The sequence below is a fragment of the Halalkalicoccus paucihalophilus genome (assembly GCF_001593955.1).
Lineage (GTDB): Archaea > Halobacteriota > Halobacteria > Halobacteriales > Halalkalicoccaceae > Halalkalicoccus > Halalkalicoccus paucihalophilus.
On the sequence record NZ_LTAZ01000012.1, the window covers coordinates 1 to 57,671 of the forward strand.

Here is a 57,671-nt window from a genome sequence, read left to right on the forward strand (position 1 = left end):
ACGCGGAGCTCGAAGAGCTTCGGACGCGCATCGAACGGATCGAGCGTGAAGCGATCGAGGCGTTCAATACGCATATGGAAACCGTCGTCGACCTGCTGGACTATGGAAATCTCGCGCGGATTTGGCTCGAGTATCGGAACCCCGACACAAGAGGAGACGCGACCTTCGAGCTGCACGTAACGCGCCAAACGGATGATGGCACGACCTACGAGGATTCAGTCACGCACCTCAGCGAGAGCGAGCGTGAAGTCACTGGCTTGGTACTGGCGTTGGCGGGGTATCTCGTCCACGATGTGCACGAGGAGATGCCGTTGATCCTGCTCGACTCGTTGGAAGCGATCGATTCCGAGCGTATTGCACAGTTGGTTGAGTATCTCGAGGAATATGCCTCCTATATTGTGGTCGCCCTCCTCCCGGAGGATGCCGATGCACTTGATGATGAGTACCAGCGAATTACAGAGATCTAGCGACTGAATCTATTAGAGGTGAAGACAGGAATGGGGAACGGATCCTCATCGGCGTTCCCAGTCAACGCCCGCAGTGGTTGCAAGCTCCTCAACCAATGTCTCGATAAACGGGACTGAATCGGTATCAGCATCGAGATCCGGCGAGAGATCGAACACCTCCACGGTAACCGCTTGAGCGGTCTCTAACCGGCCAGTATCGACTTCGAAATCGAAGATCGTTCGACTGTAGATGACGATCGTCCGTTCTGCAGACACCTCTAAATGTTCGATCCCCAGTCTCTCGAATGCTGCGAGAACATCAACAGTATCACTAAAATCATAGCTGACTGCTGGCTGCTCCTTCTTATTCATTACATTGAGTAATACCACTCGTCACTATAGAGGGTTGCGACCACGAGACACGAAGACCGATAGTAGGTCGCCGTTGCTTTCCCCAAATAGTCTCGTCGGACGGTATCACCGTCGCGATACGCACGATACTTGTACGGGCCGAGTTTCTCGCCACCACTCATACACGAGTAACTCTCATCACCACAAGTTCGGTATTCGAGATAGACGACGCCACTCGATTCGGCCTCAAGGTGTTGAGCCTCATCCAGCAATTCATCTTCAGTGACTAGCTCTTTTCGACGTTGCTCACGGGCCTCAAGCAACTCGTCGATATATTCGCGTGTCTCACGACGCGTCTCCTTGTCTTGCTTGGGAAGTCCTTCGCAAGGTAGTTCGGGAGTGAAGGAGGTACAATCGGTACCATGACCTTGTGCAACAGTCGGTCCGTATTCAATTAAAATTGTTGCACAAGGCAGGGGTGAGACTCGGTAGGGAGACAGGAGGCTCTGTTGAAATCCTTTAGCGGTGACAGTAGGAAGAGCGACTCTTCGTCTCGGGTTTTACGGAACCGATGCGAAACTCGCTTCTCAGCACATCGCACGACTACAAGAGGATTTCAACAGAGACGCTTGATTCAGCTGTCACTTTCCAAGCGTATACGTAAGATTGACAATTGCAGTTGTCGAAGAAAAAGCATGGATGATCTAACGGGGTTCCAGCGTGATCTCCTCTACGTAGTCAGTGGACTTACCGAGCCCCACGGCCTGGCCGTCAAAGAGGCACTCGAAGAGTATTATGGGACAGAAATTCATCACGGGCGACTGTATCCGAATCTCGATACGCTCGTTGACAAAGGGTTAGTCGCGAAAGGCGAGATCGATAAGCGAACGAATAGCTATTCGCTTACTGATCGAGGACGGCGTGTACTCGAAGCTCGTCAGAACTGGGAAGCCCAGTATATCAGCGATATACGTACTGCTGAACGATCGTCTAGCTAACATCTGTCGTTAGTGATGATCGATTGAAATGAACACGATCAACGTGTCAACCCCCTCACTCACCAGATTGATAGACAGGCCTCTACTCAGTCCTTCGTGCAATGGCAGAGAACCTATTCAGCCGACGGCGATTCGTCGCAACAGCAGGAACAACGACGTTGGCACTGCTTGCTGGTTGCTCCGATCAAAACAGTAGCGGCGATAATGGCGGCGATGGGGGTTCTCAAGGGGAAACCGGAGGAGACGATTCCGAAGGCAACGGAAACGATACTGGCCAAGAGAACGACACTCCGGAAAACGGAACTGACAACGAAACCGAGAGCGAAAATGAGAGTGCAGGTAACGAGAGCGCCACTGGGGATGCAGAGACGATCGAGCTGGGGGCTCAAACCCAGGGGTGGCAAGGACAAGCGCCTGCCACGATCGAAGGTCAAACGAACCCGACGCTTCCACTGGAACCAGGAACGACCTACGAACTCATGTGGGAGAATCTCGACGGCGAAGAACACGAACTCATTATCGAGGATGCGAATGGATCTGAACTCCAGGCATCCGATTCATCGGAAGAACAAGGCCAGACGGTAACGATGACCGTTGAGGCGACCGAAGAGATGGCTCAGTACTACTGTGAGTATCACCCCGAAATGATGCGTGGCGATATCGGAACCGGTAGCTAAGCCTGCGATTACCTCGTCTATCGCGTTCTTTGGCCCTCTAATTCCGTGCTGTGAGTGTTTCTTCTCATTATCCCGTCGTAATTGACGCTCCCTCTCATCTGCCAAGAACTGCGGTGAGACGATGGAGTAGCAGTCACTCGTAGCGGTTATGTAGTTATTGCGGAGGGGAGATACTGTTGTTCCCACTCCCGTCGTGCTTCGATCTCACGCTGGCCTCGGGCAGTCAGTCGATAGTAGTTCGTCCGCCGATCGGCCTCGCCCTTCTCAATCAATCCTTTGTCGACGAGCGTATCGAGATTCGGATATAATCGGCTATGATGGAGCTCCATTTCATAATATGCTTCGAGTGCGTCTTTGAGTGCGAGGCCATTTGGGGAGTCTCGCCTAGCAATGGCATACAGCAGGTCACGTTGGAAGCCGGTCAAATCATGCATGAAGATACTGTTTGTCGCCAAACCTACTAGTATTCGGAACATACCAGACGATAAGCGAGTAAGCAATGGCTAGAGGAGAGCGAGAGTCAGCTGTGTAACTCAAGTAGCTGTGTCAGAAGATATACGATCATGAGCGACTCGTCGCACAGTTCTTTTCACACTGACTCATAAGCAAGCCCCACGCTGCTCTCTTTCATGCCATTTCCGCTCACAAAACGAGACGTGTGGATACAAAACAGCATATCAAATACTCTTTTTGCTTCGCTGTAATCTGTAACCGGAGCCAAACTCATGTCACGCACCTCAAATCGGGGGTACGGTGACGTCGTCCGTGATTTCCTCGCCGTTGCGGGTCTGTTTGAAAACCCCCAGCCAGCTCATCTCTACACCTATCTCGATTACGAGGATGAGGTGGCCGTCCAAGATGTTATCGATAACCTTGAACTTGCCCAAGGAACGGCCTATACCTACGTGCCATAGTGTGTGCGGTAGCGACTGTTGGAACCTGGCTGGCTACAGCTACGTATGGCTGGAATCTTCCCTCCCTGTAGATGCTGGGACTCTTAGATAGAACTATCGTTAGCTGTTCACAGAATGTAGCCGCTAATACCAAGGATGACGACAACAGTCATTTCTGGCTTTGTTCTTCGGATGTGAACTACCTATCGATGGATGGATGTATTGTCGGACTTACTGTACCTCCTCACAGAGACACTCATGTCCCTGCGGAGATCGTCCAATAACAAATGTATGACTCTCTCGGGCAAGCGCGTACATCTTTTCAGCGCGGTCCGCTGCGGCGAGCCCGTCCTGATAGTACGTCTTCGCCCGGTGATCCCGCCAGAGGTCAGCGAGGTCCTCAGCGATAGATTCGGTAAAGAGTCCAGTTGCAGCCGCCTCTCGATACACCCCAGGGTGTGTCCCCGGTAAATCGTTTGGCTGCATTGTACCTTGTTCAAGCAATCGGAATTCGACAGTCCGTTCGATTGCAACGAACGACGCCTCAATGACGAGCGTGTAATACGCCGCATCACGAAGCGCCTCTGCGCCGGCAAGCAACCGACATGCCTTCCGTAGCTGTAGGAGCGCTGCGTCGTCGACATCGAGACCAGGCTCAATCTCAGTTGGCCGGCGATCGAACGCCGCCTGGACATCGTGGATAAGCTGCTCAATACGGGTATTACTCATCGACGAACACCGCCTTGCGAAGCGACTGGAGGCGGTTGCCGCCGTGTACGGTAATGCCTTCCGTGAAAATTTCACGAAGCTTTGAGCCAGCCCGACGTGCGCTCTCTGCAGATTCGACATAGGGCTCGAAGTCAAACCGATCCCCATCGAATCGTTGTTTACGGAGGTCCGCGACTACGTCGGTCACGATGCGTCGTGCGCTCGTCCGATCGCCCTCAACGACGACGAACAGATCAATGTCGCTCTGGCGATCGGCCTCGCCGCGGGCGACACTGCCGAAAACGACGATACCGAGAAGACTCTCAATAGTGTCAGCATCAGCGATTGCATCGTGAACGTGCGCGAGAAACGCTCGAATCGGTTCGTGGAATTCTCGTTGTTCGATAGCGAGTATTGGGTCGTCTTTTCGGAGACGATTCGGGTTGATAGCGACGTAGTTTCGCTGTGGAGTCTCTCGGACCTGAACGGCACCGATACTGTCGAGAAGCTCGACTGCCCGCCAGACGGTCGAGCGGGTCACATCTGTTGCGTCGACAAGTTCAGGGATGGTAAATTCAGTCTCATGGGCATCAGCTAGGAGGCGAAGAATAGCGTCTGCAGCCTCGATCCGGAAGATACGAGTGTCTGTATCCGAGTGCGTGTCGATACAGATAGTTATCCCTTGTTTCGTCATTTCAGACACTATCTGATATTGTGCAACGAGATATAAAGGGGTGCCGACATTCACTAAGGAATGCAATCACAGATTGTGACAAGCTACTGTGTGAAAGTAGGGTAAGATCTATTGTTTCTAATCACGATCATGGAATTATCTATCGAATTAAGACGAGCATGAGCCTCCGGAGATCTTTATTGTCGGGGGTGGGGCCTCTCAAGGAGGTCCCTGGTTAGAGCCGTCACTAGCCGTTCACGGGACGTACCCGCAGTAATCGTCCCGTCCGAACAGCGGCCTTTGAGATCGAGTTGTTTTGAATTGATTTGAGAGCTACTCTCGGTGTACTAGTTCATCCTGTCTTACGCGGGCGACCCACGTTTCGAGGACGTGATGGGGCCAATATCGGACTAGTTCGTCTCGCGTATCGAAATCAATGAGTTCGACATCAGCAAGAACAGGGAGGTGCCAGTGGTACAGATCGGCAGCCACGTCTTGGTAATGCTCACGAGTGAGTGCTGTCTGTGTGCATGCTGCTTCAAGAGTTGCGACTTCCTCAATAAGCATCTCAAACTCGATGAGATCGTCAGTCAAATCGACTAATGTATAGAGCGCGAATCGTCGGCGTTGATTCGCTAGTAGCTCCAATACTGTATCCAGTGAAAGAGTTGTTTCGATTATGGAGCTCTCTGTAGGCTTAGGCTGAGTCATAGACGATGGAACCGTATCATTATTTCTTCGAAGAATATCAGGCTGATATAACTCTGTTGTCTTCCCTCAGTAGGAGATGCAATTGGCGTGAGGGGGTCCTGGAGATTCGACTGCTGATTCTCTCAGAAAGAGGAAACAATATATGCCGTTTCTGCAGGAGTCGAATAGAGGAAGGGTATCAGACATCTATTGAATTCTCATTACCGGTTTTTAGTCGGCTTGCATGTCGCGAGTAAGGGCCATTAACCACTGTGTGAATGTGTCACTCTGCCAGTCAAGCTGGTCAGTAGTGACGAACGGGGAGAACTGGTCCCCGGCCATGAGCAATGAAAAATCTAGGTCTTTCGTCTGACGTCGAGGGGTGAGCAAGTATGTAGTATGGCCGTTGTAAACAGTTTGTTCCCGGTCAATCAATCCTTGTTCTTCAAGTGCTGTCGCGATCCGTGTCCCAGTGCGACTACTCACATCAAGTGCTTTCCAGAGTTCACTCTGATACAGGCCATTTTGGTCGGTGATCAATTCTAATGCTCGGTCTTGGCGAGCGGATCGATCGACTTCGGGGGTGGATGATATCGACTTATCGACTTCTTGGTCAGGATCAGGTGTAGATGGTAGCGCTCCGCTGTCGGACTCGTGGTCGGCGGTCGTGGGCGTGAGGAGATACGTAGGACGGTTGTTGTAGATGGTTTGCTCTCGAGTGATTAGTCCCTGCTTAGCGAGTGTAGTCGCGATGCGACTGCCAGAACGGCTGCTTACATCGAGCGCTTTCCAAAGTTCGCTTTGGGGTACCTGGCCATTGTTTTTGATATAGTCGTACGCGTGTTGGGCTGTCGACGCTAACTCCGCCATTAGTTACTCAACGTGAATAAACGGTCTCTGGATGAAAGTCTCTTTTGATCCAATAGCGCAAGTAGCCACAGAGAACATACCTTATTTCGTGCGTTTTTAGAAACATAGCTTTCGTTCATATCGAAATTATACCATTGAGAATTGCTTGAGAATTAGGCAATTTCAAATATTCAACCGATTCCAATAAATTGTAATATATAATTCTAGTTAGAAAATAAATAAAAGGTACCATTATCCTTGCTACTCTATACTCAACCAGAGAATGGTGTCGTCTGGCCAACTACTCGCGCTTCTCTTTATCTGCCTACTTTGTAGTCACTACTATCTTAGGCGGTGGAAACAGAAGAGCGACAACGGAAGCACTTCGTCACGTTCAGTGACTCAGCCACGACCGTCTCCCAATAATGGAGCTACATCAGACTTCCCGTCAGTTATAGTGTGCCAAGCATGCCAAACAGAGAATGATTCCTCGTATACGTATTGTAAGCACTGTATCAATGAACTCCCCAGACCTGATAAACCATGACTATAAACTCACTGCATATACTGTGCTATATACTCTCCATATTAGTTGAGTGCAGTAGGAATCGCGATCTACCGGGCCGATACTGTCAAGACGATGCTGACGAACCTAGTCACCATTCGCATAGAGTGTAGAGAACTTACTGCCAAACCAAACGACGGAGAAACGGTATGACGAGAATGAAACCGTGACTCCAGTGACTTTATTCTAATCACACCGTGATATGCTCGCGAAGTTAAAATCAATGAAATCGTTTCTACTATCTACACTACTACTGTACTAAACTAGGCTTAGTCGTCGTTGTTACGCCAACCATTCTGTATACCACTCAATAGATGAGACTCAGTTTATCCCACGCGAGAATGTGAGCGGTCGTTCCTGGCCAGTGCCATCATGTCTTCGGGAAGATTCATCCGTCGGGGTCTGAATCGTTGTTACTGGAACTGATGACCGTTTCATGATCGCGTTTGGAAGGCTTCCACGCAAGATACGCGAGAGAAGCGACTGTTCTTGCGTTCCGATGACGATGCGAGTAATATCATTGGTAGCAGCGTATGCGCTGATCCGTTCAGCGGGGTGTCCTGAATCAATAACTGTCTCGAGTGTCACGTCGTGTTCAGCGGCATAGTCCGTTGCTTTTGAGAAGACTTGTTCTGCGGTCTGTCCACTAGCCTCTCGTTGTTCGTCGATTGCTTCCGGAATGACTGTCTGGCGAATGCTATCGTCTCGTTCAATGATCGGGCAGACCTGGAGGACCGTGATTTCGTGCGACCCCTCAAGTGTGAGTACGTGATTGAGAGCAGCAATCGTCGGTGGTATACTGTTGATCGGAACGAGAATAGAGTTGCCCATAGTTCATTACCGGGATTGATTCAGATAATAAGAAGGGGTTGCGATAGCATGGCATACATGCCAACGAGAACTCACCAGATGAACTGGGAAAGCTCTGCGATGGTCGTCAAGAACCAAAGTGGCAATCAATCCCAGCCGTGACTGGTGAAGCGCTGACTATCAGTGGCATTTTACTCTCGAATTTTTGTGACTCATTCGCTAATTCCTTCATCGTCGTCTCTGGCCGGGTGTCTTATAGAGAACGAACGTATCGGTAGCGAGCATCTGCAGGAGATTCAACTCCCTAACGTCGGTGGACAGCCGGATCGATATTGAACAAATTGCGAGATCTTAGTCCTGCTGCGCCTACTTTATCCCGTGATAGGTTTGGGGCATACAAAACCATATGTAACAAATGAACGATCATAGTATATATGCAGCCTATAGAGTACTTGGAGCAGTTACTGGTAATTGAGAGTCACGAAACCGTTGACGAGATTCAGGATTATCTGCTTGAAACAGTTAATGGGGCGCAATTGGATGATACCGGGTGCATCTACGCAGTCAAAGACGGAGTGGAGGGCGGCCCACAGCTCGTGTTAAACACACATATGGACGTGGTATCGCCGCATCTTCTCTTTGAACGAGATGGTGATATCATTAGAGGACGCGGAGCATGTGACGCCAAAGGAAGTCTCGCGGCGATGGTTTCTGCCTTTTCCCGAATTGAGCCGCGATTAGGGAGTGTGAAGCTGATCATCTCGCCTGATGAAGAAACAACACATCGAGGACTGGCAGCGTATCTGTCCGAGGAGAATACCAGTGATTTTGCTATCGTTGGAGAGCCTTCTGGATTGGATATCTGTCCATATGCACGGGGCCATTATGACCTGTTGGTCGAGCTCTACGGTGAATCAGCGCATGGAGCAACACCCGATAGCGGACTCAATACGACAGTTTGTGCAGCAGAAGCGATTACGCGTATTGTCGCACTCCCACAGAGTGAGGACGAGCTAGTCGGGACAAACAACGTTACCCCAACCATTATTGATGGAGGAAATCGCCCCAATCAGGTTCCGGACTACACGCGATTTGTCGTTGACTATCGACCCATCCCGATCGAAACGAGAGATGACGCAGTGAGGACGATTCAAAAAGCACTAACTGGGCTCAACTGTGATTATGAGATCAGTTTCTATGAGCAGGGAGCCGCTCTCGACTCGTTTAAGACACATCCGGAGCATGAGTTCGTGCAGGCGTTCTCAGCCAGTTGTGAACGGATCACGGGAGATGCGGTTGAACACCGCCCGTTCGATGCTGCAACGGAAGCCGCCGTGTTCGCACCATCTATGCCCGTGGTCGTCTTCGGACCCGGATTGATCAGCGACAATGGCGAACCGATCGCCCATTCGGAACGGGAGTTCGTTCACGCCTCCAACGTTGAAACCGCTACCGAAATCCTACATGATTTCCTCGCCGAGCAGCTCTCGTAGTCGTCTCTCACTCACGCTCCCGTATCCGAGATCGGGTACTGATCGCACAACGCCTCTACATCCTGTACAATTTGGTCGCGTTCCTCTGGATCGCTAGCGGCGTTGAGGGCACGAACAATTAGGTCAGCAACGTACTCCATCTCCTCCGGTCCGAAGCCACGTGACACCAAACAGGACGTTCCGAATCGAATCCCGCTCGCACCTGACGGATGGCGGGGATCGGCAGGGACCGTTATCTTGTTCGCGATAATCCGGGCGTCTTCCAGAGCACGTTCGGCTTCACTCCCGGCCAGGTCCGGATGAGAGGTCTGGAGGTCAATAACCACGATGTGCGTCTCAGTCCCGTTTGAAACGATATTGATACCGGACTCACTCAACCGTATTGCAAGCGCTTTCGCACTGGTGACGGTCCGCTTAATATAGGTCTGGAACTCGGGACGAAGTGCTTCAGCGAACCCCACTGCTTTCCCTGCCATGTTCGGCAATGCGGCACCGCCTTGGAGATAGGGGAACAGTGCAGTATCAACTGCGTCTGCATACTGTTGATCACACAGGATGAACCCGCCACGGCCCCCGCGGATCGTCTTATACGTCGAGCCAGTACAGAAATCGGCGTGTGCGACCGGTGAGGGGTACTCGTCGGCTGCGATGATCCCGGCGATATGGGCGATATCAGCCAAATGAACCGCATCGACCGCATCAGCGATCGTCTGGAAGCGTGGCCAGTCGATTTCACCGGGATAGGCTGAATAGCCAGAGATAATGAGATCGGGGTCGACTGCTTCGGCACGATCGGCGATCGCCTCGTAGTCGAGCTGGCCGGTTGTGGGATCGACGTGGTAGTAGGACGTCTCGTACAGATCACTGCTAATGTGCCGATCATCTCCGTGGGTGATGTGCCCTCCGTCTCGGGGGTCGAGTGCTAAGATAGAGTCCCCTGGATCGAGCACAGCGAGATACACGGCGAGATTGGCCAGTGACCCACTGTGTGGTTGAACGTTGACGTGATCCGCGCCCCACAGATTCGTTGCACACTGAATCGCGAACGATTCAATCGCATCCATGCTATCGGCACCAGGATACAACCGAGAATCGGGGTAGCCGAGCACGTTACGGTTGGTCAGCATGCTTCCCTGCGCTTCACGGACTGCCGGACTCGCAATGTTCTCCGATGCAATCATCATCAATGATTGGTCTTGTCGTGCGTGTTCCGCCTCCAGTGATTGGCGTAGTTCCTGTGTAACCGATCCCACGTGCTCGTATGGCATACTGGCGCGCTATTTTTAGCCACTGAGAATAAGCATTGTGACGCGAGATCACGGGTTAATGCACTGATCGGTCAAGATCAGAGCAAGACATGCTATTACGGCGACATCGAAACGGTGGGGACGATTAGATAATCCCCTGCAAGGAGAGGACGATATGCGCAACAATCGCGGATCCGAAGAACGTGCCGAAGAACACGAAGATCGCGACCAACACCAATTTCCAGCCAACCTGCTTCAACCGGTCCATTTGGAGGCTGATCGAAAGACCAGCGTAGGCCAAGATAGGGGTTGCAGTTGCCAAGAAGTTGATTCGATCCGTAAACTGGAGGAAGATGTCCTGCGTCGGTGAGAACGGAAGGGCGAGCAGCGTCGCGATAAATATCGCGTAGGCAAAGGCGGGAAGTTTCAATGGGATCTCCTGAGCCAATACCAGTGAGACGAGTCCGATTGCGATGATCATCACCATGCCGGGGAGAGCAGCAACAATACTCACGCCGTATCCCACTTGATTCCCGACGAGGATGATGATCCCGACCACTACCATCATCTTCAGTGCGTTCAGAACGAATGCTGTGCGTTCCATGCTATTGCCCCCCGCCAATGACCGTGCTCATGATGGCGTACAGCTTGTTGATCAACGGCACTGCGACGAACAAGACGACATACACGCCTGTGAGACCGGTGAGGAGGTTACTGGTCGCAGCAAACGACAGCACCTGTTCTTCGGGAACCGCAGTAACAACTTGGGCAAGGGAGGCGGAACACGCCGTCATCATACTGGCACTTCCGATCCCACACGCCATCGATAACGCAAGCGGATGGATCCCAGTCAATGGAGCAAGACCACCTAACAGACCGAAAAAGAGGGTTCCGAGTAACGTTCCAGTCAAGTAGGTTCCCAGAACACCGATCCCCTCCGGGGAATCCGGCCCGTAGAGATCAGTGATAATCCCTAAGGTCGGTTCACGAGCGATACTGACCGCTGCGCCGATCGCCTCTCGTTTGAGTCCGAGCAACAATGCGATGGGGAGGGCAACGAAGATCGTTCCCAGATTGCCGAGTTCCTGCAAGAGGAACGCTGGTCCAGCACCAACAATCTCCCAGAAGGATGGTGCGACCAGAGTACCATACTTCACGCCGAGTGGCATCAGGCAAACAATAATCATTGGGGAACTGATGACGCTGACCTCTTTTGGAGCCACCTGCCGGAGTTGAGTGATGTATGCGCCGAGCGCTCGATAGCTGAGGAGCATCCCAAACACCACTGCATAGAGCATGGGGATGATGACGACCGCTCCAGGGCCGACGGAATACTCAAGGGTCCCGATGGCTTCGGCAACGATAACGATTAGAAGCACCAGTAGATGTGCTTTGAGATGAAACGACCACCTGCCAGCGGTTCGCAATGGATCCCACCGTCCGTTCCCGATAGTTTCCTCTGAAGAGTCGTCTAGAGACTTATTGCTTGACATTGTGTTTCACGCACGTGGTGCTGTCATGTGGTACCCTATTTAATATTTGCCATAGGGCGGAGGGGTGACTGTTGGTTAGCTACCAACATACGATGAACACGATTTTGACCACTGGCGGTGAAGTTGACGATACTGAGTTTTTGCGTAGTTCCATATGAAAGGGGGACGAGTATGCTCGACGAGTCCCTAGACAAGGAATAACAGAAGACAGCTGAATTGATGCGAGTTTCAGCATAAGACGAGCCTCTTTCTCACCGACACCGTCAATGAATAAGGGATTGCACTACTCGATACTGGCGGACACGACGAGTAGAAGTAGACCCACTCTCTACGAACAGCCGTTGTCGAGAGTGGGACCTCCCAGAATAGTTTCTGGCTAGAGCCGTCAACAGCCGTTCCCCAGAGAAGACTCTATGACTAAAACCTGAGTAAGATGAGGGACTGAACTGGCGTCGGCTCTGAAAGTAGCAATCACTCACAGAGCCCTTCTCAGATACCATCCAGTGGTCCATTCGGTCTTCACTTTCACCACGGTTGGCACGTGCTTTTGATGATGGAGGGCCTCTCATCAGATGGAGCCTGTCACACGCTCCATATCCTTCGAGACCAGCGCCAAAATTGGCCTCAGAGAAACTGAAAGGCCCAGTCTATGAACGGAGATCCGAAGCGGAGTGTCCCGTTCACGCACGGACGGGAGTAATCACCATCATCCAGAAAACAGACGCGCGATCATGATCACAGGATCTGCCGTACCCCGAACTGTTTTAGCCGCGAGGATGTGCAGCTTGTGCGGGCGTTTGGCGAACCATCCCCGCTCTGTCGCACCTGCCGACGGTTCTACTTCGGGGTGAGTTCATGAGTTCAGAAGAGCTGTCGGCTGAGCGACCGCGGCTTGAGCACACATTTCAGAAGGATCAGCACGCAGAGCCTCGCCCAGCGGACTGTGATTGTCTCCCGACGTTCGACGAGCTCCCCTGTTGGCCCTGCTACCGAGACGGGTTCAGAACGCCGAACCCCGACCTGAATTGCATGCTTGATGCTCCATGGCGCTTGTTTGCACTCAGGACGTCCAGAGTAGTGGTCTCATAGAGTAGGTCTGAGGACCGGGGTATAGTGGCTCGCAGAGTGCAGCGCCCTATTATACTGCTTATTTCACTTAGGACGTTTGGGCTAACCCTTTTCCGTATCCACATGAACAATCCGAGTTGATGATCGCCGCTCGCGAGCAGTACCGTAGGCTAGGTAATTCGACGGTCGAACACTGACCAGCCGACGATGCCGTAGTCGTGATCGACGCCGGTGTTGCGACCGGGAACGCCACACAGGACATTGACGTCGAAGCGCGGATCACCGGGCCGTACACTGAACCGGCTGAGCAGGGTGGCGTGGAATACTGGCGGTGCAAGGATTATGGGCGCGAATCGCTGCGACGCGGGGACGTAGAGCACTCGGCGTTCCACGCCGAGGAGTGCGCGCTCCGATAAGCTGCGCCACGAACGGCAATTTCGGTGGCACACGCCCCCTTGTGGAGAGCGGTATCGTCAGCTTCGGTGTTCGTCTACTGGTGCGTCAGCGGCGATCCGAATTTCGTCGGTGCCGGTGAGAGACGTGGTCTGACGGCAGCGCTGGCAATCCTGAACTACTGCCGGAGACCGACAACGGAGCAATGAGACGCTGCAGAGCGATCTTCAATAACAAATCTAAAATATCCCACCGTAGACGTTCCAATCGTATGCCCAACTATCGAGACCTCCATGATCCCAACGCAGAGTATACGATGCGGGATCTTTCAGGCGAGACGATGGGATTGACCGCTGACCGCGGCCAGCGGAATGTCGAGATTACTGACGTCCAGACGACAATGGTTGACGGGAACTACCCGTGGATTCTCGTGCGCGTCTACACTGACGCGGGCGTCGTCGGCAACGGAGAATGTTATTGGGGTGGCGGCGATGCCGAGATCATCGAGCGGATGGCACCGTTCATCATCGGCGAAAATCCGATGGATATCGATCGGCTCTATGAGCATCTGATTCAGAAGATGTCCGGCGAAGGTTCGATCTCGGGCAAGACTATCTCAGCCATCTCCGGAATCGAGATTGCGCTTCACGACATCACGGGTAAGCTCCTTGACGTCCCCGCCTACCAGCTCGTTGGTGGAAAATATCGCGACGAGGTCCGAGTCTACTGTGACCTCCACACCGAGAACGAGGCCGATCCGCAGGCGTGCGCTGATGAGGCCGAGCGCGTCGTTGAGGAGCTTGGCTACGACGCCATCAAGTTCGACCTCGATGTCCCCTCTGGTCATGAGAAAGACCGCGCAAACCGCCACCTTCGCGGTCCCGAGATCGACCATAAGGTCGAGATCGTCGAGAGCGTCACCCAGGCCGTCGGCGATCGCGCGGATGTCGCCTTCGACTGTCATTGGTCGTTTAGTGCGGGCTCCGCGAAACGGCTTGTGACCGCGCTTGAGGATTACGATGTTTGGTGGCTTGAGGACCCGGTTCCCCCGGAGAACCACGACGTCCAGCGTGAGATTACCCAATTCACCGCGACGCCAATCACCGTCGGTGAGAACGTTTATCGGACACATGGCCAGCGTCGGCTGCTTGAGGGACAGGCCGTCGATATCCTTGCGCCCGACCTGCCGCGAGTGGGCGGGATGCGGGAGACAATGAAGATCGCGATCCTTGCGGACCTCTACTATGTCCCGATCGCGATGCACAACGTCTCTTCGCCTATCGGAACAATGGCCAGTGCGCAGGTTGCGGCCGCTATTCCCAACTCGCTTGCCCTCGAGTACCACTCCTACGAGTTGGGCTGGTGGGAGGATCTCGTTGAAGAGAATACCCTCATCGAGGACGGCCGAATGACGATCCCCGAGAAGCCAGGTCTTGGACTCACCCTGGACCTCGATGCTGTCGAGAAGCACATGGTTGAAGGTGAAGAGCTATTCGACGAAGCCTGAGGATTTGCCAAGCGAGCAAATAACGGTCGGGCACCGACTCGCCGACGATGTCGTGATCGTGACCGACGGCAGTGTTGCGACCGAGACCGGTGGTCACATCAGATAGCTCCAGCGGCGATTCTGACGAAAGTAATGATGGTCAAGATGATGACCAGAACACGGATGATGAACCTGATGAAAGCGAGGAGCCAGACGAAAGTGATGACTCTGCCGAAGATGATGACGAATCGAATGAGTCGGATGAGCAATCGAACGACGAAGAAGACGAATCGATGGATGATGACTGCCCCGAAGAGGAGCCAGAATCCGAGCCACAGGATGATTGTCCCAAAGAAGAACCTAAACCGGCACCTGAGGAAGATTGTCCTGACGAGTAGAGTGTAGTAGCAAATCGGCAACAACCACCCTCGCTTCAACAATAGAGCCAGAAAGGCAGCTATCAACTGTAGTTAAAGACCTGTGACTGAATAAGGCATCCTCTCAGCACGGTCAGGAGGGGTGTTATGGACCCGATAGTAATGTCCTTCCGTCTTTCAAGTGTTACATGGAGACCAGTCAATGATGGGGGTTCTTCTCGCCGGGATCGTTCTGGTAGCTAACGGCTATGCGTCAGCGGTCATTGTCAATGAAATAGTAGAGATCATGCTGTGAATTTGCATTTCACCCATGAATAGGTGGATAGTCGCCGACAGTCAAATCCAGATAGTTCATCCATAATTACCTTAAACTCGTTAAGAAACACATTGAATTTCTATTGGTGAAGGAATAGAGACCACAATAGATGACTTGAAGCCGAATAGACTTCCGTCTACAGATTATTCATAAATTCTTTCTCTTTTTTCTGACTGCGTTCCCTTGTCGTAGTGCTTATCCAGTACTTCTTGGCCTACATCAGCTCTATCGCTAACAGCTTTGGCTGGCCATCCATATTTCGGTGATAGGTAATAGCACCTTTCTGAATAGCGTGTGGACTAACCGACGACGGGCATGGATGCAGAGCGATTTTCACTCCTCCACATTCGTCTATCTCTCGGTCATGAGGACAGCTATTCAGATAGTGGCAAGGACGAGTCACTCGATAGATTTGGTCGCGGATAGTCGTAGAATGGGTAGGACCTTTTGTGGTTCCTATTAGGGGCATACGTCCCGTCTTATCCTCTACTCTGAGTGCAGACACAGTATATATTGCTGAGTGGGTGGTTAGTCCTCCACGTTGACGTCAGATCGGACTTCGTACTCGATTTCAACAGGCGGTAGCGAGGAATCCCCTTCCTCAGCGAGCGAAGCGAGCAGGAAGGGGAGGACTCGCGTGGCGAAGCTGGGCGAAACAGGTAGTATCGCCCGCCCCGTCGTCCTATGTAGTCCGAAGCGGGCTTCAGACAGCCCGGTAACGGGTGCCGAACCAATATTGCGGTGCGGGGAAGGTTTGGTTCCTCGCTGAGGACGGGTCGCAGTCAACCGACCCCGAAGGACGGACCGACGACGTTGACGAGACGCTTCGCGTCTCGTTCGCACACCAGAATGCAGCGCATTCTGGGGACGCAACCGCTCCGAGCACGATCGACTTGCCGCGAAGTCGCCGAGGTCACGTCCAATTACATTGCCTCTGCCGACCGACCGCACCGGCACACAAGTCGGTCCGGGACCACAACTCCCCACCGACGCCACGCAAGCCCCGTCCTCAAACCGCCGTAGGCGGTTAGGGCGGGGTAGTTGACCAATCGCTACGTTCGTATTACCATCCTCATTGTGTCCTGAGATAAGAAAATCGATACGACGGGACGTAAGGATGATGGGCTGTAAGTCACACTCGTTGGGGTCTCATTATAACTATGCACACTATTCAGTTGAGACCGGTCGTAAGAGTGGTGATTCCCGCTTTTATTCAATCCCGCGCTCTTTTGCCCCCTGTCGGATACCCTCAGCGCGTTTTTGAACCCGCGAGACGTACCGCTGGATCTTTTCGGGTTTCTCTCCGTAGAACGAAGCAGCCCAGTAAACGTCCGTGTTCGGCTGCGTCAAGAAGTATGCGACGAGGGTGTCCCGCCCCGCCTGAATGATTGTTGGGGGAACGCCCCGCTTGCCCGTTCCAGCCTCTTGGAATCCGTTGACATCGAAGAAGACGTCAGCGTACAACTCCGCGTGATCGGCATTGTCGAATGTGAGCCCACAATGTTGCGGTGCTTCGAACCGGTAGACGGTGTCGCCGGACGGTGACGTGCACTCGACAATTCGAACATCGAGGATGTACTCACGGAACATCGATTCATCTCGCCGGGATGTGGTTGAATCGTCGTGGTGTATGGTTGGGTCGTCAGATTGTGACATATCTTGGGTGTAGATCGCGGACTGGTAATCACAGCGATACAGACTAGACGTTCGCTTCAGTCGACCTCCTCCGAGAGACTCACAACGTCGTCGTAGTCGAGGCGTCCATTCTCGTTGAAGTCGTATGCCGCCTCGTTTTCGCGGACGCTCTCTGTACAGAAGTTCTCGAACAGCGTGTCGACGTCTTCGTCGTCCACTTCACTGTCACCGTTTACGTCCTCGTAGCGACCGTCGTTGTCGGGATCGGTGGGCGCGTCGTCTCCGTCGACCGCCGGCGGACCAGTCAGGATCGTCCCCGACCGGGCCTCCGCGTCGATTGCGTCGCCATCATCGTCGTCCAGTCGATTGACCTCAACTGTGAGTTCGGTCGTTCCTGTACTCTCGGCCTCTAGGTTAATCGACGCGAGAACGACGTTCATTGCGCCAGGTTGGAGGTTCTGTCCCACGTCGGCAAACCGGACCGTCACCGTCGACACATCCTCAGAGACTGAACTCGTCGTGTCCGTCAGTTCATCTGGGAAAGAGACACCAGCGATCGACACCACCGCCGGGTCAGAGATGGAAACAGTGATTCGACCGCCAGAAACGCCAGCCGGTAGGAACGACGCTGTCAGATCAGCTCTCGCGGTATCGTCGAGGTTCACGTTTACCGATTCCACATCGACCAAGACGTTCGGCTGGTAGACGTACAGCCCATCATTGGGGTAGGACCGGGCAGGACCGCCGAAGCCGTCCTCACAGCAGAGGACGCGGCCGTCATCCATCACGTAGACGTTATCGACGTTACGAAGCGCATCGTCGGCATCGGTGGGTGGATCAGTGAAGTCGGGGCCGACGATAACCGGTTCGAGTGTCGAGACATTGTAGTCGAGTTCAACTTCTCCACGGTAGACGATACCCCCATCGACACGATCCATCTGGAGGTCTCCCGTGTCGTCGGCCATGTCGTCGTTGAACTCAGAGATGCCGAAGTAGACGAAGTCACCCGGGCCGGAACCGTCGATGCTGTCGACGCCTTCGGCCTTGTTGAACTCGATCGATGCGCCGATCTCTTTTGCGGCTGCACGCGTCTCGAGGAACGGCACCTTACGGAGATCCTCGTCAACACCTTGTGGCCCGTTGTCGTTCCACTGGTCGGCCCATTCGACAATCTCCTCGTTGGTGATATAGTTCTGATTCCCGTTTTCGATAACCTCGCAGTCGGCCTCTTCGAGCGCCGCACCGAGATCATCTCGCCAGTCGGTCTCGGCGTGGGTTTCGAGGTAGTGCAGCTGGGTGACGTCATCGAACGTAGCGATCCATTGCTCGATCTCGGCATTACTCGCGTGGCCAAGTTCGATCCACTCGATCTCGAGGTTTACATTCGCGGGAGAGTTACGCTCATCTGAATCGGCGACAGACGCCTTGTCATTGGTGATTTTAGGGGCGTAAAGGGTTCCCTCAAGATCCATTGGGTCCTCATAGCTCGGGATCGGCTCATCGGCGACAAACTTGTATATGCCCTTGCTGTCACCATCCGAACAGCCGTAGACGGTCCGCTCATCGCCCAAGAAATCCGGTGCTTCCCAGGATGCGCGGCCCATCACGTAGTACTTGATCGGTTCAGGCACAGCCGCTGTCGGCTCGCGGTAGTCGACATGGTAGCCATAGCGGTACGGGTTCGGGTAGACGTCGCCAATTGGGGTTGTGTCGTTAGTATCGTTACCTGCTTGGTCGACTGGCTCGGCGCCGAGGTAGTATGCGAGGAACTCAACACCCGTCAGTGCCCAATCTCCCTGGGGGATAAACGACTCATCATAGTACTCTTCGATCGCGTCGACGATCTCGCTCGGATTCGGTCGATTCCAGAACTGGCCGGCACCAATGATCCCTTTACCGGAACCAGTATCGATAATATCGCTCACTGTGTGTGTTAGAGAAACGCGTGGGTGCGCATAGTTCTCTTCTGAAGAGACCATCGTGTTCCACGGCGTGAGGTTGCCGTAGCAGTTGATTCGCGTGCCGCCGAGGTCACGAAGGGGCTCAGTATTCGCGAGATTGATTGCATTTTCTAAATCGGCTTCCCACTCGTCGTCATCGGATTGACTGATCGGGACCCGCGAAACATTGCCGGGACTGTTCTCCCAGTTCGTAAAGAGGTATCCTTCGGTACCCTCATCGTTCGTTGCAATAAACTGGTTGCAGTCGGGGTTGGTTGCAGCGGCGCCGTATTGGGTACCCGCGAACTCGTCCATCGTGATGTCGATCCCATCTGGTGTCTGGGTGACACCGAGGAGCTCTGTCCCACCGTTTATCGACTCTCTTGCTTGCGCAAGCAGTACGTATTCGCCGTTATCCGAGCGAACCATGCCTTGTTCATCCCTGGTCTGCGGTGTCGACACTTCAGTGAAATCATCATTGTCACCATCTAGGTCAAACTGAAACCCACTGAAGTAGCCTACGCCGGCACGGTTAAACGGCTCAGGATTCTCCTCGCTAGGATGCTGAAGACTGTAAAGTAATCCTCCGTCTTCGAAGACGAATGGGCCGGTCACCTCAGCTCCATATGCCGTCGTCGAGAACCGCTTGAGATTCCCCTTGACACTGGGCGCGCCGGTGGTGTCTGATTCTTCAATTTCCTCCGAATGTTTTGCGCTTGCTACACCGGTTACGCTAGCGCCGAGTGTGGCTGCGATCGATGTTTCCATCAGGTTTCTCCTGGTAAATTTCATAGCGTACTACAGTGATCCACATTGTTTAATATAAATCTAATTTAAGAAAATTATAATAACATTTTATATGTTGGAGATATGATAGTATATTCATATAATATAATATAATATTTATATAGTCTCAGAGGAGAATTAATCGGGGACGATCTAACAAAGAGAAGATCAGGCTAGTCGGCTATCAGACCGGCAACGCCCATCTCGGCAAGTTCCGTCGCCTCATACTATATATGGATAGTCCAGATGTTTAACCCCACCTACCTCTTCGCGACCGAAACCAGGTGAATCCGATCTTCGGACTGTTGAGTAGGTATACGACCAGCAGTACCGAGATATATACGATATCGGCCGCTGGTGAGGAGCGTATCCGTTGAACAAACAGAGAGTGGTTACCCTTCAAAGAGAGTCTACCTTGTACAACACCTCGGATCCAAGAAGCGATCTGTTGCACAAGACCACACCACCCCTTAAGAACCCCTCATCCATACTACCCTCGTATACACCCACCGTAGATCAATATTCCTTGATGACGATATTATCCGCTCATACCCCAAGCCCCAACCAATTCTTCTCTGTACAGTAAACTTATATTGGTTCCTGTTAACATAATTATAAAATGGCACCTAATAACACCTATCCGAATCAGCATCCTCTGGACCCACTGACTCCAACAGAGATCGAACAGGCTCGAGAAATTGTCGATCAAGGTACGGAGGTAACCGATGATACACGCTTCATTGAAATTACTCTCGCGGAACCACCAAAGGACGCACTGCGAGAGTTCGAACAAACAGACACCTCCCCTGTGCGGCAAGCACGAGTAATCGTCCGCGATAAAGGCACGCAACGGTCGTACAAGGGGATCGCTTCGCTGGATGAGGAAAATCTTATCGAGTGGACCGAAATCGAGCGTGGACAGCCACGAATGATCGGCGAAGAATTCGTTGAAGTCGAGGAGGTTGTCACCTCTAACCCGGAATTCCGCGAGGCAGTGCAGAAACGAGGTGCCGATCCAGACCTCGCGATTGTTACTGCTTGGTCTGCCGGCTACGATTTCGTACCCGAGGATATTGATCGAAGCCGGCGACTCGCACATGGTATCGCATGGGTCAATGCCACCGATGACGATGAAGGAGCCGAAGCATACAACCGACCGTTATCGGGCATTCACGCGTGGGTTGATCTCGACGATCGCGAAGTAATCAAAATCGTCGATACTGGGCCAAAGAACACGGATGTCGTGAACAATCTGAAGACGCACTATTACCGAGAAGACAAACGAGACCTCCGAGACGATCTCAAGCCCTACAACGTTATCCAGCCAGAGGGGCCAAGTTGGGAGATCGATGGGAATACTGTCGAATGGCAGAAATGGCATATCCGCGTTGGATTTAATCACCGTGAAGGACTCGTTCTTTATAATATCGGATATGATGATGACGGGGAAGAACGATCAATCCTCCGACGAGCGTCATGGCCGGAGGTTATTACAGCATACAACGATTCGGATCCAGATCATGACTGGAAGGCTCCGTTCGATGTTGGCGAGTACGGGATTGGTCGTCTCGCAAACTCGCTGACGGAGGGGTGTGACTGTCTAGGCTATATGCACTATTGGGATGCTCTCCTCAATGATGGTGATGGTGAGCCGCAAGTGATTCCCAATGCGATTTGCCTTCATGAGGAAGATTATGGTACTCTCTGGCGCCACCACGATTGGCGTGTTGACGACGATGAAGTCCGTCGGAACCGGCGGTTAGTAATTTCATTCATCTCAACGATCGGGAACTACGATTTCGCGTTTTACTGGTATTTCTATCAGGATGGGAGCATCGAGGGACAGGTACGACTCACTGGGTGTAACGCGACCGGGTTACTCGAGACAGACCAGCAGGAAACCGGGTATGCGGAAATGGTGGGCCCTGGTCACAAATCAATGCTACACCAACACGTGTTCAACTGCCGGTTGGATTTCGAACTTGATGGCCAGCGGAACACGGTTCGTGAAGTGAACCTCAAATCTGTGGATTATGGGCCGGACGGATATGATCCGACACCACATGCAGAGAGCGATCGAATGCGGCTGAACCCACATGGCAACGCCGCGTACGTAGAGCGGACGCGTTTCGAACGGGAGAAGGATGCCCAACGGATGACGAACACACACAGCGGGCGTTACTGGGAAATTATCAATGAGAATGTGCTGAACGAGGCAACAGCCAGTCCAGTTGGGTATCGATTACGAGGCAAGTCAGGGACGAATACAGCGTTCGCAATGCAACCGGGTTCATCAACTGCAAAACGTGCCGGATTCGCGAAGAACCATCTCTGGGTTACACAGCATGCTGATGAGGAAATCTACCCTGCAGGCGAATATCCAAACCAAAATCCTGGTGGGGAAGGTCTCCCCTCGTGGACTGCTGAAAACCGATCCATTGCGAACGAGGACATTGTTGTCTGGTATAACATGTGCCAGACACACGTTGGAGTCCCAGAAGATTGGCCTGTACTCCCCGTGAAAATGCTCTCATTCAAATTAGAGCCGGCAGGGTTCTTTGAAGAAAATCCATCTATCGATATCCCGCCGGAACACGCAATCAAGAACGTTGAGCACTGGAAGACGGAAAATCAAGAGTCGATGAAATTCGATGATTGACCGTCTCTGAGTAGATCAATCGAGTCAATTGTGCAAAAGGCTTATCTTGAGATCATCTGATTTGGAAACAATAAGCGGCTCCCTCTCTCTAGTCGAATTCTTCGAGACGCAGCATGAGTTCTATAGCTCAAACTGGGGTGGTATAGCATGGTCCGACTGGATTCCACTCTATACGAATTCCTTTGCAACTGTCCCACGAGAACCAGGACTATACCGAATTCGCCACCAGAATACCGATCGTCTGTATCTCGAGTATATCGGTGAATCGGGGAATATCCGCCGATGAATCCAGAGTTTCGCGAGAGGTGTCCATACCGAAGAGATGTCGTATCGCGATCCGCAGACGACAGTTCCTATCTCTGAGATATCAGGAATGTGGGGACCCCGCTCTCGAAATCTCGTACGTAAGCGCCGCAGATAATCAGGCGAAAATTCTATTCTGATCGTCTCGATTGGGCTGCTCTGTCACCATTTTCCTTAAGCCGGTTACTTAGGGGACTCGCAGTCGGTTGTATCTATATGCCGTTCGAAGCAATGATCACATCGATCCACCAGATGACTCCCCAAGTGAAACAGTTCGTTATTGAAGCCGACGAGCCGTTCGAATTCGTGCCCGGACAGCATACGACAGTCCAGTTTGAACGCGACGATCCCGACGAAGACGAGGATCAAGAGGTCGTTCGGCCATACACGGCCACCAACACGCCAAATAACAACGCGATCACACTCGCCATCAAACGCTACGATGACGGAACCGCCTCAGTGTATATGCATGAGCGCAAAACAGGTGACACAATAACTCTCGGCGAACTCGGCGGAAATCTCACTCTGCAGGATAAGGATAGAGACGTCGTGTTCGTCTCGACAGGAACAGGTATCACACCAATGATCGCGATGCTCAAACAGTACCTTGAGGTCGGGACTGGTGAGGTCCATTTCTTCTATGGAGAGAAAAATCAAGAGAATATCATGTACCGCGAAACCCTCGATCAGCTTTCCACCGAGCATAACCAACTCTCGGTAGTCTACTCACTTTCCGACGAGGACTGGGATGGCCCAACCGGACACGTTCAGGACCATCTCGATGACTGCCTCAATGGGCTTGACAGGGACTTCTACGTTTGTGGCGTCCCGCAGATGGTCGTCGACACCAAAGATCACCTCGATGAGCTAGATGTTCCCGACGAGCGCGTGTTCTCCGAAGGGTGGGAAGACGGTGAGGTCGAAAACTGAAAACCAATCTCTCGTCCTAGAGAACAACGGCCAGTAGGAGAAGGGTTGGTGACTCGCAATCGAATGCTATGACACGCTACGGCTATTTCTCGATAGATGTCCAACGTCAATCGTCTCTTTAGAACGACGGCAGCGAGATTTTTTAGAACTATCCATGAGAACCACGGATGTACCGATTTCACCGCCAGAGACAGCTGCTCTCTCTTATGGTTGGAAACTGCAAACCGTACCCTTTTGCGGGTTCTTCCCCTTGATTTCCATAATGGAGTATCGTCGACTGGTCGAGATATATGACCGCCTCGATGCAACATCGTCGACACTCAAAAAAACCGATATCTTAGCCGATGCGTTCAGTGAGGCAGGTGACTTATTGCCAGAGCTCATCCAACTCGCACGTGGTCGTCTATTCGCCTCCTGGGAAAGCGATGAGCTTGGAGTCTCCTCGTCGCTCACAGCTCAGGCGATCGCGAACGCAACCGGGGTTAACAACGACCAGATAGAGTCATGGTGGCGCGAAACCGGTGATCTCGGTGACGCCGCTGCAAACGCTATTGAAAACCGCGCTCAGACGACCCTCGTCTCGGATACTCTAGAGGTCCGTACTGTCTATGAGACCCTTCGTGGCCTCACCGAATACGAAGGAACTGGGAGCCAAGACCGGCGTATCAATGATATTGCGAATTTGCTTGCAGACGCCGAACCGAATGAGGCCCGGTATATCGTACGAACCATCGTTGGCGCAATGCGATTGGGGGTCGGCGAAGGGACGATTCGTGACGCCATCGCCACGGCGTTTCTCGACGGCTCCGACGAAGCGATCCAAACTGTCGAACGAGCCTACGAAGTCACGAACGATTTTCGGACTGTCGGTGAGACTGCCCACGATCAGGGTCGTAACGGACTCAAGGAACTCGACATCGAGCTATTCCGGCCGGTAAAGGCCATGCTCGCCCAGAAAGCCGAGAACGTTGCCGACGCACTCAATGGGACCGAGCAGCCACTCGCCGAGTACAAATACGATGGAATGCGGACGAAAATTCACATTAATGGCGACGAGATTCGTGTGTTCACCCGGCGACTCGAGAACGTCACAGCCCAGTTTCCGGATATTGTCGCTGCCGCCCAAGAGGAAATCACCGCCGAGAGTGCCATTATCGAGGCCGAAGTAGTGGCGTACGACCCTGAGACGGACAGTCCGATCCCTTTCCAAGAGTTCTCCAAGCGCATCAAGCGAAAGAACGATATCAATGAGATGGCGGCGGAGTATCCTGCGACCGTTCACGTCTTCGACCTCCTCTATCATGACGGCGAGCCCCTCATCAATAGGCCACTCTCCCAGCGAATCGAGTGTCTCGAGGAGATCATCGATCACGATGAAGATAAAGGGACGATCCAGCGGGCGGAGAATCACCAGCCAGCGTCGGTTGAGGAAGCCGAATCGTTCTACGCCGACGCGCTGAAGGCCGGTCAAGAAGGGCTGATCGTCAAGAACATGAACGCTCTCTATCAGCCGGGATCCCGAGTCGGCTATATGTTGAAAGTGAAACCAATGATGGAACCGCTCGATCTCGTCGTTGTACAGGCGAAATGGAGCGAGGGTCGCAAGAGTGACTGGTTAGGTCGTCTGCGGCTCGCTTGCTGGGACGCCGAGCACGAAGAACTTCGCGAAGTCGGGCGAATGTTCTCAGGACTGACGGATGCTGAACTCCGCGAAATCACAGCAAAACTCGAGCCACTGATTCAATCAGTCGATGGCCGAACCGCGAAGATTCGTCCGGAAATCGTCATCGAAGTCGAATACGAAGAGATCCAAGAATCCACCACATACGATTCGGGGTACGCACTCAGGTTCCCTCGGTTCGGTGGATTCCGCGACGATCTCGGCCCTGAGGACGCTGATCAATTCGAGCGCGTCGAACGACTCTACGAGGAACAATAGTAATGATGACCGATCACAGCAGCAGGATCCGAGGCTGGAAAACACAACAAGGGAGTAACCACTGATGACAACAACAGAAGCGGTCAGTCTACGTGACGGAGTTCGAATCGACCTCACAACTGGTGAGACAATTGTTGCGGATGCGACCGAACCCAATGGCGATATCGTCGTTCTTAGCCACGCTCATGGTGACCATCTCTATACGCAAGCCCCTACCGACGTGATCTGTTCGGACCTCACTGCCCGACTTGCCGCTGCCCGACGAGAAGACGAAGGATCGCTTTCGCGCACGTCACATTCGGCGATCGAACAAGTAGCAGCAGGTCACGTTCTGGGGTCGTGCGCTACTATCATCGAAGACAGCGATGGGACGACCTACCTCTATACTGGCGACTTCTCGACACGGGATCGGTTCGCTCTCGACGGGTTCGACGCTAAAGCGGTCGCCGCTGAGTACGATATCGACGTACTCATTACCGAATCTACCTACGGGAAACCGGAGTACGTCTTTGAAGAGCAGGTGACACTCGAAAACCGTATCATCGACTGGTTAAACGACACTAATGATACACCCGTTATCCTCTTCGGCTACACGCTTGGACGTGCACAAGAACTCGAGTTGCTCGTTGATCGGTCCGGACGAGACCGATTGTTCGTGACAGAAGCCATCGAACGTCTGAACGACGTTATTGAATCCATCCACAGTGTTGAGTTTGCCGCTGAACGCTACGGCCGTGACGTGACGATCGGAGCTGGGGACGTATTAGTTCTTCCAGCACAGACGAACAAACTCTCATTCGTTGATCACATCGTCGAAAATACTGGTGCGATAAAGGCTGGGTTTTCTGGATGGGCCGTCGAAGACTCGTTTAAGTATCGTGGCGATTACGACGAGACGTTTGTCCTCTCCGATCACAGCGATTTCACCGAACTCACTGCGACTATTGAAACGCTGAATCCAGAGCGAGTGTACACTCAACACGGATTCGCTGACGCATTCGCTACTCACATCGAAACGACGCTCGACATCGATGCGCGGTCGCTCAAGGAAAACCAAACCTCGCTCGGTCAGTTTGGCTAAGTCTCGCCGATTCAAATCGATGAGTGGCTCAGAATCATCTGTTATAACCACCATACTTAAAAGAATATTAAACTATCTTTCAAACGCTATTGCTCTCTCCGGAGCGTAGCTGACTGCTCTTTTCCCGTAATGTTGGATAGTATATGATTCTAAGTGATCATCGCTCAAGAGTATAATCGAGACGGGGGTAGTACTCAATCTCGTCAAACCAGCCCGTACAACGCCACCCAAATTCCAACGCCATGAATTCCCAACAGCCCATTTTACAGTCCAAAGGACTATTAAATCAGTACCACTTAGTCTAGACTCAAGTACCTCGAAGCTCGTGTACGTGTACTTATTGAGCAGCGAGCCGGCATCGATCGACGAACTTCACGCAGCGCTCAATATTGAGAAGCTGACGCTGTACCCAATCCTAAATACACTTATGACAGCGAATCTCGTCACCCAATCCGAGGACGAATATCGCTGTCAGAGCCGCCCGAAAATGAAACGAAAGCATGACTACTGACGCACCTTGTGCCGTTGTGCGTCTGTGGATACTTCTTCCCAACGACATCAGCCTGAATTAAGCCGACGTTATCGAGTAGTTTCAGGAGCTCAAACAAAACGGAAGACTCGCAGAGTCCGATATCGACGGGTGGGGAGTCAACAATGGGAATCACCATCCCACGTGATCGGGATTCAATTAAACCACAAAAACTACTCTCCGAGCTCGAACGATGGACAGATAACCACGAGTGCACGCTCGACTTTGCGATTGGTCAGTTCGATATTAACTCATCAGTTACCAGCGACACAATGCAGGATACGGATACTGCAAACTAGATCTTCCTGAATATCAGCTTCCCTAAGAAGTTACTCTGAAACATATTTGACAATTCGAATATCGTTGTATTCTTTTGTCTCCGTCGGTCGATGGGTTCGCTCGATCGAGTCCTTCATATCCTCCTCTTGGGCGGGATACCCGTGGGAAAAAACAAACCAGACAGTTTCCGATTCCGCGATTCGATCCAATTCTTCTTCTCGAAGCGTGTTTTCGGACGCAGACGTCACCGTTGCCTCTGAGTCAAAGTAGTAGCCGAACGGGTACTCTAGGTCGCTCCGGCTGAGGAGAACCAGATCATCCGCATCAGCGTTCCCCGCCACGTACTGGGCGGATTCGCGCCACTGTTCGCGTTGATCATCAGCGTACATGGTCGGCAACGGGTAAAGGGACACGGACAGCACGAGAACAACTACCATGAACCGAGCGGACGGGCGGGGAAGTCTGGCGATCCCTCTCGCGACGAGTATGAATAGACCGATTGAGGCAGGAATCGTGTATCGCTGAACGAATATCGGTGTGATCGCATAGGAAACGAAGATCGGAACCACGATAGGGACCAGAACCCACGACCCCAATAGGAGCGCCGACCACGACCGAGCGTCCCCGTCTCTCTCAGGGGCAGATCCCGATCCCATTGGTGCTTTCTGACCCGGTATCCACGGTAGCGGAAAGACAGCGATAACGCAGAGCACACCGATGAACGCGAGGAGACTGAAGTACACCACTGGATGCCACTGGAGAACCCACGAGGTGCCGAAGTACGATAACGGCGTCGTGACGAGATACGGGACGGATGGGGGCAACACCCATACCTCGCCCTGGCCGGTGAGCACTCGGACCACGAGGACCCGCACGTACGGAAGGAGAAGAATGCCGATGACCACTTGGACCTTTACCCAATCCATAACGGCGGCGCTCTCTATTCTCCCTTTGGACAGCATCTGCTTGCCGAACACGAACAGCAACTGGGACAAAATGACAAACAAACCGAACATGTGCGTGTATCCGAGGGCGACCGTGGAGATCACGTAGAGAACAACGTGTTCCGTACTTGCCTCCTTATCCATCGATTTCAACAGAAACAGGAACGAAAGCGATGAAAGGAATGCGAGGAGCGTGTACATACGGGCCTCTTGGGCGTACCAGATGTGAAACGACGAGACCGAGAGGAGCCCTGCACTGAGGAGGCCGACGTCTCTTGAGTATAGTTCCGATCCCAGCAGATAGATCACGACTATGGTGACGATCCCAAACAAGGCCGATAACAGCCGGAGGGTCGATTCGCCGTATCCAAACGCTGTTGTCCAGATGTCGAGGATGAGGTAATATAACGGCGGACTGTTGTCCGTCCAGGGGAGTTCGAGCGCGAGCGCGGCGAACGACATGGTTTCGACGAAGTGGACTGAGTACCCCTCGTCAAGCCAGAGGCTCTCCGCGCCGATCCGAAAGATCCGAAGCAGGGATCCGATCGCGACGATAATCCCTACCAGGAGGACGTCTTTACTCGGCCGTCTGCTCATCTCAGAACTTCTTGAAGAGCTCTTTGACGATGGTCAATGCTCCCTGGTCCCAGGCGACTCGGTGGTCCTTTCCAGCCTCTGCGCCCTTCGCTTCGTAGTTGTTCAGATACCATTGATAGGTATCGACTAGGGCCTCTTGATTGGAGTACTCGGGCTCCCAGCCGAGTCCACGGAGTTTTTCGACCGAGACGTACGAGTCCTCGTGGGCTGTCTCGTACACCCAAGGATACAGTGGCGAGAGATCGAGCGCGTTCAACGCCCGCAATGCGAGGACGGTCACCGTTGCGGGCGTCCCGACGACCCGCTTTCCGGTCCCTGCCTCGTCGATTGGGGCTTGGAAGTCCTCCTTCATCGTCCCGTACTCCTCAGCGCCTACGTTGAACGTCTCGTTCACGTCGTCCTCGTCCAGTAGGAACATCAGTTCGATCGCCCGGACGATATCATGGACGTGCAGTAGTTGGTACTGGTTGTCCCCCCACCCCACCAATGGGACGTTGGCCCCGTCCTCGATCCAGTCGAACAGGACCTGAAACACGCCGAGTCGCTGTGGACCGATGAACGTCTTGGGACGGAGGATCGGGACACACATCCCCATTCGTCTGAAGTCCTCACAGATCCGTTCGGCCTCGACCTTCGCGTTGCCGTACGCACCGACACCGTCCAACGGCGACTCTTCGGTAATCGGATGGGTGTCATGTGTACCATAGACGGCCGTCGAGGAGATATAGACCACGCGTTCGATGCCCGCTTCCTTTGCTGCCCACAGGACGGATCTGGTTCCCTCGATGGTCACCTCTCGGATCTCGTCGTCGTCCCACAGCGGGAGCGCCGCCGCAGTGTGGACGATCACGTCCGGCTCGACGTCCTGGATCGCCTTCTGGAGGGCGTTCTCGTCACGGACGTCACCCTCGACGAACCCGATTTCGTCCGTATCATCGTCCTCGTTGAACGATTTGAGATCATAGGCCGTCACGTCCCATCCGCGATCAGCAAAGTACTGACACGTGTGCAGGCCGAGAAACCCCGTTCCCCCGGTAATCAGAACCGAATCGTACTGTGATTCCGTGGCATCGACGTCGGCTATTTCGGTCGCTCCCATCATACATACAAACCCACACATTCATATTTCTGTTTCGCTTCATTGCTGGGTAATGGCGAGTTCACTTCGGACGTCTCCCGCGGTTACCACCGCGACAGGGTTGGTCCGTGAAGCTCGCCCATTGCAGTGGTACAAACAGGGTGTGATGCTCTTGGGGATCGTCTTCTCGAAGAATCTTTTCAATTTTGAGGCTTGGGCTAACCTCCTCGTCGGGGTCGTTGCCTTTACCGCCGTTGCCGGTACGATGTACATCTTCAACGATATCAATGACCTCGAGAAGGACCGGAACCATCCTGAAAAACGACATCGACCCATCGCAAGTGGACAGGTCTCCGTTCCTGTCGCCGCCGGATTCGCCCTGCTCCTCGCCGTCGGTGGCCTGGGTGCCGCCTACAGTGTTGGCCCTCTCTTTCTCACAGTGTTAACCATCTATGTCGCCCAAAACGTGCTCTACTCCGTTCATTTCAAACAAATGGTCTACGTCGACGTCATCCTCGTCGCCATCGGGTTCGTCCTTCGGGCGATTGCTGGTGTCGTAGCGATCAACGTCTTCCTGAGCCCATGGTTGATCGTGAGTACCTCCTTGCTCGCGTTGGTCTTGGCCCTCGGAAAACGCCGCCAAGAACTCGAGTGCACAACCGAGCCCCAGGAGACCCGGTCGGTGCTCGCCGAGTATGCCGAGGGCGACGTCGACCAACTGCTCGTCATGACTATGGCGTCGCTGCTAATGGCCTATTCATTGTATACTTTCTCCCGGACCAACCCGGTGATGATGGTCACCCTCCCGTTTGCCTTTTTTGGGGTCTTTCGCTACCATCATCTCGTTTATACCACCGACATCGCGAGCCAGCCACAGTACCTCTTCACCGATTGGCCATCAGTTGTGAACCTCATCCTTTGGGCGTGTGTTTCGGTACTTGTGCTCTACAACGTTCCCAAGCGGGTACTCGCAGCACTGGGGGTGATCGGATGAGAGAATACGATCTCCAGGTCCACACCGACGCCTCGCCCTGTTCACGGGCCGCACCGCGAGATGTCGTCAAGGCGGCCTGCAAGACGGGTCTCGACGGGATCGCGATTACGAACCACGACACGCTTGAGGGGTATGCGGCAGTCGACGACCTCGCACCAGAAGGTTTGACTGTGATCTCCGGCGTCGAGGTGACAACGACCCAGGGACATCTCCTCGCGCTCGACGTTCAGGAAGTGCCTGCACGTGGAGATCCACTCACCGTGATCGACCGAGTACACGACCAGGGTGGTCTTGCAATTCTTTCCCATCCGTTCGATCGACTCCGGGAGTACTATACCGACGACCTCGAGGAAATCGCGACTCGCGCTGACGGCGTGGAGGTTCGCAATTCGCGGTGTATCATCCCCCGCTACAACCGCCGCGCGCGGACGTTCGCGGCCGACCACGGTCTAGCGATGACCGGCGGGAGCGATGCGCACTTCCCCATGGAGGTCGGCCGGGTCCGGACGATATGTGACCGTCCGGTCCTCGAGGCGATCCGCACGAACGGGACCGATACAGCGGGCCGTGGCGGCTACCTCTCGGGCCACGTCGCGACCAAGCTCAACGACCTTCTCGCCATCATACACGCATGAGCGAGGCCTTCTCCGCCACTGAACGCGCCGTTCGCCGACACGGGCTCTGGCTCACGGCCCTCCTTACGATCGGGGTCTTCTTCGCGCTGTTCCTGTTCGGTGACGCAGCCGAGGTCAGTCGGGTGATCCTCGCCATCGAGCCATGGCGTATCGGCGCAGTAATAGTGCTCGCGACAGTGAGCTACGGGATCCGATTCGCGAAATGGGAGTACTACCTCCGGCAACTCGCAATCACGATCCCGCTCAAGACCAGCCTATTGGCCTTTTTCAGCGGCCTGATGATGGTTGTTACCCCCGGCAAAGCGGGAGAAGTCTGGAAGGCGTGGTTCCTCCGGGACCTCCGAGACATTCCAGTTAGCCGGACTGCCTCGGTCGTCGGGGCCGAGCGCGTCACCGACCTACTCGCGCTCTCGGTGTTCGCGCTCTTCGGTCTGATGGTCTACGAGCAGTCCTCGACGGTACTGGTCGGGGTACTGACGGTTTTTCTTATCGGCATCGGCCTGCTCCAGTGGCGAGCGTTCTGTCTCGGACTCCTGAGCCGGCTCGAACCCCTTCCGATCGTCGGACCGTACGCGAACGAACTTGAGGAGTTCTACGAAAGTGCCTACGTGCTGTTCCAGTTCCGTCCGCTGGCTGTCTCGCTTCTCATCAGCCTGCTCGCCTGGGGACTTGAGGGCACGGCCCTCTGGATCGTGCTCGATGGATTCGGCACACAGGCGGCCCTGCCGGTAGCGCTGTTCGTGTTCGGTCTCGGTTCGGTCGTCGGTGCGGCGAGCCTCCTCCCCGGTGGGTTGGCTGCCACCGAGGCCAGCATGGTCGGGATGCTCGTTGTCCTCGGATACTCCCATTCCGTCGCTGTCAGCTCGACACTCCTCATCCGTGTCGGGACGCTCTGGTACGGTGCAGTCCTCGGAACCACCGTCTTTGTCACCTACCGCTTCGTCCGCGATCGGAATCAGCCTGCACACCAGAGCCGGTAAACACGGCCCTTCAGGACAAAGCGTATCCGACGAGATGTCATGACCCTTCTCCTGTGTCAAACTGGCTGAACACGACGATTCCGCACTATTATTGGAAGACTGATATGAATATGAGGAGACGAAAGTACTATTATACGAACCCCCAATAACGGCTGTATGACAGTTTGGGGGATGGCCGAACTGACGGGGCGGGTGGGGAAACCGTGAGTGATCGCTCGGACTCGGTCGGCAGGCATCTGCGATCGATTTTCTCGCGAAATTACCTTCGGATCGTGTTTATAGTGCTCGTGCTCCTCTCAAGCGTGGTTCTTATCAACGGTGCGACAGGAGATCACCTCACGACGGCCACCGAGGAGGATGTCCCACGCGCACCGGCCACTGATGGCCACACAGTGATTACCGAATCCGGCAAAACTGGGACAATTACCGCCTACGCTCCTGATGGAAGCGTGATCTATTACGATAACTCTCGGACGAAGTATTACGACGTCGATCCGGTTGAGGGCGACCCGATGACCATCGAGTATACCGCGACCGATACGATCAACTCCGAGGGGGTGACCTGTAGCGATCCGCCGTGTTCGCTGAACGTCATTGAACGTGTCGACCTCGAGACCGGCGAAAAAGAAGTGATCTATGAGCGCTACGACGCGAGCGATTACTCTTCCGAGTGGCATGACGCCGACCGGATCGACGAGAACCGCATTCTCGTCGGCGACATGGTCGAGGATCGGATGTTCATCGTCAACACCGAGACCGAGATCGTCGAGTGGTCGTGGGACGTCCAGTCCGCGTACCCCATCGAGGGTGGCGGACCGTTCCCACGCGACTGGGCACACCTCAACGACGTCGAGTACATCGAGAGCGAGGGCGATCCGATGAACGGTATGATGATGGCGAGCCTGCGCAACCAGGATCAGGTCGTCTTCGTCGACCCCGAGGAGGGTCTCCAGGAGGACTGGACGCTCGGATCGGAGAACAATCACGACGTCTTGTTCGAACAGCACAACCCTGATTACATTCCCGCGGCAAACGGCGGCCCGGCGATCACCGTTGCCGATTCCGAGAACGCCCGTGTCCAAGAGTTCCAGCGAGAGAACGGTGAGTGGACGCAAAGCTGGGAGTGGTCCGACGAACGGATGCAGTGGCCTCGTGACGTCGACCGGCTCCCCGATGGGAACACGCTCATTACCGATACCCACGGCCATCGCGTTATAGAAGTGAACCCCGATGGCGAGATTGTCTGGGCGGTCGAATCGTCGCGGCCATACGAAGCTGAGCGGCTAGAGACCGGTGCGGAGAGCACTGACGGCCAGAGCGCACAGGAACTCGGCCTCGAATCCCACACACCCGGCGATGTCGGCGGGACCAACGGCGAGGCGAACTCCGGAAGCAGTGAGAGTGGCTTCGATCCAATTGGGACACTCTCCCGTCTGTTCGGTGAACTCGCTGCCTTTGTTATCTCATATTTCTCGTTCCGGATGTACAACGCTCTCATCTTCATCACCCCAATTTGGATGGGCAACCCTGAGTTCGGCGCTGCCGCCGTCTTAATCCTAACAGTATTCGTATGGATCTTGCTTGAAGTCAGCTGGCGCCTCTATGACTCGCAAATCAAAATTCGCAACCCCGTATATTGGGGCAATTCCAAAAAATAATAAACCCTTATTAAATGATGATTTTTGTACTCGATGAGAAGAATGGTTTTGAAACTAAACGAAAAAGAATAATCTCGCCGAATAGTTCAACGAGAGAAGAGCCAGTTAGGCTGCCAAGAGTTTATACCAGAAGACGGGCCCACAGAGCGTGATGACCCCGACGGTGTACATGCTGGTGTGAGATCCTCTACAAAGTCACGCTCGAAACCCAAGCGCTCTCGATCGAGATGCATCCGTGGGATCTGCGCCCACCAATCGACCAATGCCACCTATCGAATCGCACTCACCAGACCCAGCAGAGAGGGTGTAGATGAATCGATGAGACGCTTGCGAGCCACCACTGGCTCTTTGCGACGCTTTCACGAGCTGTAAGGAGTTCGTCGATATACTCTTGCGCCTCCCGCAGGGCCTCGTCATCTTGCTGGGGAAGCCCTTCGGAAAGGTAGTTTGGAAGAGATGAAGGTGCTATCGGAGACATTCTACCTTGTGCAACAAGGATCGCTATCGTATTAGTATCGTTGTACAAGGTTGGTTAGAGGTGATGAACGACTAGATGGATAGTCGTCAACGTCAGAATCTCTTGGAGACACACCATGATTTTGACTGTGCAATAGCATTCATCACCGGATCTTCGGCGTCTTTGTTTTCAGGAAGGGGAATCTCGGAATCGGTAGCAATGAAGGCATTCACGCCGGGGTCGTCTCGGGGGAACGAACAGAGGTCCTTGAGTTCAGTAACGAATTCCTGATCAGCAGTGGTAAATACATCATCGGCAACGCGGATTCAACCATTTTGGGCGGATTACGAGCATCTCGCCGAACGATTCGCGTTTGCTCTCTGGAGGCCAAGGCTTACTTCGTACCCAAGGAGACCGGACGGTTGCTTTCATTTCCATGGGTTCGGCACGAGGTCAGCCTGCACCCGGGCACCGACCTCGATCCGACAGTCCGAGCGCGGTTCAGCCACACAGAGTAGGACGTACCCGTCCTGCCGGTGCCGGGGTTTCAGCCCCCGTGGCCGTTCACTATGGACCAGATTCCCCTCCAGCAGACGCCCAGTACAGGTGCCACAGGCGCCGTACAGACAGCCATAGGGGACGACGACACCTTCGCGCTCGGTGACGTTGATGACCGTCTCCGACTCGGCGACATCGACGGTCGCTTCCCGGCCGTCACGCCACTCCAGGGTGACCCGATGCATTGGCGGCTACTGCCAGACATCGCTGGTACAGTCGCCGCCGGGCCAGCGAATCTCGTGGGCACGGGCCGGACCACCGGGCGCGTCACCGAAGTCGACGACGAACTCCTCGTCGAGCTCCATCCGCCCTTCCTCAGGGTAGACATCCGCCTTCAGCATCAGCGATCCCTCCTCGCCGATTTCGGGGTAGAACTGGTTGTCCCACGAGGAGAACAGAGAGGTGGTCCAGTAGAGCCGCCGCCCGTCACGGGACAGTTGGAGCATCTGAGGGGCGCCCCGGATGTCGTGACCCGAAACCTCCTGTCGGTCGCCAAAGTTGCCGCCGGCCCACACCTGATCCACCAGTCGGGGATTGCCCGTGTCACTGATGTCGTACATCCGCACGTCGCCGTGCAGCCAGTTCGAAAAGAACATATATTGGTCGTCGAGCGACAGGAGGAGATCGGTCACAAGACCGGGAACGGGCATGTCCCAGTCCGGATGCTCGCGGTCCTCAATATCGATCACTTTCTCCCACTCCCAGTTTCCATCGCCGTCCTCCCAGAACCGGATGACGTTCGAAGAAAGTGCGGCGCCCACATATCCCTCCGTTTCCTCCGGATTGTGGGGCATCCGAATCTCCAGCGGGATCAGCCCCTCCTCGCCAAAAGTGAGTGTCTGGCGGTGTTCTTTGGTTTCCCAGTCCCAGATATGGATGCTGTCGCCGTATTTACTGTTTTCAACGTCATCAAGGTCAAATCCGGGATAGTAGGTTTTTGGAGCAGCCCACTCGGTCGACAGCATTACACCGTGCCGGGGCTGGTACCAGTAATCGTAGTTCATCTTCATGTCGCCGCGGTCGCTCTCCCAGTGGCCGTCGATGGAAAAGTCGTCCTGATCGAGCTGAAGGAAGCCACCGGGAAGTTCGCCGTCGGCGTTGCCAAGCATACTGATGACGATTTTCCCTCCGGGAACGCAGTGAACGGTGTGGGGTGCCGAGAGGTCGTACTCGAACACGTCCTCGGGTTCGATCACCTTCTCGATCGTCGGCTGTCGGGGGTCGGCGGCGTCAACGATATGAATTCGCGAGGAGCGCTGTCCAGGGACGATCAGATAGTCGCGGGTCAATCCTTCGGCGTGGCACGACGACGAGCAGCTGTTCCAGCCAAAGTGATGGAGTTCGTCACCCTTGTTCGGCATCTCAACGGTGTCGATCAACTCAGCATAGGTGTCGGAGTCGGGATCTACATCAACGACGCCGATGAAGTCCGGGCCATCGACATCCATCCCAACTCGGGGTGCCATGACGAAGGCGGTCTTCTCACGTTCAGATTCCGTCCGCATTGCCGCGGGTGTCGGATAGCCCGGTCCCTTCACCTCGTGATGTTCATGCCCCTGTGTCTCGGTCGAGTGACTGGGTTCATCAGTACTCATGATAGTGTATGACACAGTCGACTCGATCATAAATAGTATTTTCGCTCGTTCGGGCACAGGAGTGATACCAACGGTTGCTTAAACCGCGTGTTTGAGCGTGTCTCGTACGGATTTTCGCATCCCTATCTAACGAGTGGTCAGTCGGGACGGAAGTGCACTACTAAGATTCCACCAGGGCTGGATCCCCGCTCTCTACCGCGCCGACGATAGGTTCCCGGTTTGTCGGCCCACTCAGCAATTAAGGGGGTATCGTTCTGATTACACGGGGGACTGTGACATCCTCCCCGCCGTTTACGGCGGGGCTTCCCACGCTCACCAACGGGCGGTTCGGTGGGAGATTTATGGTTGCCGGCCCGACGCACCGGGGGCGGTGCCACGCCGCCGTTACTCCTATCACGCTCGTGACTCAGAGTTACGTGGTGTTTTTTGTCGGTCTGCGGTCCCACGGGCTTACGTTTTGATGAGGCAAACACCGAATCAACTGCCAGTTTGTGGGGTGTCAAGGCCCGGCGGGGAAACCGGCGGGTTGACGCCCGGATATAGGGGCGTGGGGCACCTAACTCTATCAATTCTGACGTTTGGCGGGTGATGACGCCGCCGTATCCCCACCCTGAAGGGCGAGGTTTTGGCGGCTGTGGTTCACATAACAACAGTGCCGAGCGTCGGGACTGGTTTTGAGAGTCCGTCTGAATATTCGAGTCCGATTGCCCATCCGATCTCAAACAAACCAGCCAATATCAAGAGGGGCCGCAACATCTCACCGTTCATCTACTCATTCAGTCGAACTACATCTTCTGCTAACTCACCGGTTCGGTGGCTGGTTTTTGTCGAAACAAAATACATTCTCTGTTAAATTAACACTCTGTGTGTAGTATCCCATTCCTATCAAATTCTGATGATTTCATCAGAGTACATATAGATTCCTGGATTCGATAACGGGACATTTGACTTAGCGGAGAAAATCGAAAATGGACTATCTGAGTAAGGATTCCAGTTAGGGAAAGGAGACGAGCATCTTACGGAATCCGAATTGAAGTTCCTGACACCTCTGCGGTCAACTCAAGAAATTCACCGTCGCGAACGCCTTGTACTCTCTCTAGGAGTCCGAGTTCACTTTGCCTGTTGCGTCCGGTTTCGGAGCCATTGTACTAGGTAGCCCGCGAACGAGCATGTAGTCACCGCGTGCCCGGTCTTTGATCCGGTCCTGTCGCGGTACGCCGACGTTCGGCGGGCACCCACGCGAGCGAGGCGAACGGGTCCGGCGGCGATGGTGACGCCGGTCGCAGCGACGGCGACAACACTCGATGCGAGCAAGAGGGGGTCGTACCCGACTCCTGCGGTAATCGCCAGTCCGGCGAACGCGACCGGTCCAGCGGTGCGACCGAGGAACGTCGTGCTGTTGCGCAGACTCATCGCGCCGGCGAGGTACTCCGTGGCGACCCGGTCGCTCACGGCTGCATCGACGACCGGCATCAGGAAGCCGACGCCGGTGCCGACGACCAGGACTGCGGCCATCGTCCCGATCAGGCCGGTCGCGGCCCATGCGGCCGCGAAGCCAACGGCGTAGCAGGCGAACCCGGCCGCAATCAGCCACTCGTTCGAGAGGTATCGTGCCAGCCGGCCGCTCGAGAGTGCGACCAGCATTGAGGCCGTTTCCGCAGCGAAGATTACGACGCCAATCAATACGGGAGCAACTGCCGTTGCGAGGACGAACGGCATCGCCGTGAAGACCACGCCGAACAGCAGGAACTCGGTGAGGAACGCGACGCCGAACAGCGCCACGAGTGCTGGCGTGAGGACCGTTCGAGCGGCGTCGATGAGGTACGTGATTCCACCTTTGTCACCGGAGCGTTCCGGCTCCTCGAGCGCGACCTGCGCGAACGCGGCGATTGGGAGCGCCGCCAGGTACGCAAGAAACGGTGCATTCCACGCGATACCGGCGAGTGCCCCGCCTACGACGGGGAACAGGGCGGCGGTCGCGGAGAGGACTGCGACGTTTGCACCCAGCACCGCGTTGCGCTGCACGCCGTCGAACACGTCGCCAACGATCGTCACGGTAGTGATAAAGATTGCTGCAGCGGCGGTGCCCTGTGCGATGCGGAGCGCAAGCAACGCTTCGAATGTGGGTGCAATCGCCATCGCCCCACCGAGAACACCAAATGCAATCAAGCCCGCTACAAGCACCCGTTTGCGCCCAATCCGGTCGGCGAGAATGCCAATAAACGGTGATAGCGCGATACCCACTACGAAGTACGTACTCACCAAGAGACTCGCCTGAGCGTCGGTGATCCCGAACACATCACGGAATACCGGTAGCGCTGGACTGATCAACGGCACTCCGAGCGGTGCAAGCGCTGTGCTCAGCAACACAATCTGCACGGTCCGAGATCGCCATGGAACGGTCTCAGTCTGTCCTGGTCGCCCGTTTGCCTTGATCGAGTGGCCCATGGTTGTACAGAAGTAGCCAGCTCTCGTGTAGTCATCTACTAATATTGATATCTCCGCCCGATTGTAAGATCACTAGATTCGAGGTGTCTCACCACCTGCGACAGGGATAACTGCACGAGAACCGTAGGCTACTCTAGCCAGTATAGAGTGATAGACATGGGAAACACAGTACTCGACGAGATTCTCGAGACGACACTCGAGTTGGATACCAACCCAATCTCAGCACACGAACTCAGTTCGCGCATAGAAACGGATGACCTCATCGATATCGTCCGTCATCGCGAACTCTTCGAAGTGCTGGTAGCCGGACCACTCGACCGAAACGACCTCGAAGCTCAGCTCGACGTCTCTCGCGCAACGAGCCACCGTTTCACACGGTGGCTCTCAGATCACGACCTCGCAACACGTGTCGATCATCGATTCGAGCTAACCGGAAAGGGACAGGCGTACGCTGATGCGATTATTCACCTCGAGCGTGATCTCCGGGCAGCAACGACACTCGCCCCACTACTCGAGTCGATTTGTGAATCCCACCGTGAATCCGTCGTCGCTCCGTTCGCTGACGGGACAGTAACCACTGCGACGCCCGAAAATCCGTATGCACCGGTCACTCGGTTCGTCCAGTTGCTCCGTGAAAGCGATAGCCTTCGTGGATTCAACACAACGCAGATGCTTCCATCTGAACTCGGAGGGGCTGCTGGACACCTGTTCGATGACATTGACATGGAACTCATCTACTTGCCCGACGTCGTCGAGAACCTCTTCGAGAACCACCCAGAGCAAGTTCAGGATGCCATAGATGCAGGTCATCTGACCCTCCGCAGCCGCGAGGCGCTTCCATATGGGCTCGCCATCTTCGACGATCAGGTCGGCGTCGCCGGCTACGACGAGGAGACCGGGACGATGCGCGTGTTCGTCGACTCCGACTCCGCGATTGCCCGTGGGTGGGCCGAGCGCGTCTTCGAGGCGTACCGAGATCGGTCGGAACCGATCGACGACCACGGCGATCTCGAGACGGACTGAGCGGATCCTCGAACTGTCTCTTGTGGAGCGATGACGGGCGCCTCCTCTTGAGATGCGTCTCATACAGTGAGGCCGGGGTCAGCGACCGCTCCTCGTCTCTCTTCTTGTCGCCTGTCTCTCGCGTGAATTATAGATGGTTCTTCGTCTTCTACTCGTACACGATGTGGAACCAGTGGTCGGAATCGGCGACCGCAGTGGGATCCCGATTCACGAACGTCTGTGTTATCGCGGAACAGTACCGCGGCGGGCTCCTGTTCGCGATCGTGGCGCTCGTTATGGGGGTTGGGTACGTCGCGATCGGCGTGGGCACGGAAACCGTGCCGCCGCCGCTGCTCGCCGCGTTTCGATTCGACGCCTCCGCGTCGATATTACTGACGTACGCGTTCGTCAGGGGACGCTGGCGTCCGCGAACGACCGCCGACGTACTCGCGATCGTCGTCCTCGGCGAGTTCGTGCTCGCCGGCACCGTCGGCTTTCTCTTCGCCGGACAGCAATACATCACGGTGTCGATCGCCGCCGTCGTCATGGGGCTGGGACCGATTGTTACCGTCCCGTTTGCGTACCTGCTTGTCCCCGGAGAACGCCTCTCTCGAGCGGATCTCGTCGGCGTCGCTCTCGGCTTTTGCGGCGTCGCGATCGTCGCCAACCCGTTGCCGGCGGAAGCGACCACTGGCAGCGCGGTCGGAATCGCGTTCATCTGCTGTGCCGTGCTTAGCTCGAGTCTCGGCGGCGTCCTGCTCAGTCGGCTCGAGACCGACCTGTCGATGCTGTCGCTGACCGGATGGGGTGCGTTACTCGGCGGCGTAACGTTACACCTCGTCAGCGTCGGACTCGGTGAGACTGGCGGAGCGATCGCCTGGACGCCCACGTCGATCGCGGCCCTCGTTTATCTAGGAGTCGTCGTCGGAATCGGCGGTTACACGGCCCTACTCAGTCTTCTTGCGGAGGTCGGGCCGACCCGAACAAGCCTCACGTCGTTCGCGAGTCCGGTTGTCGCGATCATTGCGGGCTGGCTAGTGCTCGGAGAGGCCGTTACTGTCCTCACGTTAGTAGGATTTCTCGTGGTCACCGTTGGATTTGTTGTGTTGAATAGAGGTGATTTCGGTTCCGTTCTAGAGTCGATCCGTCGCTGATCGGTTCACCCTTCTTCGAAAATGCCGAAAAGTCGATTGTAGCGTCCTTCTTACGGAGTGTCGCGTCTTTGCCAAAGAAGCCACAGAATAGCAATATCGGGTCAGCGAATGTCTCGATGGTATCCTCACCTCTGTGGCGTATATCGTCGATACTCGACAGCAACGTCGGTACTTAGTCAGGTGAGTTCCCGGTGGTGATGACATTGGTACGAAAGGCACCAACGTCCTTTCGAATGGCCTGTTGAATACAGCGGATAAGTTTATCACGACGATTTCATTTCCTTCACGCTGAAATTGTCTGCACTATACGCTTACTACACATGCAAACCTAACGCAGCCAGTTATATAAGATAGTATAGATGTTGGTAGAGCTGTGCTGAATACAGAGCGCGTATCTCGCAGGTAGTTACGCAATGAAACAACTGATCTCAGCGTGTGCGGAGCCGGAATTAGCCACTCAGGCAGGTCGTTCGATGTTTTCCTGCTCCGTCTCGCTTTCCGCGGTCCTTCGACTCTTGTAGGTGTTCAGCCCGAGCAGGTTGTTCAGTGGACACTTCTGCGTCAGGCCCGTAACCGTCAGGGTCGCTCCTACTATCACGCCCAGGGCCACCAGTATCGGCGAGAGGACGATAACGCCCAGTATCGCCGCTGCTGATCCAATGAGGAGGATGGGACCGACGATCAACCGGAGGAGACGGTCCCAGCCACCGACATTCTTCTCAGGGGGATAGAAACGCATTGTTGTTCACCACGAAACTATAGGTCGCCTGAGGAGATAAAGATAGCAGGAGATTTCCACAATATAGGACATGATACGGAAAATAACTGTCCGATTAGCAATCGAGGCATGTAGGCCAGGGCTGTTTCGACGGCAGGAAGCGCTCCACCCCATCAACGAAAGGGCGACGAACAGGGCGAGATCGCGGCGCTGCTGACACAACGGTTGCAATCTTCTCGTCCTAAGAGGACGGCATTTCTTGAGGAGAACAATGTCTAGGGATTCGTTCGTATCGGACAGAATCCAGAGTCTGCTGGACTGTATATCACCGGTGCTGTTGGGGTCGTCATCTATGTGGCGCGTGTTAAAGAGATCGTGCCGGCGAGTGAAGCGACGTTGTCACGCCCGCTTGCGTCCTATACTGGCGATCAGGCACCGTTCGATCAGAACAAATGTGTCGGTGTGTTTGAACCCGAGTCGGTGTCTGCGCTGTTCGATCCCATTTTGCTGGCACCGCGTGTTCCGTACGGGCTGCAGTAGACGGACCTAGAGTCATTCCGGACAGCCGAAACCACGGGCAATATTCTGTGAGCTAGCCGTTTTTCGTTTCGCGAGTTGACATCGTTGGAACTCCTCGAACGGTGATGGGTCCAGAAGTCGTGCTGAATAGACCACGCGTGTCGGCTAGTGACCTACTCAATAGATGCGCGGATAGTAGTGGGAACGTATGATTCTCTCGATCGGATGGTGGCTCCTCATTCCGACCGAAATAACGCAGCCCACTGCAAGTTTTATCTCGTTGGGGAGCGCCAATCCATGTGATAAGTTCACAAGATACATCTGTTGAGAAGTACGACATCGATCTTGGAAAGCTCGGCGCTAAACTAGAAATTGCCCGAACCGAAAACAAGGCGAATGTCGCTATCGTCGAACATACGCTTCCGCCACACACGCTCGCCGCCCCACTGCACCGACATAGCCGTGAGGACGAAATTTCCTACGTGCTAGAGGGAAAGATGACCGTGCTTGCTGGCGACGAGATCTGGACCGTCCCGGCGAACGAGGCTACCCTCAAGGGCCGGAACACCTGGCATACCTTCTGGAACGCGAATGACGAACCACTTCGTTTCCTCGAGATTATCGCGCCGAGCGAGTTCTCGGAATTCTTTGAAGAGATTTCACATGTTTATCCAGTCGACCCTGCGGACGAAGAGGCGCTCGCCCACTTCGAGGAAATCTGCGAGCGGTACGGCTTCAAGGCCGACCTCGAGAGCATTCCGAAACTCTGCGAGGAACACGACCTCCAAATGTAGGAGGACCAATCGACTCCCACTTTCTCCTTGCTGTAGCTACCCTCTACATTGCTCACTCCCCAATCACCGGTTGATGAATACAGCCTCTATATGCAGCACCCTATTCTTATCATATTATGAAGATTTCAACAGGGCTACTGATTTTACCATCTGCGCCTGTGCGCACGGACTATTCTCTTTTGGCGTGGTCAGCCTTGTGCAACAAAACGTCCTTGGATGCGAAGTGTTGCACAAGGCAAACTCTCTTTGCGGAGCGACTACCCACTGTCGGTTCTAATCAACGGATACGCTTCTCACCAACGGTCGACAGCGTACGTCTCTCGATACTGCTGGTAGGACGCCGTCTCGATAGTCCGGAGATCGAACCCACCTGGATTCCGTTCACGGAGTTCAGTAAAGAGTCGCGGGTAGTCAGAGAGGCACAGTGCTCGGTCCTCATCGAAGAGGGCTGTAACCATGTATCGATCACCGACTACGTAGGTTGTCGGATCGTGAAACGTGAGAACGACTGTGGCGGTCGCAGGCCCGATACCAGGGATCGACGTGAGAGTGTTTAGCTGGAGCTTCGGATCGTCGACGAGGAACGCTGCTTCGCTTATTCGCTGGATGAATGCTGCAGGAACATCGGACATCCACTCGATAGACCGATCTCGTCGTCCGCGTTGGACGTTCAGCTTCCACTGAATTACCTTCTCCAGCTGTCCCTGTGTCATGTAGTGCTGTTCTCCGAGGGCTGTGGTAAGTGTCCCTTCAATCTCTTTGAGGGCTGGGTCGTAATTCGCGTTGTACTGCTCACTCCATTGTTGGTAATCCACTCCGTCTTCACTGGATTTACCGACCACGGCATTATCGAGCTCGATTTGGGGGCACCTCCTTCTTGCCAGTACTCATCCAGGAGTACGATTCGTTCGTCATGCCACGTTCGCGTCGTCAGTGAAAGAGTGATATACTGTTCACCGTGAAGGAAGAACAGCGCCGTGTCGTGGCCGAACGTCACGCCGAGTTGAAGAACAAGCGCCGCGACTTCTTGCACAAGCTCTCGAACGACTACGCCCGTGAATACGACCTCGTGGCGGTCGAAGACCTCGACGCGAAGGGCATGGTCGAACTGCCGGGTAACTCACGGAACCGGGCGGGCGCGGCGTGGGGGACGTTCCTGCGGATGCTTGAATACAAGTGCGAACGCGAAGGAACGCACTTCGTCGCCGTGAATCCGCGCGGAACGACGAAAGAGTGCGCGTCCTGCGGCGTTTCGACGGAGAAGCCGCTGTGGGTGCGTGAACACTCTTGTCCCGTCTGCGGGTTCGTGGCAGATAGAGACGCGAACGCGGCGTGGAACATTCTTTCTCGCGGTATCACAAAGCGGTTAGGAGCGGGACGCTCCGAATCAACGTCACCAGAACGCCAAGCGTTCTGGTTGACAAACGAATCGCTAGGCGATTCGTCAACGCCTGTGGAGACTGCGCTCCCTGTGGATACGGCTGTATCTGCAAAGCGCGTCGTGGAAACAGGAAGCCCTACCCTCAAGCGCGAGCCATCAGGCGAGCGGTAGGGTGGGGTAGTTCACAGGATCTATAGGAAAAATCGGACATAAAGACACAGCAGAGGTATTTTTCTCTTCTCCTTATATCTCCAATTAATTAATATATGATTTATATTATTTAGAAATACTTCATAAGAATGTCGCTCCCAAAAGGATATAGTAGAGCACAGCGCATCGACAAGAGAGAAAGTATAGTGGTGCCAAATTAGTGATACCGAGCAAATGAAACGGCCCGCAATCGACCGATACCAGAATGTACTTTTCATTCTGGGGGCTGTCTGTGTAGGCATTGTTGCTCCTTCTTTCGAATCCTACACAGCGCCGTTGATCACTCCACTCGTGATTTTTTTGGTGTTTACCTCTCTCCAAGGACTACGACCTGGAGAAATTGATCTTTCATCCTATGCCATTCTTGTTGCACTCTCCTTGTGCATCTCCTATGTCCTGTTACCGATGGGTGGGATCCATCTCGTCGAATTCATGCTAGCTGATAGTTCTATCGTTGGGTTCGCGATCGCGCTGTCAGTTCCAACGACAGCTGGAAGCGCAATCGTGTGGACGCGATTAGCTCGCGGCGATGTTCAGCTAGCGACGACTATCTCACTCGTTTCGCTCACAGTTGCTCCTGTCGCAACACCGATCGTGCTTACGCAGCTTCTTGGATCACAGATCGCAGTTCCTATTGGCACTCTTCTTTTCGATTTATTGATTATCGTGGGTGGTGGTGCACTATTCGCACTCTGTGTTCCAGCTACTCTATTTTCTACTCGAACACTTGATCGCGGCTCAACACTCGCCATCTTACTGCTTATCTATACAAGCGTCGCAAGCGTTGACGTGACAGATATCGCGGGCTGGCACCTTCTTAAGATTGGTAGTGTTTCAATACTTCTGGTTGGCCTTGGGCTGTGTCTCTCTCTTCTCTTCGAACGGAGCTTCAATATTTCTCGCCACCAAACGTTCCCCCTCTTTTTTGCGAGTAGTTTAAAAAATATTGGCATCGCATTACTCATTGCACTTGCATTCGACGACTCACTTGTGGTATTGTCTATTATCGTCTACTATATTATCCAGCAACTATCCGGTGCAGCAGTTGCAGATGCAACTGTTTCATGAAGGGTATCTTTTCGAACGAGGGGCTCTTAACTATCCGGCGGGCTTTCTCGATACTTGGCTCTAAGGTGACGCGATCATCATCGACCGAAACGGTAGTAGCAAGGCTGCATTCGTCGATTTCCGTCGCTGGATCGTCAGTGATCAGTCGAATGAAGATACATACGCCGATTTATGCTAGTTGAATCGAGACGAAGTACCCACAAAACACCCATGGCGTTTTTCTCAACCGGAAAATCGCCGCCTATTTGCTTGCTTACAGAGAAGGGCCATTTGTGCCGTCGGAGGGATCTGCGAACTCAGAAGAGATATTCCAAGTCTTAGCGGACGAGTACGCACGGCAAATACTTCTCACAGCAGACCAGGGTCCGATAACGGCAAAGTCCCTTAGTGAAGCCTGTGATGCCTCTCTCACGACGATCTATCGGCGCGTATCGGTACTACAAGACTAGACCTCATTGAGGAGCAAACGTCAATCGGCCCGAATGGCGCACATAGAAGCACATTCGAAACGAAACTAGAAGGCCTCCACGTTAATCTCGTAGACGGCGAATTGATAGTGAATATCGAAACACGGGATGAGCTTGCAGACAGCTTTACTGCCCTCTGGGACGATTTACGGGGCGATCCATGATCGGGGATCAGCCGTCCTCGCCAAACTAGTTCCATTCGCATTGAGCCTCATAATCGCGTATCTCGCGTATCATGGCTATCGACGAAGCGGCCGTGAGCCGATGCGCTATGTCTCTGTTGGATTCGTCTTCATTGGGTTCGGTGCGATCTGCGAAGGGCTCATCTATACCGCGTTTAATACCTCGCTGATGTCTGCAAGCCTGATCCAGGCAGCGATCGTCTCGAATGAACTCGCTACGAATACCGGTTTCGATGAGATCTCACCGAAATTGTAGGTGTCGAGGTGTCGAGGTATTCAAACTACATTCGAAGGCCTACGAGAACATTGAGAACTACACTGACTGCTCGCTTGAAGACTGTACAATGGTTGCGACCCATACCTTTGATGTCGCTGGTGCACAGGCAGCGGGAATGAAGACGATTTTAGTGAATCGGTTTAACGTTCCAGCAACCCGACTGAGCCATACGCCTGATATGGTGGTTGATTCATATGCAAAGTTGGCTACCAAACTCTCATAGATTATCTACGGCTCAGCCCGTTTCTGTATCGAAATCGAACAGAGAAACGTCACTATCGATATTCTAGCCATGGTGACCTCAGTCTGATTCAGGACTCTACAGAGCCTTGCACTGGTGTTTTTATGCAATGCACTCAACCGGGAGGGTATGTCAACGGATAGCGATCGAATCAATCCCACGATTCTTAATCGGTTAAACCAGTGCTCTCCGTCCGCAGTCGCGGACACGAAACACGAGAGCGTAGACACGCTTACCGCTATGATCAAGCCGATCCATTCCGATTGTACCTTCGCTGGGACTGTCAGGACAGTCGTGCTTGACCCCTCGGCACTCTGGGCTCCCGTCCAGACTCTCGATACAGCGCTTGAAGACGAGGTCATCGTGGTTGATACCAACGAACAGTGAGGAGGCTGTCTGGGGGGAATTGCTCTCGACATACGCGAGATCGACAGGTGTGAGAGGAGTGGTCATAAACGGAGCCGTCCGGGATGTCGCCGGGGTTCGAAACCTCGGCTTTCCCGTCTTCGCCCGGACAGTCACACCTCGTGGACCGAGCGGACGCAAAGAAGTCGAGCGGAACGTTCCGGTTACGATTGGTGGTGTATCGATCGATCCAGGAGACGTACTTGTTGGAGACGAATCTGGGGTAGTTGCAATCGACCGTGACGCTGTCGAAGATGTCACTTCGGCCGCCGAGACAATCGCTCAAACGGAACGAGAGGTAGGCCAGTTGATCGATGAAGGACGAGCGCTCGAAGAGGCGTTCGAGGACGCGGGGATGTAGTCTCCCTCTCCCTTATTGTCCCCCTGTTGAGGATTCCGCCTCTTGTTGATTGGAGAACGTGATTTTTGAGATTCTGACTGAGCGGCTCCTGGCGGTCATAAACTGGATGCTTCCAGAGATGTGGCGCTCGGTGACTGGGTCGTTAAAAAGAACTCAACGGCCAGCTCTTTTTGGTACAGAAAAGAGGATGGGTTAGATCGATCCTCTGCCCACATTCTATTACATTTGGGTAAGAGGGTGTCTCTTGAAATAGCCAATTGGTGATAATTTGGCACAGGCGTGCTGAGTACAGAGCGCGTATCGGTCAACGAACCGGTGCTGGTTCTGCCCGTATAGCGGGGCTATCGAACGAATTCGAAGTACGCTTGGAAAGTAATTCGATCATCCAGCGTCATGGTTCGCCGATTTGATGGGGGATTTCGAGCACTATCCCGTCAACCGCTTTCGAATTGGATCGGCAATGAGGAGGAGTAACCACGAGTACATTGCCCACTCCGCGCTCGCGAGTGCTATCAGAATCGATCCGGCGAAGATGCTGGCGGGAGTGAGAATACCGTACGTCACGTCGCGCAATTTCTCGCGATTAACCGTCGCGTCAAGCAGGTCGTAGGCCCACGCGTATCGCCAGAGGACGGTGAGGGCGATGCTCGTCAACGTGATGGTTCCGGCGTAGACGATGACGGGAACGCTACCGGGGAATTCGCCGATCAATGAGGTGGAGAAGGGAATGAACGCGATGAACATGAGATAGATGATATTCAACCAGAGGAGCGTCCCGTCATAGCTCTCAACGTCGTCGAAGATGCCTCGATGGCCGATCCAGTAATTGCCGATAACGAGAAAGCTAATGACGTAACTCAGGATGTCAGGCCATATCTCCAGAAGTTGACTAATCCCGACCGCCACCGACCCCGTCGATTCAGGCAGTTCAATGTTCAGTATCAACAAGGTGATGGCGATGGCGAAGACGCCATCGCTGAACCCCAGGAGTCGGTTCATTCCCTCGTTTCGTTTCTCCAGTTCCTCTTCCAAGTCTCCCATGCCCTCATTAACTATTCCCGGTCTATTGTGCTTGTCTGGAATCACGGCTGGGTTGCTGCATTCATGCTCTGTATTTTGCACCCCTCTACTGGCAGCTATCCGGTAGTTGGCCAAGGCACTGTGAGACCGGGTACGAGTCGGTTAGTAACTACTCCACGTTCTGAATGTGAACCGCTCTTTCGATACAATCTTCCTCTTGATTAAGGAGGCAAGAGGAAAGCGCGGTCTTGATCACAGACGGTACGACCGGATTCTCATCGTTAGATCATCTGTCTGGTTTATCATCTGCGGTAGCGTAGATACCGCCTAATGGCATCGATATTCCGAGAACGGATGGCTGCGGAGATGGACGACGGGTTCGTGATCTACATCAACGGAATGCGGCTCAACAGGCTCCGGGCGCTCCCGCACTGGCTGCTGGCGAACTGGAAGGTTGCGAAGATGTTCAGAGAACTAGAGGCGGACCCGGACAGCGGATTTCTCGGCTATACACCGATTTTCCTCGGGCTTCGGAAGGGGGCTGCGATGCAGTACTGGCGGTCGCTTGAGGACCTCCAGCGGTTCGCGACCGATCCGGACGGTTCTCACGTCCCGGCGTGGAGGTGGTACAATGAGAAGGTCGACCCGGACGGAGGGCTCGGATTCTGGGCGGAACTCTACGTCATCGACGCCGACTCGTTCGAGACGTTCTTCCGGAACGTCCCGTCCATCGGAGTTGGGAAGTTCGCGACGATGGTCCCAATGCGCGAACACGAGCGACGACTCGGGCTCTCTCCTGACAGGAGTATGCAGAAAGCAACTTCTGCCGAAGAACCTGTCGAGAGCTAGGTCTGATGCTGTCCCGACTCTGCAGTCAATTTGAATCTATCTGGTACACCTGTTCGACGATTTGTTGACATCCGTAGAATCTGATAGAATTTGCGTACGGACTACATCCTCTCTATCCAGCAGGCCGTTTGTATCAGCCGCTGTGGATCCCATGGTGTCGACTGATTCAAAGCAGCCCACCACTGGAACCACCTAAAGAGATTATCCTGCTTGACCACCGAGGACCTCTATGCAGTGGTGCGACAAGCCAATGAGATTATCCGAGAGCGAGGGTGTGAGAGTCCGGAACCGAAGCCCAAGGAAGGGAGTGGCGTGACCGACGACTCCCTCCCGGCCGAACACCTCTCGCCGCTCGCCACGCTCGTCGATGAGGTACTCGCGGGCGTCGGCTACGAAGTGGCGGCCGCCACCGACGCCATCGATGACGTTGTCCCCGGCTACGGCGGTCTCTTCGAACTAGGTCAGCAAGCTTTAGCCCGGTACAATATCGTAACTGTCGCTATCAAAGAACTCGAGAAGCTAGCCGAAAGGACCCAGGAAATGACGAGTCTTCTCATCGGAGAACACGGATACGGTATCTTCGTCTGTAGCCTTAATGGAGACACTGGAGGACGGACGTTCTCGCGAATCGGACAACGCGTACCTCTCCATGCAACAGGTTCTGGAAAGCAATTCTCGCACATCTCCCGCCGGAGCAGATTCATACTATTGTTGATCGACATGGTTTAGATGCATATACTCCGAACACCATTACGACACAAGGTGCACTAATTGATGAACTAGAGGTGATTCATTCACAGGGCTACGCCATTGACGATGAAGAGCGACGAATCGGATTCTTCTGTATCGGTGTTCCAATTCTAACTGAAACAAATGTACTCGGTGCTATCAGTATTTCCGGACCCAAATCCCGAATGTTAGACGGTAAATCCGTCGAAGAATTAGCGTCTCAAACCACTGCAACAGCTACCAATATCGAGTTCAATATTACCGGTATCTAACTCGATAGCAGACCTCTATTCGCACCTACTGAGAATTGATCCTTTTGTCAATACCGGCACTACACCGGATTTTTGAATGTTGGTACCGTTTTGAACACAACCCCATACTTCAGAGTAGTATCATTGTATCTACTATTTAAGGCAATTAACCGCATTCTACACACGTAAAAATAAGTGTACGTGGAGATTAGCTTCCGCGGTAAGTTGTGTATCCTCCAGGCGACAAGAGAAGCGGTACGTGATAGTGTTCTTTTACGTCATCGATGATAAATCGGACAGGAACCGTCTCTAGAAACGACGATTCAGATTCCTCTCGTCGATAGTAAGCACCAACGTCGAACAGCAGTTGGTATGTACCGGTTTCCATCTGATCCGCAGTCAACAACGGTTCATCGAGCCTCCCATCGTCATTGGTTGTTCCTTGAGTAATTGTCTCCATAGCGTCCGAATCGTTCATTCGTTGGAGCGTCACCTTGACACCAGACGCAGGACCTTCACGGCTAGTATCGAGAACGTGTGTAGTCAATCCAGCGCTCATTATTCCTCCAGATCGCTGCGATCCATCGAAAATTGTTGATAACCAGTTGGTCGAGGTGGCTCTCTGAGGACTTTTGCATCCCCTTCTAAGTCCTCACGGACCTCAATCCACGTTCGGTTGTTCGCCTCGAAACTGACAGATTCAAGCTGTGAATATCGTTCGAGCACGCGAAGACCGATTTGGTAGATCAGATCTTGGATCGAGTTCGAGTCGACCTCGTGAAAGACGACCTGAGCGATATCACGAACTTGTTCAGCTGGGACATACCGTTGTGGCTCTTCTCCTAGTGCGTCCTCAGGGTCAGAATAGGTCCAGAAGATATCTAAGGAGATATAGAGTGCACGGTCCTCGCGTTCTGGAAGCGTCGTATACTCGTCTTGAACGTAGCCAGTGAACGAGTTTCCTTTCACCTTAACGAGTTCGATTCCCGTGATACCGCTTGTTTGCTCTTTGATCCGTGAGTCATCCTCTTTTCGCTCAAGGAACACCTCCCCAAATGCCGATTCATCATCGGAGACACGGAATACAAGGTCACTTGGTTCGAACCCGTCGTCTCCCGGAACCATTCGCTGATCAAACGGGTACTCCTTAGCCGACATCTTCACTGCTTCAACATGCGGGTACGTTTTGAGGAATTCCGTTCCAACGAAATGAAGAAATCCCTCTGCTGTCGCGCCTTCGTACTCCCCTGCCTGATGGAGAACGAAGTTCTTCATCGAATCCGTCGCTACCACTTTGCTGTTATCCGCCTCACTGAACGACGGTAAAAACTCCTCTCCTTCGAACTGCACACGCACTTCTAGTCCAAAGAGGATGTTATCACGGCCGTCGAAAGACGATTCGGGAATAGTTCGAACGCCTTCTAACGGGTTCGCGTAGGTTCGGTAGACTGCAACCTTTTCCTTCCCGTAATTCATTGTTCGCTGATCGGTACTCTCAAGTTCGGTGTCGGTTTCGTTGCTGTAACTCATGCGTAGTACGGTAGTTTGTCGTATCTCAGTGTCTCGATGGTCGTCGTACTTGGTGATTTAGTTATTATTAGATGCTTGCCCCGGTAGCTCATCACGTGATGTAGTTAACTCCGCTAGTCGAAGCTCTGCGATGACATTGACCTCGTCTAAAGCGGTTTGGAACTCCTTTGATTGGGAGTGTTCGATCCGATTCTTCATGGATTGCTGGATCGTATCAATGGATTCGTCTTTCACGGCCATAATAAACGGAAATCCGAATTTATCTCGATAGGTTTCATTCAGTTGCTGGAACGTTTCATACTGAGCAGGACTTAGTTGATCAAGCCCGGCGGACGCCTGCTCTTCTTGTGACTCGTCAGTCATTTCAGTGCGCTCACCGAGATCAGGATGTGCCCGCAACAGCGCTAGCTGTTTTTCCCGTGACGCATCATGAACCGTTTCAGCCATAGCCTGCTGTAAGTCGTCGATAGAGGAAAACGGGCGTTTTGACCAGGTCCGCTCAGCTACCCATGGCGATTCCTCGTACACGCCACCGAGGGTATCCACGAACCGTTCTTCATCAGCCTGATTTAGATTATCAACCATGAGTCTTGCCATCGCGTCTCAAATGGGGGCGACTCAACACTTAAATCTTTTCTTTAAACAATATCTGGTGATAACTACGGGCAATAACACTACAGTCTCCAAGGATTTCGGAAAGTCGGAAGCGCCATACTCTGTGAGACTGTATTTCCACTACAAGCAGTCAGTACTGACCTTCTCATGGAGCAGAGAGATGAACGAATTCCTATATCGAAGGAAGTGTATTTCCGATACCTTCAAAAGAAGCCGTGTTTTACCATATCATGGACAGACGAATGGATCAGCATCTCCACCAGTATATCGATAGGGATAGACTTCGCGCGGATATCATGCAAACCGCCGAGTTCGGGATGATACCTGTCGAAAAGGGAAATTGTCGAACGGTTCTGGCTGGAACGGAAGCTAACAGGCAAGCCCGAGAATACTTGGTTAAGAAACTCAACGAGCGAGGATTGAATGTATCCATTGACGCCGTTGGCAATATCACTGGTCGATGGGTGCCGGACAATGCTGATCCAGCCGCTCGCCCGGTTGCAACTGGCAGTCATCTCGATTCAGTTATTGCTGGCGGTATTTTCGATGGCGTATTGGGTGTATATGCCGGCCTCGAATCGATCCGTGCCATGCAAGACGCTGCATGTTCCCCTGACCACCCTATCGAAGTTGTTGCGTTTACAGAAGAAGAGGGTGGACGATTTTCCGACGGCGTACTTGGCTCTTCAGTCGCAATCGGTGCGTCTAGCGTAACGGATGCGCTCGCAATTACTGACGATTCCGGTGTAACACTCGCTGAAGCGCTTGAGGAGATCGACTTCAAAGGGGAAGGACGCTTGGATGCAACCACATGGGATTCATGGCTTGAACTCCATGTCGAACAGGGTACTCGCTTGGAAGATACCGCTGCTGCCGGTATCGTGACGGATATCACCGGAACTATCCGCTGTCATATCGATATTCTCGGTGAAGCTGATCATGCCGGAACCACTTCGATGGAAGCACGGACCGATGCGTTAGTTGCAGCGAGCGAACTGGCGCTCGAAATCGAAGCAACAACAAACGAAATTGTCGAGGCACACAGCGAAACTGCCGTCGGAACCGTCGGTCAGTTCGACATTGAACCGGGTTCAATCAATGTTATTCCCGGGAAGGTCCATCTCGGTATCGATATTCGCGATGTCGAATACGAGTCCATGGAGCGAATTGTCTCAAGTATCCACCGCTGCCTAGATCGGTTAGAAAGCGAGCGTGGCGTAGAGACTGCGTTTACTCGTCCGTATGATATTGAACCCATCTCAATGAGTGAGCGCTGTATGACCGCCCTTCACAACACAGCCACGCAGACAGGAATCAGTACCATAGATTTGCATTCTGGTGCCGGACACGATACAATGTACATCGCGAAAGCAACCGATGCAGGGCTTATCTTTGCCCCCTCCAAAGGCGGATATTCACACAGTGCAGCAGAATGGACCGATTGGAGCGACTGTGCGACTACGACACGGCTGCTTGCAGGCGCGCTCTATGATCTGGCGACCGAACAAGCTCCAGACGATGCGAGGTCGTGAATGCTGGAGGAGAGTTCCTCGCTATCCTACTCTTTCAGACGAATCGTCACGTCTTTCATTCCGGTACGGAGTGTTTCCTGTTCCATCTCGCGGAGTTCCTCACGTGGTGCGTCCAGTGTCGCAACGTGGTTGCCGGCGAGTTCGCCTGCCGGACTCTTGAAACAGGTCGATCCGCACGGAACAAGAATTTCCTGCTCATTCCGGTACCCAGGGTACAGTAGAATATCCCCACAAGAGGGATACACCGTGTGGTTTTCTCGAGGGAGTTCCGGAAGTTCGATCTCGTCGATATTGATCCACGTCGCGTGACCACTCCAACGGACATGCATCAATTCCGATTGCAGGGGAAGGAACTCCTGCATCGCAGCAACTGATTCGGGAGCCTTGTCTTCGTGCAGTTCTGCAGTAAACGTCCGTTCTTCAATCTCAAGTTCTAGTGAGTTCATGAGTGATTGTGGGTAACCGTCTCCCAATCTCGAGCCCTTGTAATTATCTTTTTCGGCTATGCAACCGCGCCATTCGAGAAATGAGAGAGTCAAAGAGCACTCTGGACGCATCTTCGACTGAGTATTGACAGATAGGATGATAGAATGGTACGTCCTATGTCTCGAATCCCTGTTTACGGATCGCTATTGGTCAGTCCTCGTTCCAGACAGGGCGTTCACGGCGAACAAACTTTCCATAACCGGGTTTGCCAACGATTTCTCCTTCGCTCGCAACAAGCTCGCCCCTGAGATACGTCCGCGTTACCTTCCCAGTGACTTCACGTCCATCGTAGATCGTGTAATCGGCAACTGACGCATTGTGCCGAGCCGAGATCGTGTACGTCTCGTTCGGATCAAACAGAACAATGTCTGCGTCGGTTCCCGGTTCAAGCGTCCCTTTGTTTGGAAGGCCGAAGGTTTGGGCCGGCTTCGCGCACATCACCTGGACGAGAAACGGGTACGATAACCCACGCTTGTTCACGGCTTCGTCGTGAAACACCGGTAGACTCGTCTGTAAGCCATTTGCGCCGAAGGGATCCTCCCACCATTTACTGTTTTCTTTCCGTTCACGAGTTTGCGCCACATGGTCGGTCGAAACGACACTTAGCGTCCCGTTCTGGAGGTATTCAAACATCGCGTCGTTATCATCATCGGTGCGAATCGGTGGCGCGATCTTTGGAAGGGAACCTAATTCTCGATAGATGTCTTTCGTAAGGGTCGTATAGTGCGTGCAGGTTTCCCCGCGGATGAGGCTACCATCGTCCTGATATCGTGCGAGCGCTTCTGCTGCCTTCTGGCAAGAGGTATGAATCCCGTAGTATTTGGTTCCGGTTTCCTGTGCAAGTCTGGCAATGTCGTCCGCTGCCATCGCCTCTGCATAATCCGGGCGAGCAGCAGGGAGCCAGGTCGGATCGTCCCGGTCTGCAGCCTGAAATTCGGATGTCAGTGATTCACAGACACTATCGTCCTCCGTGTGGGCGACACCAACTGCATTCAGATCCCGAAGTCGTTCGAAGACTTCGCGAATGAACCCGTTCGAAAGCCCGAATTCATAGGTAGTGTACATTTTGAATGAGGTGATCCCTGAATCGACGAGGTCAGCTAACTCGTCGAAGAGATCTGGGTCCTCACGGAGGATCCCGCCGTGTAATCCGAAGTCAATGACCGCCTGGTCACTATTTTTCTTTTTGCGTTCGACCCCATCGCGTAATGGTTTCTCTTCGTCCCAAGGACTATCTTCGCTAACGTACGACTGCCACGCGAAGTCGATGAGTGTCGTTACCCCACCCAATGCGGCGGCGCTAGTGGCTGTCTCATACGTGTCAAGCGAGACATGGTCGTCGATATGAACGTGTGGATCAACCACCCCAGGCATCACTATGAGACCGGAGGCATCGATTGTTTCCTCAGCGTCTGGCATTGCCTGTTCGGTGCCAACAGAGACAATCGTGCCGTCGTCGACCGCTAGGTCGCCTTCAAACGTGCTGTCTGGGGTGACGAGCATCCCGCCGTGGATTACGGTATCGATGGTCACAACGGGCCTTTCTCTATCTGGATATATAACTGGTGTTGGTGGTTATCAGCCGGGCACCGAGAGCGTTTTTCTACTGCTTATATTCCTTATACATATTTAATTGGTGTTACTTTAGCATCAAAAAGAATATTACACGATTCTTCTATGGTATGAGTGGCGGTGACGAGGGAGAGAATGCCATGACAGAGTCACAAACGGAAAGTTTAGAGCCAATCGCGGACGAGCATCGATCAATGAGTCTGTCGCATTATATCCCTGTCTGGTGGGCTTCGTTTATCATCGTTCAGGGGTTTGCGACGGCGTTTTTCGCTGTCTATCCTCAGGGACCGCTGAACTTGTTACAGGCAGCAGTCGCTATGACTATCGGCGCAACCGTTTCGGCTATACTGTTCACGCTCAACGGTGTCTGGGGATACGAGATGGGGATACCCTTCGTTGCACAGACGCGAGCGGCGTTCGGAATCCGAGGGTCGGTCATGCCAAACCTCGTTCGTGTCATTCCCGCGGTTGGGTGGCTTGGAATCGGCAACTGGATCGGAGCACTGGCAATTAACAGTATCACTACAACTCTCTGGGGATTTGGCCACGTCCCTCTGTATTTTATCCTCTTTTTACTGTTAAACATCGCGCTCGCATGGGGTGGTATCACATCGATTAAATGGTTCGACTCGCTGGCCGCCGGCGTAATTATCGTATTACTCACGTACACGGTTTACGTCGTGCTGTCGACGCAAGGAATCGCCTCTGCCTCACTTGAGTACGATGGAACCTGGGGGCTCCCCTTCCTGA

General features: G+C 53.7%; 53 protein-coding genes and 8 pseudogenes (1 of these 61 running past the window's edge). 33 read left to right on the plus strand and 28 right to left on the minus strand.

What is annotated here, in order from left to right:
* A pseudogene (locus HAPAU_RS21780) lies at positions 1-467 on the plus strand (archaea-specific SMC-related protein); the annotation flags it as partial.
* A 45-nt stretch (positions 468-512) separates the two neighbouring features.
* Here HAPAU_RS21780 and HAPAU_RS14625 read toward each other — a convergent pair.
* Complete coding sequence (locus HAPAU_RS14625) at positions 513-818, minus strand: hypothetical protein (RefSeq protein WP_066384253.1); 306 nt, start codon at positions 816-818, stop codon at positions 513-515.
* A gap of 674 nt (positions 819-1,492) precedes the next feature.
* Here HAPAU_RS14625 and HAPAU_RS19890 point away from each other — a divergent pair.
* Together HAPAU_RS19890 and HAPAU_RS21050 are read left to right on the plus strand one after the other, a co-directional pair.
* The gene (locus HAPAU_RS19890) at positions 1,493-1,795 is read left to right on the plus strand and encodes a PadR family transcriptional regulator (RefSeq protein ID WP_084383761.1); all 303 of its coding nucleotides are present in this window, start codon (positions 1,493-1,495) and stop codon (positions 1,793-1,795) included.
* Between the two features lie 101 nt (positions 1,796-1,896).
* Positions 1,897-2,472 (plus strand): cupredoxin domain-containing protein, encoded by a 576-nt coding sequence (locus HAPAU_RS21050; protein ID WP_157078490.1) that lies wholly within the window; start codon positions 1,897-1,899, stop codon positions 2,470-2,472.
* A 146-nt stretch (positions 2,473-2,618) separates the two neighbouring features.
* Here the strand turns inward: HAPAU_RS21050 and HAPAU_RS14635 are convergent, their stop codons facing one another.
* Positions 2,619-2,906 (minus strand): PadR family transcriptional regulator, encoded by a 288-nt coding sequence (locus HAPAU_RS14635; protein WP_066384609.1) that lies wholly within the window; start codon positions 2,904-2,906, stop codon positions 2,619-2,621.
* Between the two features lie 291 nt (positions 2,907-3,197).
* On the opposite strand from HAPAU_RS14635, the pseudogene HAPAU_RS22935 reads away from it, so the two are divergent.
* A pseudogene (locus HAPAU_RS22935) lies at positions 3,198-3,380 on the plus strand (ArsR family transcriptional regulator); the annotation flags it as partial.
* A 216-nt stretch (positions 3,381-3,596) separates the two neighbouring features.
* On the opposite strand, the gene HAPAU_RS14640 reads toward HAPAU_RS22935, so the two are convergent.
* The 5 genes and pseudogenes from HAPAU_RS14640 to HAPAU_RS22340 form a co-directional block, all read right to left on the minus strand.
* Entirely contained in the window at positions 3,597-4,094 is a 498-nt protein-coding gene (locus HAPAU_RS14640; RefSeq protein WP_066384611.1) for a hypothetical protein, read from the minus strand.
* Positions 4,087-4,767: a nucleotidyltransferase domain-containing protein gene (locus HAPAU_RS19895; RefSeq protein WP_084383762.1), complete on the minus strand. Its 681-nt coding sequence runs from the start codon at positions 4,765-4,767 to the stop codon at positions 4,087-4,089. The genes HAPAU_RS14640 and HAPAU_RS19895 overlap by 8 nt, the downstream gene beginning before the upstream one ends.
* Before the next feature lie 312 nt (positions 4,768-5,079).
* Positions 5,080-5,457, minus strand: coding sequence for a DUF7344 domain-containing protein (locus HAPAU_RS23285; RefSeq protein ID WP_066384261.1), 378 nt, complete (start codon positions 5,455-5,457; stop codon positions 5,080-5,082).
* Between the two features lie 210 nt (positions 5,458-5,667).
* On the minus strand, positions 5,668-6,030 hold the full coding sequence (locus HAPAU_RS14655) for a helix-turn-helix transcriptional regulator (protein WP_066384613.1): 363 nt from the start codon (positions 6,028-6,030) through the stop codon (positions 5,668-5,670).
* A 126-nt stretch (positions 6,031-6,156) separates the two neighbouring features.
* Positions 6,157-6,306, minus strand: a pseudogene (locus HAPAU_RS22340) (helix-turn-helix transcriptional regulator); the annotation flags it as partial.
* A gap of 262 nt (positions 6,307-6,568) precedes the next feature.
* Between HAPAU_RS22340 and HAPAU_RS23290 the strand changes: the two are divergent.
* Complete coding sequence (locus HAPAU_RS23290; RefSeq protein ID WP_449267237.1) at positions 6,569-6,832, plus strand: DUF7577 domain-containing protein; 264 nt, start codon at positions 6,569-6,571, stop codon at positions 6,830-6,832.
* Positions 6,833-7,171: 339 nt separating this feature from the next.
* Here the strand turns inward: HAPAU_RS23290 and HAPAU_RS19900 are convergent, their stop codons facing one another.
* Positions 7,172-7,681: a universal stress protein gene (locus HAPAU_RS19900; RefSeq protein ID WP_084383763.1), complete on the minus strand. Its 510-nt coding sequence runs from the start codon at positions 7,679-7,681 to the stop codon at positions 7,172-7,174.
* A 413-nt stretch (positions 7,682-8,094) separates the two neighbouring features.
* On the opposite strand from HAPAU_RS19900, the gene HAPAU_RS14660 reads away from it, so the two are divergent.
* Entirely contained in the window at positions 8,095-9,153 is a 1,059-nt protein-coding gene (locus HAPAU_RS14660) for a M20/M25/M40 family metallo-hydrolase (RefSeq protein WP_066384264.1), read from the plus strand.
* An 11-nt stretch (positions 9,154-9,164) separates the two neighbouring features.
* On the opposite strand, the gene HAPAU_RS14665 is transcribed toward HAPAU_RS14660, so the two are convergent.
* From HAPAU_RS14665 to HAPAU_RS14675, 3 genes are all read right to left on the minus strand, one after another.
* Positions 9,165-10,421 carry a serine hydroxymethyltransferase gene (locus HAPAU_RS14665; protein WP_066384267.1) on the minus strand — a complete coding sequence of 419 codons (1,257 nt, stop codon included), beginning with the start codon at positions 10,419-10,421 and terminating at the stop codon, positions 9,165-9,167.
* A gap of 124 nt (positions 10,422-10,545) precedes the next feature.
* Positions 10,546-11,004 carry a hypothetical protein gene (locus HAPAU_RS14670; protein ID WP_066384269.1) on the minus strand — a complete coding sequence of 153 codons (459 nt, stop codon included), beginning with the start codon at positions 11,002-11,004 and terminating at the stop codon, positions 10,546-10,548.
* A 1-nt stretch (position 11,005) separates the two neighbouring features.
* Positions 11,006-11,893 carry a DUF3100 domain-containing protein gene (locus HAPAU_RS14675; RefSeq protein ID WP_084383764.1) on the minus strand — a complete coding sequence of 296 codons (888 nt, stop codon included), beginning with the start codon at positions 11,891-11,893 and terminating at the stop codon, positions 11,006-11,008.
* A 1,286-nt stretch (positions 11,894-13,179) separates the two neighbouring features.
* Between HAPAU_RS14675 and HAPAU_RS14680 the strand changes: the two genes are divergently transcribed.
* From HAPAU_RS14680 to HAPAU_RS21065, 3 genes are all read left to right on the plus strand, one after another.
* Entirely contained in the window at positions 13,180-13,377 is a 198-nt protein-coding gene (locus HAPAU_RS14680) for a hypothetical protein (RefSeq protein ID WP_245634141.1), read from the plus strand.
* Positions 13,378-13,625: 248 nt separating this feature from the next.
* The gene (locus HAPAU_RS14685; RefSeq protein ID WP_066384274.1) at positions 13,626-14,861 is read left to right on the plus strand and encodes a mandelate racemase/muconate lactonizing enzyme family protein; all 1,236 of its coding nucleotides are present in this window, start codon (positions 13,626-13,628) and stop codon (positions 14,859-14,861) included.
* 89 nt (positions 14,862-14,950) lie between these two features.
* Complete coding sequence (locus tag HAPAU_RS21065; protein WP_157078492.1) at positions 14,951-15,238, plus strand: hypothetical protein; 288 nt, start codon at positions 14,951-14,953, stop codon at positions 15,236-15,238.
* A gap of 1,504 nt (positions 15,239-16,742) precedes the next feature.
* Here the strand turns inward: HAPAU_RS21065 and HAPAU_RS14695 are convergent.
* The gene (locus tag HAPAU_RS14695; protein WP_066384280.1) at positions 16,743-17,123 is read right to left on the minus strand and encodes a hypothetical protein; all 381 of its coding nucleotides are present in this window, start codon (positions 17,121-17,123) and stop codon (positions 16,743-16,745) included.
* 122 nt (positions 17,124-17,245) lie between these two features.
* Complete coding sequence (locus tag HAPAU_RS14700) at positions 17,246-19,876, minus strand: alkaline phosphatase PhoX (protein WP_066384616.1); 2,631 nt, start codon at positions 19,874-19,876, stop codon at positions 17,246-17,248.
* Between the two features lie 637 nt (positions 19,877-20,513).
* Here HAPAU_RS14700 and HAPAU_RS14705 point away from each other — a divergent pair.
* The 5 genes from HAPAU_RS14705 to HAPAU_RS22940 all read left to right on the plus strand — a co-directional run bounded on the left by HAPAU_RS14705 (position 20,514) and on the right by HAPAU_RS22940 (position 27,317).
* A complete protein-coding gene (locus tag HAPAU_RS14705; protein ID WP_066384288.1) occupies positions 20,514-22,553 on the plus strand; it encodes a primary-amine oxidase in 2,040 nt (679 codons plus the stop codon).
* Positions 22,554-23,072: 519 nt separating this feature from the next.
* Positions 23,073-23,786, plus strand: a complete 714-nt coding sequence (locus HAPAU_RS14710) for a ferredoxin--NADP reductase (RefSeq protein ID WP_066384289.1) — start codon at positions 23,073-23,075, stop codon at positions 23,784-23,786.
* 154 nt (positions 23,787-23,940) lie between these two features.
* Positions 23,941-25,725: an ATP-dependent DNA ligase gene (locus HAPAU_RS14715; protein WP_245634142.1), complete on the plus strand. Its 1,785-nt coding sequence runs from the start codon at positions 23,941-23,943 to the stop codon at positions 25,723-25,725.
* Between the two features lie 64 nt (positions 25,726-25,789).
* A complete protein-coding gene (locus HAPAU_RS14720; protein WP_066384293.1) occupies positions 25,790-26,806 on the plus strand; it encodes an mRNA 3'-end processing factor in 1,017 nt (338 codons plus the stop codon).
* Between the two features lie 331 nt (positions 26,807-27,137).
* A complete protein-coding gene (locus tag HAPAU_RS22940; protein ID WP_368085894.1) occupies positions 27,138-27,317 on the plus strand; it encodes a helix-turn-helix domain-containing protein in 180 nt (59 codons plus the stop codon).
* A 347-nt stretch (positions 27,318-27,664) separates the two neighbouring features.
* Here the strand turns inward: HAPAU_RS22940 and HAPAU_RS14730 are convergent, their stop codons facing one another.
* Together HAPAU_RS14730 and HAPAU_RS14735 are read right to left on the minus strand one after the other, a co-directional pair.
* Positions 27,665-29,155: a glycosyltransferase family 39 protein gene (locus tag HAPAU_RS14730; RefSeq protein WP_066384297.1), complete on the minus strand. Its 1,491-nt coding sequence runs from the start codon at positions 29,153-29,155 to the stop codon at positions 27,665-27,667.
* A 1-nt stretch (position 29,156) separates the two neighbouring features.
* Positions 29,157-30,254: an NAD-dependent epimerase/dehydratase family protein gene (locus HAPAU_RS14735; protein ID WP_066384299.1), complete on the minus strand. Its 1,098-nt coding sequence runs from the start codon at positions 30,252-30,254 to the stop codon at positions 29,157-29,159.
* A gap of 145 nt (positions 30,255-30,399) precedes the next feature.
* Between HAPAU_RS14735 and HAPAU_RS14740 the strand changes: the two genes are divergently transcribed.
* From HAPAU_RS14740 to HAPAU_RS14755, 4 genes are all read left to right on the plus strand, one after another.
* Positions 30,400-31,227: a UbiA prenyltransferase family protein gene (locus HAPAU_RS14740; protein WP_084383799.1), complete on the plus strand. Its 828-nt coding sequence runs from the start codon at positions 30,400-30,402 to the stop codon at positions 31,225-31,227.
* Positions 31,224-31,862, plus strand: coding sequence for a PHP domain-containing protein (locus HAPAU_RS14745; RefSeq protein ID WP_066384314.1), 639 nt, complete (start codon positions 31,224-31,226; stop codon positions 31,860-31,862). Before HAPAU_RS14740 ends, HAPAU_RS14745 begins: the two co-directional genes overlap by 4 nt.
* Complete coding sequence (locus HAPAU_RS14750; RefSeq protein ID WP_066384316.1) at positions 31,859-32,842, plus strand: lysylphosphatidylglycerol synthase transmembrane domain-containing protein; 984 nt, start codon at positions 31,859-31,861, stop codon at positions 32,840-32,842. Before HAPAU_RS14745 ends, HAPAU_RS14750 begins: the two co-directional genes overlap by 4 nt.
* A gap of 203 nt (positions 32,843-33,045) precedes the next feature.
* Positions 33,046-34,500 (plus strand): arylsulfotransferase (asst), encoded by a 1,455-nt coding sequence (locus HAPAU_RS14755; protein WP_066384318.1) that lies wholly within the window; start codon positions 33,046-33,048, stop codon positions 34,498-34,500.
* Between the two features lie 570 nt (positions 34,501-35,070).
* On the opposite strand, the gene HAPAU_RS23295 is transcribed toward HAPAU_RS14755, so the two are convergent.
* The 5 genes and pseudogenes from HAPAU_RS23295 to HAPAU_RS14770 form a co-directional block, all read right to left on the minus strand.
* The gene (locus HAPAU_RS23295; RefSeq protein WP_449267238.1) at positions 35,071-35,283 is read right to left on the minus strand and encodes a DUF7509 family protein; all 213 of its coding nucleotides are present in this window, start codon (positions 35,281-35,283) and stop codon (positions 35,071-35,073) included.
* A 102-nt stretch (positions 35,284-35,385) separates the two neighbouring features.
* Entirely contained in the window at positions 35,386-35,700 is a 315-nt protein-coding gene (locus tag HAPAU_RS14760) for a 2Fe-2S iron-sulfur cluster-binding protein (RefSeq protein WP_066384320.1), read from the minus strand.
* Positions 35,701-35,706: 6 nt separating this feature from the next.
* The gene (locus HAPAU_RS14765; protein WP_066384323.1) at positions 35,707-37,110 is read right to left on the minus strand and encodes a selenium-binding protein SBP56-related protein; all 1,404 of its coding nucleotides are present in this window, start codon (positions 37,108-37,110) and stop codon (positions 35,707-35,709) included.
* 645 nt (positions 37,111-37,755) lie between these two features.
* Positions 37,756-37,866 (minus strand): annotated as a pseudogene (locus HAPAU_RS22945) (ligand-binding protein SH3); the annotation flags it as partial.
* Positions 37,867-38,220: 354 nt separating this feature from the next.
* On the minus strand, positions 38,221-39,558 hold the full coding sequence (locus HAPAU_RS14770) for an MFS transporter (protein WP_245634145.1): 1,338 nt from the start codon (positions 39,556-39,558) through the stop codon (positions 38,221-38,223).
* Positions 39,559-39,714: 156 nt separating this feature from the next.
* Here HAPAU_RS14770 and HAPAU_RS14775 point away from each other — a divergent pair, with 156 nt between their 5' ends.
* Together HAPAU_RS14775 and HAPAU_RS14780 are read left to right on the plus strand one after the other, a co-directional pair.
* The gene (locus HAPAU_RS14775; protein WP_066384324.1) at positions 39,715-40,581 is read left to right on the plus strand and encodes a helix-turn-helix transcriptional regulator; all 867 of its coding nucleotides are present in this window, start codon (positions 39,715-39,717) and stop codon (positions 40,579-40,581) included.
* A 194-nt stretch (positions 40,582-40,775) separates the two neighbouring features.
* Positions 40,776-41,714, plus strand: coding sequence for a DMT family transporter (locus HAPAU_RS14780; RefSeq protein WP_169802666.1), 939 nt, complete (start codon positions 40,776-40,778; stop codon positions 41,712-41,714).
* 457 nt (positions 41,715-42,171) lie between these two features.
* Here HAPAU_RS14780 and HAPAU_RS14785 read toward each other — a convergent pair whose 3' ends face one another.
* Entirely contained in the window at positions 42,172-42,453 is a 282-nt protein-coding gene (locus HAPAU_RS14785; RefSeq protein ID WP_066384327.1) for a YgaP family membrane protein, read from the minus strand.
* A gap of 797 nt (positions 42,454-43,250) precedes the next feature.
* Here HAPAU_RS14785 and HAPAU_RS14790 point away from each other — a divergent pair.
* Positions 43,251-43,745, plus strand: a complete 495-nt coding sequence (locus tag HAPAU_RS14790) for a cupin domain-containing protein (RefSeq protein ID WP_211263594.1) — start codon at positions 43,251-43,253, stop codon at positions 43,743-43,745.
* 293 nt (positions 43,746-44,038) lie between these two features.
* Here HAPAU_RS14790 and HAPAU_RS22345 read toward each other — a convergent pair whose 3' ends face one another.
* Positions 44,039-44,587: a hypothetical protein gene (locus tag HAPAU_RS22345; protein ID WP_245634146.1), complete on the minus strand. Its 549-nt coding sequence runs from the start codon at positions 44,585-44,587 to the stop codon at positions 44,039-44,041.
* 122 nt (positions 44,588-44,709) lie between these two features.
* Between HAPAU_RS22345 and HAPAU_RS14800 the strand changes: the two are divergent.
* The 7 genes and pseudogenes from HAPAU_RS14800 to HAPAU_RS14810 all read left to right on the plus strand — a co-directional run.
* A pseudogene (locus HAPAU_RS14800) lies at positions 44,710-45,297 on the plus strand (RNA-guided endonuclease InsQ/TnpB family protein); the annotation flags it as partial.
* A gap of 213 nt (positions 45,298-45,510) precedes the next feature.
* Positions 45,511-46,404, plus strand: a complete 894-nt coding sequence (locus HAPAU_RS19925) for a bile acid:sodium symporter family protein (RefSeq protein WP_084383769.1) — start codon at positions 45,511-45,513, stop codon at positions 46,402-46,404.
* Positions 46,405-46,649: 245 nt separating this feature from the next.
* Positions 46,650-47,035, plus strand: a pseudogene (locus HAPAU_RS22950) (ArsR/SmtB family transcription factor).
* Entirely contained in the window at positions 46,980-47,309 is a 330-nt protein-coding gene (locus HAPAU_RS14805) for a DUF7521 family protein (RefSeq protein ID WP_211263604.1), read from the plus strand. The pseudogene HAPAU_RS22950 and the gene HAPAU_RS14805 overlap by 56 nt, the downstream one beginning before the upstream one ends.
* Entirely contained in the window at positions 47,287-47,553 is a 267-nt protein-coding gene (locus HAPAU_RS22955) for an HAD hydrolase-like protein (RefSeq protein ID WP_169802667.1), read from the plus strand. Before HAPAU_RS14805 ends, HAPAU_RS22955 begins: the two co-directional genes overlap by 23 nt.
* 147 nt (positions 47,554-47,700) lie before the next feature.
* Positions 47,701-47,958, plus strand: coding sequence for an RraA family protein (locus HAPAU_RS22350; protein WP_245634147.1), 258 nt, complete (start codon positions 47,701-47,703; stop codon positions 47,956-47,958).
* Positions 47,939-48,337: an RraA family protein gene (locus tag HAPAU_RS14810; RefSeq protein WP_245634148.1), complete on the plus strand. Its 399-nt coding sequence runs from the start codon at positions 47,939-47,941 to the stop codon at positions 48,335-48,337. The genes HAPAU_RS22350 and HAPAU_RS14810 overlap by 20 nt, the downstream gene beginning before the upstream one ends.
* A gap of 426 nt (positions 48,338-48,763) precedes the next feature.
* Here HAPAU_RS14810 and HAPAU_RS14815 read toward each other — a convergent pair whose 3' ends face one another.
* Positions 48,764-49,423: a TMEM175 family protein gene (locus tag HAPAU_RS14815; protein ID WP_066384627.1), complete on the minus strand. Its 660-nt coding sequence runs from the start codon at positions 49,421-49,423 to the stop codon at positions 48,764-48,766.
* A gap of 264 nt (positions 49,424-49,687) precedes the next feature.
* Between HAPAU_RS14815 and HAPAU_RS14820 the strand changes: the two genes are divergently transcribed.
* From HAPAU_RS14820 to HAPAU_RS23300, 3 genes and pseudogenes are all read left to right on the plus strand, one after another.
* The gene (locus HAPAU_RS14820) at positions 49,688-50,206 is read left to right on the plus strand and encodes a monooxygenase family protein (RefSeq protein ID WP_245634149.1); all 519 of its coding nucleotides are present in this window, start codon (positions 49,688-49,690) and stop codon (positions 50,204-50,206) included.
* Positions 50,207-50,518: 312 nt separating this feature from the next.
* Positions 50,519-50,662, plus strand: a pseudogene (locus tag HAPAU_RS22960) (ribonuclease H); the annotation flags it as partial.
* Between the two features lie 45 nt (positions 50,663-50,707).
* Positions 50,708-51,207 (plus strand): annotated as a pseudogene (locus HAPAU_RS23300) (IclR family transcriptional regulator).
* 187 nt (positions 51,208-51,394) lie between these two features.
* Here HAPAU_RS23300 and uraH read toward each other — a convergent pair.
* The 3 genes from uraH to uraD are packed head-to-tail and all read right to left on the minus strand — an operon-like array spanning position 51,395 to position 53,313.
* A complete protein-coding gene (gene uraH / locus HAPAU_RS14830) occupies positions 51,395-51,745 on the minus strand; it encodes a hydroxyisourate hydrolase (protein WP_066384339.1) in 351 nt (116 codons plus the stop codon).
* Complete coding sequence (gene pucL / locus HAPAU_RS14835) at positions 51,745-52,716, minus strand: factor-independent urate hydroxylase (protein ID WP_066384341.1); 972 nt, start codon at positions 52,714-52,716, stop codon at positions 51,745-51,747. The genes uraH and pucL overlap by 1 nt, the downstream gene beginning before the upstream one ends.
* Before the next feature lie 57 nt (positions 52,717-52,773).
* Complete coding sequence (gene uraD, locus HAPAU_RS14840) at positions 52,774-53,313, minus strand: 2-oxo-4-hydroxy-4-carboxy-5-ureidoimidazoline decarboxylase (protein WP_066384346.1); 540 nt, start codon at positions 53,311-53,313, stop codon at positions 52,774-52,776.
* A gap of 260 nt (positions 53,314-53,573) precedes the next feature.
* Between uraD and HAPAU_RS14845 the strand changes: the two genes are divergently transcribed.
* The gene (locus HAPAU_RS14845) at positions 53,574-54,863 is read left to right on the plus strand and encodes a Zn-dependent hydrolase (protein ID WP_157078494.1); all 1,290 of its coding nucleotides are present in this window, start codon (positions 53,574-53,576) and stop codon (positions 54,861-54,863) included.
* 26 nt (positions 54,864-54,889) lie between these two features.
* On the opposite strand, the gene HAPAU_RS14850 is transcribed toward HAPAU_RS14845, so the two are convergent.
* Entirely contained in the window at positions 54,890-55,309 is a 420-nt protein-coding gene (locus tag HAPAU_RS14850) for a DUF3830 family protein (RefSeq protein WP_066384348.1), read from the minus strand.
* A gap of 190 nt (positions 55,310-55,499) precedes the next feature.
* Positions 55,500-56,882, minus strand: a complete 1,383-nt coding sequence (locus tag HAPAU_RS14855) for a dihydroorotase (RefSeq protein WP_245634151.1) — start codon at positions 56,880-56,882, stop codon at positions 55,500-55,502.
* Positions 56,883-57,031: 149 nt separating this feature from the next.
* Between HAPAU_RS14855 and HAPAU_RS14860 the strand changes: the two genes are divergently transcribed.
* On the plus strand, positions 57,032-57,671 hold the 5' end (the start) of the coding sequence (locus HAPAU_RS14860) for a cytosine permease (RefSeq protein ID WP_245634152.1). Its footprint extends 737 nt past the window's final position; only the first 640 of its 1,377 coding nucleotides appear in the window; the start codon lies at positions 57,032-57,034; the stop codon falls past the right edge of the window.

Excerpts from the sequence above, each read along its gene's own strand:
- pucL (WP_066384341.1), bottom strand. The coding sequence starts at position 52,716 with ATGAGTTACAGCAACGAAACCGACACCGAACTTGAGAGTACCGATCAG.
- HAPAU_RS19925 (WP_084383769.1), top strand. The coding sequence starts at position 45,511 with ATGAAACGGCCCGCAATCGACCGATACCAGAATGTACTTTTCATTCTG.
- HAPAU_RS14720 (WP_066384293.1), top strand. The coding sequence starts at position 25,790 with ATGACAACAACAGAAGCGGTCAGTCTACGTGACGGAGTTCGAATCGAC.
- HAPAU_RS14675 (WP_084383764.1), bottom strand. The coding sequence starts at position 11,893 with ATGTCAAGCAATAAGTCTCTAGACGACTCTTCAGAGGAAACTATCGGG.
- HAPAU_RS14765 (WP_066384323.1), bottom strand. The coding sequence starts at position 37,110 with ATGAGTACTGATGAACCCAGTCACTCGACCGAGACACAGGGGCATGAA.
- HAPAU_RS14775 (WP_066384324.1), top strand. The coding sequence starts at position 39,715 with ATGGGAAACACAGTACTCGACGAGATTCTCGAGACGACACTCGAGTTG.
- HAPAU_RS14665 (WP_066384267.1), bottom strand. The coding sequence starts at position 10,421 with ATGCCATACGAGCACGTGGGATCGGTTACACAGGAACTACGCCAATCA.
- HAPAU_RS19890 (WP_084383761.1), top strand. The coding sequence starts at position 1,493 with ATGGATGATCTAACGGGGTTCCAGCGTGATCTCCTCTACGTAGTCAGT.
- uraH (WP_066384339.1), bottom strand. The coding sequence starts at position 51,745 with ATGAGCGCTGGATTGACTACACACGTTCTCGATACTAGCCGTGAAGGT.
- HAPAU_RS14770 (WP_245634145.1), bottom strand. The coding sequence starts at position 39,558 with ATGGGCCACTCGATCAAGGCAAACGGGCGACCAGGACAGACTGAGACC.
- HAPAU_RS14850 (WP_066384348.1), bottom strand. The coding sequence starts at position 55,309 with ATGAACTCACTAGAACTTGAGATTGAAGAACGGACGTTTACTGCAGAA.
- HAPAU_RS23290 (WP_449267237.1), top strand. The coding sequence starts at position 6,569 with ATGGTGTCGTCTGGCCAACTACTCGCGCTTCTCTTTATCTGCCTACTT.
- HAPAU_RS14745 (WP_066384314.1), top strand. The coding sequence starts at position 31,224 with ATGAGAGAATACGATCTCCAGGTCCACACCGACGCCTCGCCCTGTTCA.
- HAPAU_RS14635 (WP_066384609.1), bottom strand. The coding sequence starts at position 2,906 with ATGCATGATTTGACCGGCTTCCAACGTGACCTGCTGTATGCCATTGCT.
- HAPAU_RS14695 (WP_066384280.1), bottom strand. The coding sequence starts at position 17,123 with ATGTTCCGTGAGTACATCCTCGATGTTCGAATTGTCGAGTGCACGTCA.
- HAPAU_RS19895 (WP_084383762.1), bottom strand. The coding sequence starts at position 4,767 with ATGACGAAACAAGGGATAACTATCTGTATCGACACGCACTCGGATACA.
- HAPAU_RS14760 (WP_066384320.1), bottom strand. The coding sequence starts at position 35,700 with ATGCATCGGGTCACCCTGGAGTGGCGTGACGGCCGGGAAGCGACCGTC.
- HAPAU_RS14670 (WP_066384269.1), bottom strand. The coding sequence starts at position 11,004 with ATGGAACGCACAGCATTCGTTCTGAACGCACTGAAGATGATGGTAGTG.
- HAPAU_RS22955 (WP_169802667.1), top strand. The coding sequence starts at position 47,287 with ATGAGATCTCACCGAAATTGTAGGTGTCGAGGTGTCGAGGTATTCAAA.
- HAPAU_RS14750 (WP_066384316.1), top strand. The coding sequence starts at position 31,859 with ATGAGCGAGGCCTTCTCCGCCACTGAACGCGCCGTTCGCCGACACGGG.
- HAPAU_RS14625 (WP_066384253.1), bottom strand. The coding sequence starts at position 818 with ATGAATAAGAAGGAGCAGCCAGCAGTCAGCTATGATTTTAGTGATACT.
- HAPAU_RS14735 (WP_066384299.1), bottom strand. The coding sequence starts at position 30,254 with ATGGGAGCGACCGAAATAGCCGACGTCGATGCCACGGAATCACAGTAC.
- HAPAU_RS19900 (WP_084383763.1), bottom strand. The coding sequence starts at position 7,681 with ATGGGCAACTCTATTCTCGTTCCGATCAACAGTATACCACCGACGATT.
- HAPAU_RS23285 (WP_066384261.1), bottom strand. The coding sequence starts at position 5,457 with ATGACTCAGCCTAAGCCTACAGAGAGCTCCATAATCGAAACAACTCTT.
- HAPAU_RS14730 (WP_066384297.1), bottom strand. The coding sequence starts at position 29,155 with ATGAGCAGACGGCCGAGTAAAGACGTCCTCCTGGTAGGGATTATCGTC.
- HAPAU_RS14715 (WP_245634142.1), top strand. The coding sequence starts at position 23,941 with ATGAGAACCACGGATGTACCGATTTCACCGCCAGAGACAGCTGCTCTC.
- HAPAU_RS14700 (WP_066384616.1), bottom strand. The coding sequence starts at position 19,876 with ATGGAAACATCGATCGCAGCCACACTCGGCGCTAGCGTAACCGGTGTA.
- HAPAU_RS14660 (WP_066384264.1), top strand. The coding sequence starts at position 8,095 with ATGCAGCCTATAGAGTACTTGGAGCAGTTACTGGTAATTGAGAGTCAC.
- HAPAU_RS14685 (WP_066384274.1), top strand. The coding sequence starts at position 13,626 with ATGCCCAACTATCGAGACCTCCATGATCCCAACGCAGAGTATACGATG.
- uraD (WP_066384346.1), bottom strand. The coding sequence starts at position 53,313 with ATGGCAAGACTCATGGTTGATAATCTAAATCAGGCTGATGAAGAACGG.
- HAPAU_RS14820 (WP_245634149.1), top strand. The coding sequence starts at position 49,688 with ATGGCATCGATATTCCGAGAACGGATGGCTGCGGAGATGGACGACGGG.
- HAPAU_RS22350 (WP_245634147.1), top strand. The coding sequence starts at position 47,701 with ATGTCAACGGATAGCGATCGAATCAATCCCACGATTCTTAATCGGTTA.
- HAPAU_RS14710 (WP_066384289.1), top strand. The coding sequence starts at position 23,073 with ATGCCGTTCGAAGCAATGATCACATCGATCCACCAGATGACTCCCCAA.
- HAPAU_RS21050 (WP_157078490.1), top strand. The coding sequence starts at position 1,897 with ATGGCAGAGAACCTATTCAGCCGACGGCGATTCGTCGCAACAGCAGGA.
- HAPAU_RS14740 (WP_084383799.1), top strand. The coding sequence starts at position 30,400 with ATGCTCTTGGGGATCGTCTTCTCGAAGAATCTTTTCAATTTTGAGGCT.
- HAPAU_RS14785 (WP_066384327.1), bottom strand. The coding sequence starts at position 42,453 with ATGCGTTTCTATCCCCCTGAGAAGAATGTCGGTGGCTGGGACCGTCTC.
- HAPAU_RS14705 (WP_066384288.1), top strand. The coding sequence starts at position 20,514 with ATGGCACCTAATAACACCTATCCGAATCAGCATCCTCTGGACCCACTG.
- HAPAU_RS14640 (WP_066384611.1), bottom strand. The coding sequence starts at position 4,094 with ATGAGTAATACCCGTATTGAGCAGCTTATCCACGATGTCCAGGCGGCG.
- HAPAU_RS14845 (WP_157078494.1), top strand. The coding sequence starts at position 53,574 with ATGGATCAGCATCTCCACCAGTATATCGATAGGGATAGACTTCGCGCG.
- HAPAU_RS14805 (WP_211263604.1), top strand. The coding sequence starts at position 46,980 with ATGAGCTTGCAGACAGCTTTACTGCCCTCTGGGACGATTTACGGGGCG.